Below are 55528 nucleotides of genomic sequence, written 5' to 3' on the forward strand. Positions count from 1 at the left end.
TCTGCTCCGCGGTCTGGCGCAACCGCTGGCCGGACCGGCTCGGCATGACGCTGGCCGTGTCCGGCATCTCCTTCCCGGCCTTCGCCCTGGGCATGCTGCTGATGGAGGTGTTCTCGGTCCAGCTCGGCTGGCTGCCCTCGATCGGCGCCGACAGCTGGAAGCACTACATCCTGCCCTCGCTGACGCTGGGCGCGGCAGTCGCCGCCGTGATGGCGCGCTTCACGCGGGCCTCCTTCGTCGAGGTGCTGCACGAGGACTTCGTGCGCACCGCGCGCGCCAAGGGCGTGCGCGAGAGCGTGGTGGTGGCCAAGCACGCCCTGCGCAACGCCATGATTCCCGTGGTCACCATGATGGGCCTGCAGTTCGGCTTCCTGCTGGGCGGCTCCATCGTGGTCGAGAAGGTGTTCAACTGGCCCGGCCTCGGCCGCTTGCTGGTGGACGCCGTCGAAATGCGCGACTACCCCGTGATCCAGGCCGAGGTGCTGCTGTTCTCGCTGGAATTCATCCTGATCAACCTGGTGGTGGACATCCTCTACACGGTGATCAATCCCGCCATCCGCTACAAGTAAGAGGAGGCCGGCATGACTGAGCTTTCCACGCCCGCCGCCGGCAACGGTGCCGGCACCGCCACGCCCGAGGGCGTGCGCACGCCCTGGTCGGAGTTCTGGCGCAAGTTCCGCAAGCAGCATCTGGCGCTGGGCGCCGGCGTGTTCGTGCTGCTGCTGGTGCTGGTGGCCATCCTGGCGCCGCACATCGTGCCCTACGATCCGGAGAATTTCTTCGACTACGACGCGCTCAATGCCGGCCCCTCGGCCGCGCACTGGATGGGCGTCGACTCGCTCGGCCGCGACATCTTCAGCCGCATCCTGGCCGGCACCCGCATCTCGCTCGCCGCCGGCTTCCTGTCGGTCATCATCGGCGCGGTGATCGGGACCGCCTTCGGCCTGCTGGCGGGTTACTACGAGGGTTGGTGGGACCGCATCGTGATGCGCATCTCCGACGTGCTGTTCGCCTTCCCGGGCATCCTGCTGGCGATCGGCGTGGTGGCCATCCTCGGCAACGGCATGGTCAACGTGATCTTCGCCGTGGCCATCTTCAGCATCCCCGCCTTCGCCCGCCTGGTGCGCGGCAATACGCTGATGCTCAAGCGGCTCACCTACGTGGAGGCGGCGCGCAGCATCGGCGCTTCCGACTGGACCATCCTGGTGCGCCACATCCTGCCGGGCACGGTGTCGTCCATCGTGGTCTACTTCTCGATGCGCATCGGCACCTCGATCATCACGGCGGCCAGCCTGTCCTTCCTCGGCCTCGGCGCGCAGCCGCCCACGCCGGAGTGGGGCGCGATGCTCAACGAGGCGCGCGCCGACATGGTCACGGCGCCGCACGTGGCGATCTTCCCCAGCCTGGCGATCTTCCTGACGGTGCTGGCCTTCAACCTGCTCGGCGACGGCCTGCGCGACGCGCTGGACCCGAAGATCGACCGCCGCTGAGGTGACCCGCATGGTTTTTCCCCGCAGTGCTGTGCCTCATATCGGCGACCTGCCGGCCGGGCCGCGCGACGCCATCACCGACGTGGCAGGCGTGGCGGTGGGCCACGCCACGCTGGCCGAAGGCGCCTGCCAGACCGGCGTGACGGTGGTGCTGCCGCACGGCGGCAATCTCTACACCGACAAGGTGCCGGCCGCCGCGAGCGTGCTCAACGGCTTCGGCAAGAGCGTCGGCCTGGTGCAGGTGGAGGAGCTCGGCGTGCTGGAAACGCCGATCGCGCTGACCAATACCTTCAGCGTCGGCGCGGTGTCGCAGGCGCAGATCCGCGCCGCCATCGCCGCCAGTCCCGAGATCGGGCGCGCCTGGCCCACGCTCAATCCGCTCGTGTTCGAGTGCAACGACGGCTACCTGAACGATATCCAGGCGATGGCGCTGCAGGCCTCGCACTACGATGCCGCGTTGGCCGCGGCAGGGACCGGCTTCGCCCAGGGCGCGGTCGGCGCCGGGCGCGGCATGTCGGCCTTCGGCGTCAAGGGCGGTATCGGCAGCGCCTCGCGGCTGGCGGCAGGCCACGTGGTCGGCGCGCTGGTGCTGGCGAACTTCGGCACGCCGGACGCGCTGACGGTGGCGGGCCGGCGCCTGGGCCGGCAACTGCTGGGCGCGCTGGCCTCGGCGCAGGCCTTGCCGGGCGCGGAAGCCGCGGCGGAGCCGGAGCCGGAGAAGGGCTCGATCATCATGCTCATCGCCACCGACGCGCCGCTGGATGCGCGCCAGCTGCGCCGCCTGTCGCTGCGCGCCGGCGCCGGGCTGGCGCGCACCGGTTCCGTGTTCGGCCACGGCTCCGGCGACATCGCGCTGGCCTTTTCCACCGCCTACACCGTGCCGCACCTGGCCGCGGCGCCGATGCCCGCGCTGCCGATGCTGCACGAGACGCGGCTCGATCCCCTGTTCCGCGCCGCCGCCGACTGTGTCGAGCAGGCCATCGTCCACGCACTGTGGCGGGCGCAAGGCGTGAGCGGCCGCGACGGGCATCGCCGCCAGGCGCTGTGCGAACTGCTGCCGGGCCTGGCGAGCGAAGCGTGGGAGTCCGCATGCGCATCCTGATCTCGACCGATATCGAGGGCGTGGCCGGCGTGTTCCACGCCGAGCAGACCCGCGCCGGCAATGGCGAGTACGAGCGCGCCCGCGCCTGGATGACGGGCGAGGCCAATGCCGCGGTGCAGGGCGCCTTCGCCGGCGGCGCCACGGAAGTCCTCGTCAACGACTCGCATGGCGGCTTCCGCAACCTGCTGCCCGACCAGCTCGACCCGCGCGCGCGGCTGGTGCTGGGCAAGCCGCGCTACCTCGGCATGATGGCCGGGGTGGAGCAGGGCTGCGATGGCGTCTTCCTGGTGGGTTGCCACGGGCGCGCGCAGGGCCGCGGGGTGCTGGCGCACACCATCAACAGCGGCGCCTTCGCGCGCGTCTGGCTCGATGGGCTGGAACTCGGCGAGGCGGGGCTCTACGGCGCGCTGGCCGGCGAGTTCGGCGTGCCGGTGCTGATGGCCAGCGGCGACGACGTGTTCATCGAGGAGACGCGCAGGCTGATGCCGTGGGTGCGCTATGTCGAGACCAAGCGTGCCGGCGGCTTCGCCAGCGGTACCTCGCTGGCGCCGGGCGCGGCGCGCGCGGCGATCGCCGGCGCCGCCGAGACGGCCGTGCGCGCCGCCATCGAGGCGGCCGGCGCGGGGCGCCTGATCCTGGCCACGCCGCTGCGTTGCCGCCTGCAGACGCAGACGCCGGGCCATGCCGACCTGTTCTGCCAGTGGCCGGCGCTGGAGCGCCTCGATGGCGACCTGCTGGAGTTCGCCGCCGGCTCGGTCCAGGATGCGGTGCGCATGCTCAACTGCCTGTCGGCGATGTCTTTCATGCTGCGCTAGCCCGTTGAATCGCTGAAATCGATCGGTGCCTGCCATGGCATGCGGGCTCGTCGCGTCGTTGCGAAGGCTCGCCATCGCCGTGCGATGGCTGCGCTTTGCGCCTGGCGCTGATTCCCGCATGCCATGTCTTTCCCCTCCCATTTCAATGATTCAGTGGACTAGTGGCGGGCTTCCGATTTTTATGACGAAATTGATCCATCAAGAATAGGATTCGTCCAATATCTTGCGACCGCTCGGTGCGCGAATATCTTCCGTTGAATGATGTCAATTCGACAAGGGAGATCGCCGCATGGGCAATCGGTTGGCATATTCCTCACCCGACGTCAATGTATCCAGCCCCGCTTTGCCGGAGTTGCAAGGCCAGCCCACGCTTGTGTTTTCCCGCCTGAGCGGCACGGATCATCTGAATGCGCTGTTCGAGTATCAGCTGCAGTTGCGTACAGCGGACGAGCGCAGCCCGATACTCGGCACCGCGGCGAACCTGGACAAGAAGCCCCTGCGCGGCACTGCCAGCGCCGCCTTTCACATGGTCGGCTGGCAGCCCTTGGCCTGCTGGCCGGCCGTCTCGAGCGAAACGGAGTCGAAGGAGTCGGCGGAGATCCTCGACCCTGATGCCATGCAGGCTGGAGGCGTCAGCGGCCTGAACTACACCCCCTACTACATCCACTCGTTCGGCATCACGGGCGATCACGGCATCACCGGCGGCGGCCCCAATATCTTTCCCGCCACCCCGGACAACATGCCATCCGGTGGGGGCGGAGAAATGTATTGCGCCTCGTTCCCAGCGAAATGGCGACCGGGGTTGAAGGTGAACGTCCGTTGGCTGGTGGAGAAGATTCCGGACGGCGTCACCTATGGCTCCTGGTACCGTGCTGCGGCCCGGCACCGCCCCTCCCAGGCTGGACGCCACGGCCTGCCCGCGCAGCTTTTGGCAGCCGTCCTGCTGGCAGGCCTTGGCCTGCTGGCCGGCTGCGACGACCGGGCCGGCGCGGAGTCGAGGGAGTCGGTGGAGAGCATCGACCCCGATGCCATGCAGGCTGGAGGCGTCCGAGGCCTGAACTACACCCCCTACTACATCCACTCGTTCGGCATCACGGGCGATCACGGCATCACCGGCGGCGGCCCCAATATCTTTCCCGCCACCCCGGAGCGCACGCCTTCCGGGGGGGGGAAGGAGTCCTGCTGCGCCTCGTTCCCAGCGAAATGGCGACCGGGGTTAAAGGTGAAGATCCGTTGGCTGGTGGACAAGACACTGGACGGCGTCACCTATGGCTCCTGGTACCAAGCGGAAACCGAACTGCCAGAGTACGGCAAGTCGACCTACGGGTTATGGGCAATATTTCTGCCCGGAGATCGCGTCAAGGTCATGATCATGGACGGCAACGCCAATGGCCATAACAGTGTGAGAACGCGACCGGCGGACAGCGACCCATATGTGGCAACCGGCACCTTGGATGAGGCCGCCAACCGCGAAGCGGAGGCCAGGCGTGAAGTGCAACGGCAAAGGAAGGAGGCCTACGCCGTCGAAGTCGCCAACCGGGAGAAGAAGCTACTGAGGCAACAGGAGAACGAACGATGAATCACGTCTTGCGCTGGCCAACCCAGATGCCGGACGGTGGGTTGCCGCCGATGGGAAAGAAAACCTATGACGACCACCCAGGCGAGGTGGCCGATCACGATGCGGCCGGTGCTGCGGCCCGGTACCGCCCCTCCCAGGCGGGACGCCACGGTCTGCCCGCGCGGCTCATGGCAGCCGTCCTGCTGGCAGGCCTTGGCCTGCTGGCCGGCTGCGACGACCGGACCGGAACGGAGTCGAGAGACTCGGTGGAGAGCATCGATCCCGATGCCATGCGCGGGGGGGGCGTCAGTGGTCTGAACTACACCCCCTACTACATCCACTCGTTCGGCATCACGGGCGATAACGGCATCACCGGCGGCGGCCCCAATATCTTTCCCGCCACCCCGGAGCGCACGCCTTCCGGGGGGGGGAAGGAGTCCTGCTGCGCGTCTTTCCCAGCGAAATGGCGCCCGGGGTTGAAGGTGAACGTCCGTTGGCTGGTAGACAAGAAACAAGATGGCGTGACCTATGGCTCCTGGTACCAGGCCGAAACCGAACTCCCCCCCTACGGAAGAGCCACCTATGGCTTGTGGGCGATCTTCCTGCCGGAGGATCGCGTCAAGGTCATGGTCTGGGGTTCGCCAGAGGCGGGCTATACCAATGTCTGGACCAGACCGAGCGAGGACGATCCCTACGTCGTGGTCGGCACCTTGGATGAAGCCGCCAACCGCGAAGCGGAGGTCAGGCGTGAAGTGCAACGGCAAAGGAAGGAGGCCTACGCCGTCGAAGTCGCCAACCGGGAGAAGACGCTGCAAAGGCAACAGGAGAACGAACGATGAATCACGTCTTGCGTTGGCCGACCCAGATGCCGGTCGGCGGGTTGCCGCCGATGGGAAAGAGAACCTATGACGACCACCCAGGCAAGGTGGCCGATCACGATGCGGCCGGTGCTGCGGCCCGGTACCGCCCCTCCCAGGCGGGACGCCACGGCCTGCCCGCGCGGCTCATGGCAACCGTCCTGCTGGCAGGCCTTGGCCTGCTGGCCGGCTGCGACGACCGGACCGGAACGGAGTCGAGAGACTCGGTGGAGAGCATCGACCCCGATGCCATGCGCGGGGGGGGCGTCAGCGGTCTGAACTACACCCCCTACTACATCGACTCGTTCGGCATCACGGGCGATAACGGCATCACCGGCGGCGGCCCCAATATCTTTCCCGCCACCCCGGAGCGCACGCCTTCCGGGGGGGGGAAGGAGTCCTGCTGCGCGTCTTTCCCAGCGAAATGGCGCCCGGGGTTGAAGGTGAACGTCCGTTGGCTGGTAGACAAGAAGTTGGATGGCGTGACCTATGGCTCCTGGTACCAGGCGGAGACCGAACTCCCCCCCTACGGAAAAGCCACCTACGGCTTGTGGGCGATCTTCCTGCCGGGGGATCGCGTCAAGGTCATGGTCCGGGGCTCCGTTGAGGCGGGCTATACCAATGTCTGGACCAGACCGAGCGATGACGATCCTTACGTCGTGGTCGGCACCTTGGATGAGGCCGCCAACCGCGAAGCGGAGGTCAGGCATGAAGCGGAACGGAAGAAGGCCGAGGCCTACGCCGTCGAAGTCGCCAACCGGGAGAAGAAGCTACTGAGGCAACAGGAGAACGAACGATGAATCACGTCCTGCGTTGGCCAACCCAGATGCCGGTCGGCGGGTTGCCGCCGATGGGAAAGAAAACCTATGACGACCACCCAGGCAAGGTGGCCGATCACGATGCGGCCGGTGCTGCGGCCCGGTACCGCCCCTCCCAGGCGGGACGCCACGGCCTGCCCGCGCGGCTTTTGGCAGCCGTCCTGCTGGCAGGCCTTGGCCTGCTGGCAGGCTGCGACGACCGGACCGGAACAGAGTCGAGGGATGCAGCGGAGAGCATCGACCCCGATGCCATGCAGGCTGGAGGCGTCAGCGGCCTGAACTACACCCCCTACTACATCGACTCGTTCGGCATCACGGGCGAGAACGGCATCACCGGCGGCGGCCCCAATATCTTTCCCGCCACCCCGGAGCGCACGCCTTCCGGGGGGGGAAGGAGTCCTGCTGCGCCTCGTTCCCAGCGAAATGGCGACCGGGGTTGAAGGTGAACGTCCGTTGGCTGGTAGACAAGAAGTTGGATGGCGTCACCTATGGTTCCTGGTACCAGGCGCAAGCGGAAATCGCGGAATACGGGCCCAGGGCCGGTGCACTCTTTGTGGTGTTCCTGCCGGAAGATCGTATCAAGGTCATGGTTCAGGATGGCAATGCGAACGGCCACAACGATCTGACCGTGCGTCCCGCCGACGATGATCCTTACGTGGTAGCCGGCGCCTTGGATGAGGCCGCCAACCGCGAAGCGGAGGTCAGGCATGAAGCGGAACGGAAGAAAGCCGAGGCCTACGCCGTCGAAGTCGCCAACCGGGAGAAGAAGCTACTGAGGCAACAGGAGAACGAACGATGAATCACGTCTTGCGTTGGCCGACCCAGATGCCGGACGGCGGGCTGCTGCCGATGGGGAAGAAGATCTACGACACCCACAAAGGCAAGGTGGCCGATCACGATGCCGGCTGCGAACAGACCCTGCACATCAGCCTCTTCTTCGACGGCACCAACAATAACGATGACAAGAACAACCCCTTCCGCGATTCGTTGAGCCAGGCGCACACGAACGTGGCTCGCCTGTACAAGGCCGCAAGAGAAGAGCCCGAGAATGGCATCTACCCACACTATATGCCGGGGGTCGGCACGCCGTTCCCCGAGATCGGCGAATCGGTGTACTCGTCCATCGGCAAGGCCTTCGCCAAAGGCTATGGGCGGCGCTGCGTGTGGGGTTATACCCGTGTCCTCAATTCGATCTACAAAGCGGTCGCCGGCCCGAACGAAACGCTGATTGACAACGACGAAGCCAACCGCCTGTGCAGAGCCACTGCCGACGGCTACCGCCCCTTCGCCACCCTCTTCGACATGAAGCACAGGCGGCTGGCCGGCATGCAGCGGGACCGCAAGCGCGACTGCCAGCGCAACAAGATGGTCAAGCAGGTCTGGATCAATGTGTTCGGCTTCTCGCGCGGCGCCGCCACCGCCCGTTCCTTCGTCGGCAAGCTGATGCGGGACTGGGCCCCCGGCGGCAGGATCGCCGGCGAGATCCCCTACCAGGTCAACTTCATGGGCCTGTTCGATACCGTGGCATCGGTGGGACCGCCCGATTCGGTGCGCGCGGCGCTCGATATCAGCACCTTCGACGGCCACTTCGCCTGGTCGAACAGCGGCCTGATGGATATCCCCAAGGAGGTGAAGCGCTGCGCGCACTTCTTCTCCATCCATGAGCAGCGCATGAGCTTTCCCCTCGATACCATCCGCGAGGGCAGCGTCTATCCCGGTGGCGCCGGCCAGCGGCTGGAGGTCGCGTATCCGGGCGTGCATTCCGATATCGGCGGTGGCTATCCCCCTGGCGACCAGGGCAAGGCGCGCGGCGGCGAGGGTTCCAAGCTCAGCCAGATCCCGCTGCACCATATGTACATCGAGGCCCTGAAGCAAGGCGTGCCCCTGCGCGTTGGTGACGAGATCAAGCAAAGCCCGTTCATGCAGGACGACTTCGCCCTCGCCAAGCCGGTGATCGATGCCTTCAACCGTTGGCTGGACCGCACCATCCCGATCGAGCGCGTCGAGGATGCCTTGCGCTTCGGCATGCGGCAGAACCTGGCCTGGCGCGCCTTGCGCGCGCGCTGGCACACCGGCGACTACGTCTGCAACCAGCCCTTCTTCAAGGCCGCGCAGGAAGACGAACTGACGCCGCGCCAGCTGGAGCTGCGTGTCCAGAAGCAGATGGAATCCGATGCGGAAGTCCGCAGGCTCCGGGGCCGCATCGCGGAGCTGGCCGCGGCCCGCACGAATCTCGGGCTGGCCGGCGCCGCAGGCGGATACGTCAGCGCCGCCGACCGTGCGGCGCAGATGAAGGAGGCGCAAGCGCTGGACAAGCAGAGCCAGCAGGCCGCGGACGCGCTGCGCCGCCGCCGCGAGCAGTTGTACCAGCAGGCGGCGAAGAAGAAGGGCCCGACGCGGCCGGGCGAAGGCGCCGATGAAACCGTGACCAATGACCAGCACGACCTGCGCGAGGCGGCGGAAGAATTCCGCTTGCTGCTCGGCTTCCTGCATCCCGACCGGCAAACGGCGCTGGGTGTCGAGCAATCGCCCTTCACCGTCCGTCCGCCCGCGGCGGGCAGCTATCTCGTCAGTCCGATCGGTGTTGTCCTGGCCGCATATGCGACGTACCAGAATTCGGGCCGCCGCTTGTCCGTGCGGAGAGAGCGCAATGCGGACAGCGAGCGCGTGCAGCTGGTGCAGCGCGATGCGTACGTGCAGACCGCCGCGCTGGCGGACTTCGATGCGGAGAAATTCGACGTGCTGGTGCTGCCCCCGCGCGAAATGCTCGATCCGTTGCAGGCCTGGACCACGGCCGAGGTAGTGGACCGGTTCGCCCGGCAAGAGCCGGCCGCCGTCGTCCTGTTCGATGACTACATCCACGACAGCCGCGCCTGGTTCCGCGTGCCCTCCTTTCATGAATACGCCCCGGGCGGCTACGGATGGGGACGCGCCTTCTTCATCGGCAAGGATCACTGCGTGCGCCACCTGGGCTTCGGCACCGATGCCATGGTCAAGAGCATCACCACCGCGCCCAGGCCCACCCCGGCCGAAATGGCGATGGGGGACTGACCCTGCCGCTGCCGGCTTCGTGCCGCGTCCGGCCCGGGGCCAGCGGTAGCAGGCAGTGTCCAGGACGCGTCGTCGGCTTCGCTTCAGAGCACCGCCGAAGTCGCCGACAAGGAGGGGGAGAAACACTAGTTGTGCGACTCAGTCCCCGGGCGGCGCGGCCGCGATGCTTCAGTTGGCCGGGGCCGCCGCCTGGGCCTTGCGGCCCGCCATGTGGTGCAGGTAGGCCAGCAGGTCCTGCAGGTCGGCATCGGGCAGGGTCTTCTCGTCGATCGCGGACATGCGCGAGTTCGGCCACCAGCGCAGCGCCTGCGGATTGCGGATCAGGCGGGCCAGCTTGTCGTCGCCCAGGTACTCGACCGGGTTGTAGGGCACGTTGAGGTCGGGGCCGAGGTTGGCGTCGCCGGCGCGGTTGAGCGAGTGGCAGGAGAAGCAGACGCGCTGGAAGGTGGCGAAGCCGCGCAGTACCGGGCCGTCGGCAGGCAGCCCGGGCGCCGGGCGGATGGCGGCGAAGCGTTCCGCCGGCGCGGCGGCGAGATCGATGCGCACGATGGCGTAGGTCCACAGGCTCTCGTTGACCTGCGCTGCCGCCTGCGGCGTCGGCGTGGTCCAGACCAGCCGGAACGGGCCGATGTCATGTCCCTTGAGCCTGGGCCAGGGCGCGGCGGGATCTTCCACCGCCAGCCAGGCGCGCGGTTCGCCGGCGCCGTCGGCCAGCAGCAGGCGCATCGGCAGGTGCGAGACGTAGCCGTCGCTGGCGGCAGTGGTCGCGCTGGCATCGGGCGTGACCGGCAGGCCCTCCAGCAGCGCGGCCAGCGGGATGGCGCGCAAGGTCATGCGGCGCTTCAGGTTGTCGTCGTCGACCGTGATGCTGGCCAGGCGGCGGTCGCGCAGCAGTTCCCGCCGCGTCCAGCTGCGCCGCTGCGTGTCGGCGACGATGGTCAAGGTTGCGGTGGCGGCACTCTGTGCCTTGTGTGCTTGGTGTGCTTTGTCCGCTTTGCCCGCGGCGCCGGCGGGGCTGCCCAGCAGGGCCAGGGCGCAGCCGAGCAGGCCGAGCGTTCTCGTGATCCAGGCGTTCATGCCTCGTCTTCCTCCGGATGTCATGATGCGCACCGCGGGCCGCCCCCCAGGTGGAGGCGGAGGTCCTGCGGCGCCGGCGCGTGCAGCATAGTGCCCGGCCGGCCTTCCTGCAAGCAGGGCTCAGGCGGCGAATCCGAGCGCCTGCAGGACTTCGCGCGCCACCCGTTCCGATGATTGCGGGTTCTGGCCGGTGATCAGGTTCCCGTCTCGCACGGCGAAGGGATGCCAGTTCGGCGCGCATTCGAAGCGCCCGCCCAGTTCGCGCAGGCGGGACTCCAGCAGGAAGGGCACCACCTCCTGCAGCCCGACCTCGGTCTCTTCCGCGTTGGTGAACGCGTTCACGGTCCGGTCCGCGACCAGGGGCCGTCCGTCGGCGCGGCGCGCGCTGACCAGGCCGGCGGCACCGTGGCAGACCGAGGAGATGATCTTGCCGGCCGCCTCGGCCTGCTCGACCAGGCGCTTGACCCCGGCATCGCCGGGCAGGTCCCACATGGTGCCGTGGCCGCCGGGGAAGAACACCGCGTCGAAGCCGGCCATGTCCAGGTCGGCGGTCTTGCTGGTGGCGGCGACGCGGGCCCGCAGGTCAGGGTCGGCCAGGAAGCGCGCGACCGCGGCTTCGTTGCGGCCTTCGGGCTGGATGCTGCCCGGGTCGATCGGCGCCGGGCCGCCGGCAGGGGAGGCCAGCTCGATGGCGACGCCGGCATCGGCGAGCGCGTACCAGGGCGTGGCCAGTTCTTCGGCCCACAGGCCGGTCGGCTTGTCGTATGCGCCCATGCGGTGGTTCGAGGTGACGATCATCAAGATGCGCTGGCTCATGGCTGGCTCCTGGCGGCAATGTCGGCAATGTCGGCAATGTCGGCAATGTCGGCAATGTCGGAATTGCAGGGAATGGCGGAGGCGGCGCGCGGGCAGGGTGCCGCGGCGCGTGGCTTGCACCCACTATAGTGCGGCACCAGCGGGCCAGGGCCGCGCCGGCGCGGCGGCGTCAGCGGTAGAAGGCGGACGGGGCGACGCCGAAGTGCCGCTTGAACATGGCGGCGAAAGCGCTCTGGCTGGCGTAGCCGTGGTCGAGCGCTACATTGACGATCTTCTCGCCGTGCGCGAGCTGCTCCAGCGCCAGGAACAGCCGCGCCTGCTGGCGCCAGCGGCCGAAGGTCATGCCGGTCTCGCGCTGGAACAGGCGGTGCAGCGTCTTCTCGGCCACGCCCAGGGTGCGCGCGCATTGCGCCACGGTGTGGGGTGCGTCGGGGCTGCGCAGCACCGCCTCGCACACGGCACGCAGGCCGGCATGCCGCGGCCAGGCGAGGTAAAGCGGCAGGCGCGGGATCGCCGCCAGCTCGGCCAGCAGCAGCTTCATCAGCAGTTCGTGCCGGCTGCCCGGCGCATAGTCGAGCGGGATCTCGACGGCGGCGAGGATCAGTTCGCGCAGCAGGGAATGCACTTCCACCACGCAGCTGCGCTCCGGCAGGTGCTCGACCGTGCCGGGCTCGACGAAGACCGTGCGCATCTTGACGTTGCCGCTCATGCGCACCGTATGGTCGACATCCGCATCCAGCCATACCGCGCGCGTGGGCGGCACCACCCAGCGCCCCGCCTGCGCCTCGATCAGCATCACGCCCTCCACGGCATAGAGCAGTTGCGCGCGGCGATGGCGGTGCAACGCCACCAGCGCGCCATGCGGGTAGTCGGCAGCCAGCGCGGCCACCGGCATCGGCGTGTCCTCGTGGCGGGCGTGGACGTCTTGCGGGGGCAGCGGAATCATCGAGGAGGGGGCGCGGGACAAGGGTGACCGTTTTGCGATAGCTTGAGTCATTCTAGCGGGAGACGGTCTCTTCCGGGCGTCGGCATCATCGCATCTCACTGCTGCCAGGAGCCCGATTCCATGCCCGACCTTTCCCTTCTCTTTCCTTTGTTCGCCATCCTGCTGTGGGCAGGCAACGTCATGGTGTCGAAGCTGTCCGCCCATGCCATCGACCCGCAGGCCATCACCTTCTGGCGCCTGGTGCTGGCCGTGGCGCTGATGTCGCTGTTCGTGCTGAAGCCGGCCTGGCGCAACCGCGCCGCCATCGCGCCGCAGTTGCCCAGGCTGGCCTTCCTCGGCTTCCTGGCCATGGTGCTGTTCCAGTGCCTGTCGTACGAGGCGGCCAAGACCACCACCGCGACCAATATGGCGATCATGACCTCGCTGGTGCCGCTGCTGACCATGCTGCTGTCGGTGTGGCTGCTGGGCGAAGCGCCGACCCTTGGCATGGCGGGCGGCGGCGTGCTGTCGTTCGGCGGGCTGGTCTACCTGATCAGCGCCGGCGAGCCCGCCACGCTGCTGGCCGGCGGCGCCCACGCCGGCGACCTGCTGATGCTGGCGGCCGCGCTGGCCTACGCCCTCTACGGCGTGCTGCTGCGGCGCTGGCAGAGCGGGCTGCCGGCCTGGCAGTCGACCTACCTGCAGGCGCTTGCCGCGCTGCTGCTGATGGCGCTGCTGGTGCTGCGCCTGCCTGCCCAGGCCGTGCTGCCGACGCGCGCCAGCCTGCCGCTGATCGCCTATGCCGGCACCCTCGCTTCGGTGGTGCTGCCGTTCCTGTGGATGCAGGGCGTGCGCTACCTGGGCCCGAACCGTTGCAGCATGTTCATGAACCTGCTGCCGGTGGCCACCGCGGCGATCGCCGTCGGCTGGTTCGGCGAGCGCCTGCACGGCTACCACCTGCTGGGGGGCGGCGCCGCGCTGGCCGGCGTGGTGCTGGCGCAGACGGTGCGGCGCGGCTGGCCGGCCGCACGTGCCGACCTGCGCGAGACGGCCGGCGGCTGAGGGCGGGGCGCGGCGGTTGCGCCGCTGAGGTTCCTGCGCCGCTTATGCCTGGTTACGCCGGTTACGCCGGTTACGCCGCGCGCGGCTGCGCCGTCCCCTGCCTTGCGCTAGGCTGTGCGCCATTGCCTGGAACGCGCCGGGTGCTGATGGAGAACAAGCGATGAAGAGATGGACTGCGGCCACGCTGGCCGCCTGCCTGGTGGCGGTGGGTACGGCGGCCGGCACGGCGGCGCAGGCGGAGCCCGCTCCCGGCGCGGTGCCTGCCACCGTGCGCCAGGTGGTGGACGATGCGGTGCTGCCGGTCATGCGCGAGTACGGTATCCCGGGCATGGCCGTCGGCGTGGCGCAGGCGGGCCAATCCCATCTTTTCTACTACGGCGTCGCCTCGCGCGAGAGCGGAGTGCCGGTCTCCTCGCGCACCTTGTTCGAACTGGGTTCGGTCAGCAAGACGCTGACGGCGACGCTGGCCGAGTACGCACAGCAGCAAGGCCGGCTGTCGCTGTCCGACCCGGTCGAGCGCTACCTGCCGGCGCTGCGGGGCAGCGCCTTCGGCAGCCTGCGGCTGGTGCATCTCGGCACGCACACGCCGGGCGGGCTGCCGCTGCAGGTGCCGGACGGCATCGGCAGCGACGCGCAGTGGCTGGACTACCTGAAGCGCTGGCAGCCGGAGCACGCGCCCGGTACCTGGCGCACCTACGGCAACCCGGGCATCGGCACGCTGGGCATGGCCGTGGCCAAGGCGCTGGGCGAGGACTTCTCCAGCGCGATGCAGGCGCGGCTGCTGCCGGCGCTGGGCCTGTCCGATACCTTCCTGGAGGTGCCGCCGGCCAGGATGGCGGACTATGCCCAGGGCTATACCCTGGACGGCCGGCCGATCCGCATGGCCCCGGGCCTGCTCGCCGCGCCAGCCTATGGCGCGCGCGCCACGGCCGGCGACATGCTGCGCTTCGTGCAGGCCAACCTGGGCACGGTGCCGCTGGACGGCCCGCTGCAGCAGGCCGTCACGCTCACGCGCACCGCTTACTACCAGGTGGGCGCGATGACGCAGGACCTGGTCTGGGAGCAGTACCCCTGCCCGGTGGCGGAAGCGACGCTGCAGCAGGGCAACGATCCCGCCAACGCCCTGCGCGGCACGCCGGTGCGCGAGCTGGTGCCGCCGCGCGCGCCGGCGCAGGACGTGCTGGTGAACAAGACCGGCTCCACCAATGGCTTCGGCAACTATGTGGCGTTCGTGCCGGGGCAGCGCCTCGGGGTGGTGGTGCTGGCCAACCGCAATACGCCGAGCGCCGCGCGGGTCGGGCTGGCCTATCGCATCCTGTCGCGGCTGGGCGGCGCGGCGGGATGCCTGCGGCCGTCGCCCTGAGCGCAAGGGCGCGCGCAGGGGCGCGGCGCCGCCAAGGCATGCGATCATAGCGCGGTGCGGCGCCCGCGTGCCGCGTCACCGCGGGGTCGCCATCCGACCTGCCACCTGACCTGCTACCCGACCTGCCCCGCATGACCCATCGCCGCGCGCTCGCCTGTGTCCACCTGGTTGCCTTGTTATTCGGCCTGGTCGGCGTGCTGGGCGAGCTGATCCACGCCAGCGCGGTGGCGATCACCATGGGGCGGGCCGCCTTTGCCGCCGCGGTGCTGGCACTGGCCGCGCGCCTGCGCGGGAAAGCGGTGTCCGGCGCGCTCACGCTGCCGCGCGCCGGCGCGCTGGCGTTCTCCGGCTGCCTGATGGCCGCCCACTGGGTGACCTTCTTCGTCGCGGTGAAGGTCGGCGGCATCGCCATTGCCACGCTCGGCTTCGCCAGCTTCCCGGCCTTCATCACCTTGCTGGAGAGCCTGTTGTTCCGCGAGCGCGTCGGCGCGGCGGAGTGGCTGCTGCTGGGCCTGGTCACGGCCGGGCTGGTGCTGGTGACTCCCTCGCTCGACCTGGCCGACAGCGGCACCGCCGGGCTGGCCTGGGGCGTGGCATCCGGCCTGGCGTTCGCCCTGCTGGCGCTGGCCAACCGGCGCGCGGCCGCCGGTATGGATCCGCTGCAGGTGGCATGCGGGCAGAACCTGGTGGTGGCACTGGTCACGCTGCCCTTCGCCGCGCGGGAGCTGCCCGCGCTGCCGGCTGCCTCATGGTTCTGGCTGGCCGTGCTGGGCGTGTTCTGCACCGGGCTGGCGCACTCTCTGTTCGTGACCGCCCTGGGCTGGCTGAAGGCGCGCACGGTCGGCATGGTGGTCGCGCTCGAGCCGGTCTATGCCATCGCCTTCGCCTGGGCCTGTTTCGGGCAGCAGCCCGGTGCGCGCACGCTGCTCGGCGCGGCGGTGATCGTCGCCGCCATCGTGGCGGCGGGCCTGCGCGCGCCGGCGCCGGCACGGCCCCGGCACGCTGCTGCGGAAGGGGTGTCCGGCCACGAGTCAGGGCATTCTCAATGATTCAGTGGACTAGCGGTCCGCCTCGTACCAGGGCATCGATTCGATCGCGCGGACCACTTCGCCTTGGTATTCGTCGAAGAAGTTCGCATGGCTGGCATGCGGGAGCCAAAGGACGCGGCTGCCCGGCAGCGCTGCGGCCAGGCGCCCGGCGTCGATGCGGCGTGCCTGGCGGAAGATGCCCAGCATGGTCTGTGCGTCGGCCAGCGTGGCGGCGTCGGTGGTAGCGGACAGCCAGGGGAACATATCGCGGATCGCGCCCGGCTCGGCAGCGACGATGAGGGCTGGCGAAGCGACCGCGCGGTAGTCGGGAGAGAAGGCGTGGCCTTGGTCGGCCATGGCTGCGGCGACCGGGGCGGGAGTGTTCGGGCGCACGCTGCCGTCGGGCAACAGCGTGAGCGAGTCGCGCAGCTGCGCTTCGGCGGCGGCGGACCACAGCTTCGACACGCGCCTGGCGAAGGCGGTGGCCGCCGCCAGCGAGGCCTGGTCCGCCGGACCAGGCTCGGGCTCCTCCAGCGCCGGATTGTCCGGCGGCGGTTCGCCGTGCCAGGGGACCGGCCGCGTGTAGTCGTAGCTCGTGTCGAGATAGACCAGGCCGCGCACGCGGTGCGGATAGCGGCCGGCGAACAGTGTCAACTCATTGCCTGCGATGGAGTGGCCGCACAGCACGATCTCGTCGACGCGCAGCGTGCGCAGGACCGCGTCGAGATCCGCCACCAAGGTCGCGGGATCATAGCCGCCGCCGGCAGCGGGCAGCGGCTTGTCGGAGCGGCCGTAGCCGCGCCGGCTGATCGCCAGTACCCGTGCCCGCCGCGCCAGCGCGGCGGCCAGGCCGTTGAAGCCCTGCGCATTGCCGCCCAGACCGGCCAGCAGTACGACGGTACGTCCGGGCCGGCTGGGGTTCCAGTCGCGCACATGCAGCGCCACGCCGGGGGCCACGGTGACCTGGCGGTCGCTTACCGCTGCCGCCGCAGGCTGGTCTTCGCCGCCGCCGCCGCCGCCGCAGGCGGAGAGCGATGCGAGGAGCCAGGCGGCGGGCAGGGTGGCCAGGGTCTGCAGCGAGCGCCGGCGCAGCGGGGCCGGCGGCGGGTAAGGCATCATGGTCCGATCTCCAGAGGGGGAAGCCGACGGCAGTCTAGGAGACGGGCGGGACGCGGTCTGTGAGCAGATGAAGGAATTCTGTGCGCAACTGTGCGGCGGAGAGGTGAGGCGAGGTGAGGCGAACGGCGGCGCGGACAGATTCGCACAATTGCACACAACTTCGTCCTACCGCGCCGGCGGCGGCCTGCCTATCATGCCGCCATCGCAAGACAATGCACCGTATTGGTATTCATATCCAGGAGGACAGAGACCATGCATCCCAGCAACCGGGTTGCCACCATGAGCGCCATGTTGATGATGAAACTGCTGGCGGTCGCGCTGACGTTCGCGCTGGCCACGGCATCGGGCGCAGCGTTCGCGCTGCAGCCGCCGCTGGGCGCCGCCAGCGACCACGATGCCGCGCTGGTGTGCGCGGCGGGCGACGAGGCCATGGCGGCGGAGGCGGCCGCTGGCACCGGCGGCCGCACTCTGCGGGTCGGTGTCTCGGACAGCGAAACCCGGCTGGTGCTGCCGTGGTTCATCGAAGATCTGCTGGGCGCGATCCGGCGCGGCGATGCGCCGCAGGACTATCTGCGCGGCGCCTGGCGCGGCCTGTGAGGCAGGCGGCCAGTCCCTTTGCGGGATAGGGCGGAATCGGGGAGATGGAGACGGCGGGGCCGCGCGGCCCCGCCGGTGCCGGTGCGCATGCCCTGGGCATGGCACCGTGCCGTGGCCTCAGGCCTTGGCGAGCACCTCGCCGATGGCCTTGGCGACCACCGACACATTGCGCTGGTTCAGGCCCGCCACGCACATGCGGCCCGAGCGCAGCACATAGACGCCGTACTCTTCGCGCAGGCGGTCGACCTGCTCGGCGCTCAGGCCGGTGTAGGTGAACATGCCGCGCTGCTTGACGTAGCGCGTCAGCGCTTCGCCGCTCACGTGGCCGACCAGGCTGTCATGGATGGCCTGGCGCATGCGCGCGATGCGCTCGCACATGGCGGCCAGTTCGGCCTGCCACTGGGCGCGCAGCGCCGGCGTGGTCAGCACCTTGTTGACGATGCGCGCGCCGTGCGTGGGCGGGTTGCTGTAGTTGGCGCGCACCGCGCCGGTCAGCTGGCCGAGCACGCGGCCAGCCTCGTCGGCGTTCTGGCACACCACGCTCAGGCCGCCGCAGCGCTCGCCGTACAGCGAGAAGTTCTTCGAGAAGGAGTTGGCCACCAGGAAGGACAGGCCCTCGCGTTCCATCTCGCGGATGGCGAAGGCATCGTCGTCCAGGCCGGCGCCGAAGCCCTGGTAGGCCATGTCGACGAAGGCCAGCAGGCCGCGTTCCTTCAGTACCGCGATGACCTGGCGCCATTGTTCCTGGTCGAGGTCCACGCCGGTCGGGTTGTGGCAGCAGGCGTGCAGCAGCACGACGTCGCCCTTGGGCACCTGGCGCAGCGCGGCCAGCATGGCGTCGAACTTCAGGCCGCCGGTGGCGTCGTCGTAGTAGGGATAGCTCTGCACCGTGAAGCCGGCGCGCTCGAACACCACGCGGTGGTTTTCCCAGCTCGGGTCGCTGATCCAGACCTGGGCCCTGGGGAAGTAGCGCTTGAGGAAGTCGGCGCCCACGCGCAGCGCACCCGAGCCGCCCAGCGTCTGCAGCGTGGCGATGCGGCCCTTGGCGCGCGCCTCGGACTGTTCGCCGAACACCAGGGCCTGCACGGCGTCGCGGTAGCCGGCCAGGCCGGCCATCGGCAGGTAGGGGCGCGGGCCGATCTCGGCCAGCAGCGCGGATTCGGCTTCGCGCACGGCCTGCATCACCGGCAGCTTGCCTTCGTCGTCGAAGTAGATGCCGATGCTCAGGTTGACCTTCTCGGTGCGCGGGTCGTGCTGGAAGCTCTCGTTCAGCGAGAGGATGGGGTCGCCCGGAAAGGCCTCGATGTGTTCGAACATGGGAGTTCCTGCGTGCTTGGGTTTGGGTTGAAGCTTTGAGGTGGTGCGGCTGGCGGTCCGGCGGTTGCGGACGGGCCAAAAGAGAGAGCATGCCACAGATGGCCGGCCGGGTCAGCCCGCGGCCGTGACCGTGGCCGCAGCGGTGGCCGGCCGCAGCCGGGCCGACAGGGGCCCGGCTGCGTCACGGCTTATTGCGCGGTGATGCCGCGGCCCAGCGCGGCGCCGTCGGGCTGGCGCTTCTGGCGGAAGCGGTAGCTGATCGCCAGCACGCCCAGCCAGACCGGGATCAGGTAGACCGAGATGCGCAGGTCGGGAGTCAGGTACATCACCACCAGGATGCCGCCCAGGAAGGCCAGGCACAGGTAGTTGGTGAACGGATAGCCCAGGCTGCGGAACAGGGTCTGCTGGCCGGCGCGGCGCTTATCGTGGCGGAACTTGAGGTGGATGATGCTGATCATCGCCCAGTTGATCAGCAGCGCCGACACCACCAGGCCCATCAGCAGCTCGAAAGCCTTGCCCGGCATGAAGTAGTTGATCACCACGCACAGCGCCGTGGCCAGGGCCGAGACGCCCAGCGCCGCCAGCGGGATGCCGCGCCGATTGACCTTCAGCAGCGCCTGCGGTGCGTTGCCCTGCTTGGCCAGGCCGTACAGCATGCGGCTGTTGCAGTAGACGCCGCTGTTGTAGACCGACAGCGCTGCCGTCAGCACCACCAGGTTCAGCACGTGCGCGACGATGTCGGCGTTGAGCGCGTGGAAGATCAGCACGAAGGGGCTGCCGCCGGTGACCACCTTTTCCCACGGGTAGAGCGAGAGCAGCACGCCCAGCGCGCCCACGTAGAAGATCAGGATGCGGTAGATGACCTGGTTGGTGGCCTTGGGGATGGTGGTCTGCGGCGAGTCGGCCTCGGCCGCGGTGATGCCGACCAGTTCCAGGCCGCCGAACGAGAACATGATCACGGCCATGGCCATCACCAGGCCGGACAGGCCGTTGGGGAAGAAGCCGCCGTGCTGCCACAGGTTGGTGACGCTGGCCTGCGGGCCGGCCGCGCCGGACACCAGCAGGTAGCCGCCGAAGCCGATCATGCCGATGATGGCCGCCACCTTGATGATCGAGAACCAGAACTCCATCTCGCCGAAGGACTTCACGCTCGACAGGTTGATGGCATTGATGACCAGGAAGAAGGCCAGCGCCGAGATCCAGGTCGGCACGTGCGGGAACCAGTACTGCACGTAGATGCCCACGGCCGACAGCTCGGCCATGCTGACCAGGATGTACAGCACCCAGTAGTTCCAGCCGGAGATGAAGCCGGCGAAGTGGCCGCAGTACTTGTCGGCGAAGTAGCTGAAGGAGCCGGCCACCGGTTCGTCCACCACCATCTCGCCGAGCTGGCGCATGATGAAGAAGGCCACGATGCCTGCCAGGGCATAGCCGAGCAGCACGGACGGTCCGGCCATCTTGATGGTCTGGGCGATGCCCAGGAACAGGCCGGTGCCGATGGCGCCGCCCAGCGCGATCAGCTGGATATGGCGGTTTTTCAGGCCGCGCTTGAGCGTGCCGCTCTCATTGTCGGGAATCATGTCTTTCCTCTACCCATTCTTATGGAATGCGGATGGGCGCCTCTTGTTGGTCATCGATCTCTTTGATCGCGGGCGCTTGCTTGGGGGGGGGCGCCGGCGGCGTGCAGCAGGCTGCGCTGCCGCCGGCAAGGGACAGCGGCCCGGCCGGCCTTGTGGGCCGGCGGGCTGCCGGGCCGCCGCGTGCTGCGCCGGCCTGGTCGGTTGCTCAGACCTTCAGGGTGCCGCGCTCGATCTGGTCGCGCTCCAGCGATTCGAACAGGGCCTTGAAGTTGCCTTCGCCGAAGCCGTCGCGGTAGTCGCCCCGGCGCTCGATGAACTCGAAGAACACCGGGCCGAGCAGGGTCTTGGAGAAGATCTGCAGCAGCAGGCGCGGCTTGCCGCCTTCGGTGGTGCCGTCCAGCAGGATGCCGCGCGCCTGCAGCTGGTCGACCGGCTGGCCGTGGCCCGGCAGGCGCTTCTCCAGGCCCTGGTAGTAGAAATCGTTGGGAGCCGTCATCAGCGGCACGCCGGCCAGTTGCAGCTTGTCGATGACGTCGACCAGGTTTTCCGTCAGCAGGGCGATGTGCTGGATGCCCTCGCCGTTGAAGGCCATCAGGAATTCCTCGATCTGGCCGCTGCCCTTGGCCGATTCCTCGTTCAGCGGGATGCGGATCTTGCCGTCGGGCGCGGTCATGGCCTTGGAGGTCAGGCCGGTGTACTCGCCCGAGATGTCGAAGTAGCGGATCTCGCGGAAGTTGAACAGCTTCTCGTAGAAGCCGGCCCAATAGGCCATGCGGCCGCGGTAGACGTTATGCGTCAGGTGGTCGATCAGCTTCAGGCCGTGACCTGCCGGGTGGCGGTCCACGCCTTCGACGAACTCGAAGTCGATGTCATAGATCGACTTGCCTTCCTCGAAGCGGTCGATCAGGTACAGCGGCGCGCCGCCGATGCCCTTGATGGCGGGCAGGCGCAGTTCCATCGGGCCGGTGGCGATCTCGACCGGCTGGGCGCCGAGTTCCAGCGCGCGGGCGTAGGCCTTGTGCGAGTCCTTCACGCGGAAGGCCATGCCGCAGGCGCTGGGACCATGCTCGGCGGCAAAATAGGCGGCCTGGCTCTTGGGCTCGCGGTTGATGATGAAGTTGATGTCGCCCTGGCGGTACAGCAGCACGTCCTTGGAGCGGTGGCGTGCCACCAGGCTGAAGCCCATCTGCTCGAACAGCGGTTCCAGCACATTGGGGGTGGGCGAGGCGAATTCGACGAATTCGAAGCCCATCAATTGCATCGGGTTCTCAAACAGATCGGCCATGGCGGTTGCTCAGCGAAGTGGGAGGGGGAATCCGCGTCCGTCGGCGCGCGCGGGCGCGCCCAGGTGGCGGCAAAACGGGGTCGGAGTCCCGAGGCGCAGGCCGCGCAAGCGGGCAAGACGGGCTGCTGTACTGTCAGGTAGGGACATGCACGATCTCGGGGGCAGAGAAATAATATTGCAGGCGTGCCGCATGCCGTATCGCTTGCGCCACGCCGCGCCCGTCGGTGCCAGCGCAGGGAAATCGAGGCCGATTCCCGTGCCGCGCACTGCAGGCATGACGGGCAGTGTATATTCCGACGTGGAAAATAGGATTTCGTAAGCCACACAGGGAAACCCTAGATTGCGACACGAAATTGCATCGAGACAGACTTCAAGGAGATGAAATTGCAGATTACCGAGCTGGACCGCATCGACCGCCGCTTGCTGGGCGTCCTGCAGGAGCACGGCCGGGCCTCCAACCTCGAGCTGGCCGAGGCCATCCGCCTGTCGCCGGCGCAGACCTTGCGGCGCCACCGGCGCCTCGAGGAGTCCGGCATCATCAAGCGCTATGAAACCCGGCTGGACTCGGCCGCGCTGGGCTTCGGCGTGGTCGCCTTCATCCATGTGACGATGGAGCGGGGCCATATCCGCGACCTCTCCAAGTTCAAGGGGCTGGTGGCCGAGCTGGCGCAGATCCAGGAGTGCTTCTCGGTCACCGGGGACATCGACTACGTGCTGAAAGTGGTGGCGCGCGACCTCAAGTCGCTGTCGGACTTCCTGCTCGATACGCTGATGCGCATTCCCGGCGTCAGCGGCGTCAAGTCAAGCGTATGCCTGGATGAGATCAAGTGCACGAGCGCGATGCCGCTCGAAAGCTGAAGCGGGACCGGTGCTCCGGCGGCCGCTGCCGCTGCGCCGGGGCACCTGGATGATGTGGCGGCAGCAGCTTGCGGGCCGTGGGGTGCGGCAGATGCCTCGGAAGAATGCTGGCGAGCCATAAGAAATTTCTTGACTATCTATCTACCAGTAGATACTATTCGTGCATGGATCGCGACGTATCCCTGGCAACGGAAAGAGCGGGGCGACGCGGCGGGATCCAGCGCGACATCGGGCATGTCCCGTTTTTTTTGGATCGGTCGTCTATCTAGTCATAGATACCTGATCGACCCGGGCCCGCACCCAGGTGCCGCGCCGCAGACAAGCGATCCCGCCGGGATCCCGAATTCGAAGGAGAAGATCATGCGCACCAAGACCCTGAACCTGAATGCCGCCGCCAAGTTCCTGCTGGCCGCCGCCGTGCTGAGCGCGGCCGCCGCCGCCGGCCAGGCACACGCCGCCGGTCCCCGGGACAGCGGTGTGAGCGGTGACCGCTATGGTTATGTGTTCCGCGCCGACGGCAGCCGCAGCGTCTACACCGATGGTGCCAAGCGCGGCCGTTTCGATCCCTACACCGACGGCGCCAAGGTCGGCAAGGCCGATCCCTATACGGATGGTTCGCGCGTCGGCAAGAAGGGGCCCTATGTGGATGGTTTCGGCACCCTGGCCGGCCTCGACCGCAGCGGGGTGTCGTCCCAACCCGCGCACGGCCGCTTCGATCCGTACACGGATGGCGCCAAGGCCGGCAAGTTCGACCCCTACACCGACGGCGCGCTCGCCTGACCCCGTTTTTCGCGCCGGCGGCCTTGCATCGCCGCCGGCACTGGTTTCCTGCTCCTGATGCACGGGGATGTCCTCCTCTCCCATCCCCGCTGACTGGCCGGCATTCATGCCGGCCTTTTTTCGTTCCCCGCTTTCCCTCTCTTCGCTGCCCCCTCATCACGCCAGGTGCCGTCACAGCCGCACCAGCACGTGGGACGATATTCACGGTGCAGGGCAATAATCATCCTGGCGATTGCCTCGCCAACCCTTCTAATACCTGGCCCGGCGCTTATCTCGCGCCGCAATAAAAATCATGGGGATTCGCTGCGCCGCGGTGGGAGCCTGCCTGCGGTCGCACCGCCGTCGCCCGGCATTCCCGGCAAGGGCTTGATCGAAAAGGAGAATCGGCAAGACGCGGTGCCATGTGACGGGCACCGCGCGATGGAGTTCGCGTGCGCCGGATGTGCATTAGGGAAAACTCCCTGTGACATATTGTCGCGCGAGCGCCTAAATTGAATCATCACTATAAGAAAACCACAGAGGAGGCAGGTATGCAAAGCTACGACGGTCTCGTATTCGTCACCGCCATCCTGCTGGTGTGTCTCTATGTTTTCCTGGGCGCCCAGACACAAAGCCGCATGTTGACGTTCGCGTCGCCAGCCATCGTCGGCATCCTGGTCCTGGTGTACGCGATCCTGCCAGGCCGGGTGGTCGGCTGAGCGCGGCGGAGCGGCCGGGCGGCCGGGCCATCGGTCCGCTTGGACGATCAGCCGCGGGAGCGTTCCCGAGGCGGCACGGCGCGCGCCGTGCTGGTGCTTCGTCCTGCCTGCAGCCCGCTGCATCGTGCGCTGCGTTCCTTCCGTTACGCCTGTCTCCGTACCGGCGCGGCTGGCCGCGCCGGCCGGCGGCGCTTTCCCGTTCTCCCTGTCTCAGAGGATATGGTCCAGCAGGTCGGGGCCGAACACCTCGCGGTGGATGCGCGACGGTGTCACGCCGCGTGCCAGCAGGGCGGCGCGCTGGGCCTGCATGAAGGGCAGCGGGCCGCACAGGTAGAAGTCGGCCTCGGCGTCGTGGCGCGCATCGAGGAAGGTGTCCACCGCCATGCGGCCGGCGGCGGCAGGGCGCTCGGCCAGCGTGGCGTCTTCGCCCGACTCGAGGAAGAAGCGCAGTTCGAGCTTGCCGAGCCGTGCGCCGGCCCGCTCGATATCGCCGAGGTGGGCCACCTGCGCGGCGTTGCGCGCGGCGTGGGCGAACACGATGTCGCGCTGCGGCGCGCATGCGGCCAGGTGGTTCAGCGCGGAGATCATCGGCGTGATGCCCACGCCGGCCGACAGCAGCACCACCGGCGCGCTGCCCTGGGCCGGCACGGTGAAGTCGCCGTAGGGCTGGCTGGCCAGCAGCACGTCGCCGACGGCCGCATGGTCATGCAGCCAGTTGGAGACGGTGCCCTGCGGGCGGCCGGCGTCGCCGGTCTCGCGCTTGACCGAGATACGCCAGCGGCCGCCGTTGGGCGCGTCCGACAGGCTGTACTGGCGCTGCTGGCAGACGCCGGGCGACAGTTCCACCTGCACCGAGATGTACTGGCCCGGCTCGAAGGCGGCGAGCGCGCTGCCGTCGGCGGCGGCCAGGGTGAACGAGACGATGCCTTCGGCCTGCGCTTCGCGGGCGACGATGCGCACCGGCTGGCGGTGGTCGGGGCTGGACTGCGCGCGCTCGTACAGGCGCGCTTCGGCGGCGATCAGTTCGCCCGCCAGCAGCCAGTAGGCCTCGTCCCAGGCCGCCACCAGCTCCGGCGTCGCGGCCGCGCCGAGCACCTCGCCGATCGCGCCCAGCAGGTGGCGGCCGACGATGGGGTAGTGGGCGGGCTTGATGCCGACGGCCGCATGCTTGTGCGCGATGCGGGTAAGGACCGGCGCCAGGGCCGCATGGTTGTCGTAGTTGGCGGCATAGGCGAACACCGCCGATGCCAGGGATTGCTGCTGCGCGCCGCTGGCCTGGTTGCCCAGGTTGAACAGGTTGGTCAGCTCGGGGCGGTCCGCGAACATATTGCGGTAGAAGGTCTGGGTGATGGCGAGGCCATGTTCCTTCAGCACGGGGACGCTGGCATCGATCAGGGGACGGGCTTGGGCGGAGAGCATGATTGAATTGATGTATTCGAAATGCAACAAAAATGGCGAACGACCGGCATGGAGGCCGTGGCGTGTCGCGCGGATGAGGTGATGGCGGTCACGCTGGATCCGATTCTATGAAAGATGCATTTGTGATGCAATAAATAACCCGCCGCAGCGCGGGATCCGCGGTGCGACGGATTGCCGCGCCCGTGGCCCGGGGCGGGTGAGGCGCCGGGCAGGCCACCGCGGCGGACATGCCGGCCGCGCCCCGGCGGCCGCACTGGCCGGCGCGGAGCAGGCTCAGGCGCCCAGCGCGATGCCGTCCTTGCGCTTGTCGGAGGCGCCCAGCAGGCTGCCGTCGGCGGCGCGCAGCACCGCCTGGGCGCCGCCGAAGTCGCTGCGGCCGCCCAGTTCGCCGGCGCCGACCGGATCGGTATAGCCGGCTGCGCGCAGCGCGCGGGTGACGGCCTCGGGCATGCCGTGCTCGATGGCCAGCGCCGTGGCGGACTCCAGGCGCCAGCGCGGCGCGTCGAGGGCGGCCTGCAGCGGCTGCTGCCAGGCCGCCAGCCGCACCAGCAGCTGCAACTGGCCTTGCGGCTGCATCAGCCCGCCGACCACGCCGAAACCGGCATGGAAGCGGCCGTCGCGCTTGGCCGCGCCGGGCACCACCGTGTGGTAAGGGCGCTTGCGCGGGGCGGCACTGTTGATGTGGCCGGGGCCGGCGAAGCCGAAACCGCGGTTCTGCAGCACGAAGCCGCAGTCCGGCACCGCGATGCCGGAGCCGAAGCGCTTGAAGATGCTGCTCATCAGCGTGATGGCGAGGCCGTCGGCGTCGACCACGACGGTGCAGACGGTATTGCCGGCCGGGTCGGCCACGGTCTGGCTGGCATGGCGCATGGCCTCGCCCATGGCGCGCACGGTCTGCAGCACGGCGCCGGGATCGTCGGCGGCGAGCGCCTGCGGTTCCAGCGCATCGAGCGCGTGCAGGATGGCGACGCCATGCGTGTTGGGCGGGCATTCGAAGACTTCCAGGCCACGGAAGCGGGTCGACACCGGCGCGCGGAAATCGCCGCGATGCTCGGCGAAGTCGCCGGCCGCGAGCACGCCGCCGTGTGCCTGGCAGGCCTGCGCCGCCGCGCGTGCCGGCTCGCCGAGGTAGAAGGCGTCGGGCCCGTCGCTGGCGATGGCCTGCAGCGTGCGCGCCAGCCCGGGATTGGCGAAGCGCTCTCCGGCGGCGGGCGGACGGCCCGCGCGGTAGAGCGCGGCGCAAACCGGGTCGGCATGGAGCACGCGGTCGAACAGCGCCCATTCGCGCGCCGCCACCGGGGCCACGGCGAAACCGTCGCGCGCCAGCGCGATGGCCGGGGCCAGCAGCCGCGGCCAGGGCAGCCGCCCATGGCGTTGGTGCAGGTCGTGCCAGCCGCGCACCACGCCGGGCGTGGTGCAGGAATAAGGGTGGCGCTCCGGGATGCGCTGCCCGGGCAGCGCATCCAGCAGGGCCGGATCGAGGGCCGCCGGCGCGCGTCCGGTGCCGTTGTAGCTGCTGACCTCGCCATCCGGCGCGACCACCATGGCCAGCACGTCGCCGCCGATGCTGGTGGCCATCGGTTCGACCACGCCGAGGATGGCGTCGGCGGCCAGCGCGGCGTCGACCGCGCTGCCCCCCTCGCGCAGGCACTGCAGTGCGGCCTGCGCCGCCAGCGGGTGGCCGCTCGCCACCATGCAGCGTTGGGCGCGCACGCCTTCGGCTTGCGGATTGCTCATGCGATGCTCCCTGGTCTCGGATGGGGCGGATGGGGCGGCCGCGTCAGCGCGACACCGTCTCGACGACCTTCCACGACACGCCGATGTCGCCGTTGACGAAGGTCTGGCAGGCCATGCGATAGCCGGCGGCCAGTTCTTCGGCGCTGAGGTGCTTGTGTTCCTTCGGCTTGACCGTGTCGGTGTGCTCGAGGCCCTGTTCGATCCTGCACTTGCAGGTGCCGCACAGGCCGCCGCCGCACTTGAAGGGAATGCCGCCTTTCTCGCGCAGCGAGACGCGCAGCAGATTGCTGTTGGGCGGAGCGGTGACGACCTTGTTGTCGTTGCTCAGGAAGGTGATCTGGATCATCGTTCAGTCCGTATCGGATGGGGGCGGCGGCGGGGCTCAGGCCTGCGCCAGTTGCAGGTCCATGCTGCCGAAGCTGGCCAGGCGGCGCAGCGCGTCGCGCGCGGCCTCGAGCGTGTCGAATCGCTCGAGAAACTTGGTCGGCACGTGGTTGACGAGCGCGGGCGGCGTTTCCTCGACCACGCGGATCTTCGTTTCGCGCTGCAGCTCGGCGATGACGAAATGCGTGGTGCGGCGGCCATAGAAGAGGTAGTCGTAGCTTTCCACCGGCACCACGCCGTCGACGGGCTCGGTGCGGAATTGGCCGGGTTTGCTGGTCAGGATCACATACATGGTCGGGTGTGCAGGCTAGGCGGGGAGGGGCGGCGGGGCGCCCCGGCCGGGCTGGTGAAGAATGGTTGGCGCGGCGGCTCGCGCCGCCTCAGGCGGCGGCCGCGGCGGCAGGCGCGGCGGCATTGGCCTCGTCGTCCTGGGCCAGTTCGATGTCGTGCGAGATCCAGAGCTGGCAGGCCAGGCGGTAGCCCTGTTCGAGCCGCTCGCCGAGCTGCTTCTTCTCCTTCCAGTTGGGGGCGGGCAGGTGTTCGCCGCCGGCGATCACGCGGCACGCGCACTTGGAGCACTTGCCCATGCCGCACTCGTAGCGCAGGTTGGGGTAGGGAAACTGCTTGATGCCGGCGCGCACCACCAGGTTGGTGTTGTCCTTGACCTCGTCGGCGAAGACCTGGCCGTGCTTGTGAAAGAGAACCTTGGGCATGACGTCTGCTCTGTTTGCTGCGGGATGGCTGGGGATGTCCGGGGAGGCGGGCGATGCGCCGGATCGGGGCGGTTCAGGACCAGATCAGCATGGCCGCCGCGGTGGAGCAGGCCAGGCCGATCAGCACCGGGATCAGCAGGGCGCGCACGGCCTCCAGCACCGGCACGCGGGCGAAGCCGGCCACGGCGATCAGCGAGGACCAGGCGACCAGCGTGCCGCCGCCGGTCCAGACCGCGCCCATCTGGCCGACCGCCGCCAGCGTGGCGGGATCGAAGCCGACCACCGGGCCCAGCGCGCCGGCCAGGGTGCCGGTCAGCGGCAGGCCGGCGAAGCCGGAGCCGTCGATGCCGGTGATCATGCCGACCAGCAGCACGCCGAAGGCGACCAGCACGTGGTTGTCGGGAATCATGTGCTGGTAGGCCTGGATCAGTTCGAACAGCAGGCTGGGCGCCTTGCCCGGCGGCAGGCCGAGGATCTGCGCGGCGGTCTCGCCGGCGCCGACGAAGAAGAAGCCCGCGATCGGCAGCACCGAACCCATGGCCTTGAAGGCGAACACGAAGCCGTCGGTGATGTGCTCGGGGCAGACGTCCAGCATCCTGCGCGGGCCTTCGGCGGCGAGCGTGGCCAGCATCATCAGCACCGCCGCCACGCCGCCCACCAGCGCGGCTGCCTCGCCGCCCTTGAGATCGGCAATGTCGGAGCCGAGCTTGGGCATCACCATGATGGCGACCACGCAGAGGAAGGCCAGCGGCGTCACCAGCGCGAAGCACTTCGACCACTTGATGCGGCGGCGCTCCACCATCGACAGGCTGGCCGCGATGTTCTGCTCGGTCACCAGCGGTTCCTCGTGGCTGGTGCCGCGCGCCAGCTCGGCCTTGTCGAAAGTGCCGCCGCCGTCCACCGGCTGGGCCCCGCCCGCGCGTGCCTGCCAGCGGTCGAGCAGCAAGCCGCTGGCCGGCACGATGTGCTTGCGCATCGACAGGTAGGCCAGGCTCAGGGCGATGGCGCCGGTGATGATCGACAGCGTCAGCGCGCGGTCGGCCACCACGGCGGCGCTGACCGCCGCGCCGGCGGCCTTGGCGCTGATGCCGGGCGCCACGCCGATCACATAGTCGGACGACAGCGCCATGCCCTGGCCGGCGATGGCGATGGCCATGGCACCCGCCAGCGGCGGCAGCCCGGCGGCGATCGCGGCCGGCAGCAGGATGGCCGACACCAGCGGCACCGCCGGGGTCGGCCAGAAGAACAGCGAGATCACGTAGGTGATGGCGGCCAGGATGAAGAAGGCCGAGTGTCCGTTCTTCATCACCACGCGGAAGGGCTCGACCATGCGGATGTCCGAGCGCAGCGTCTTCAGCGCGTTGAGCAGCGCCGTCATGAAGGCGATCACCAGGAAGATGTTGAACAGCTCCTTGGCGGCCACCAGGCTGGCCGAGAAGATTCCGCCCAGCGCCTGGATCGGGCTGCCGGTCAGGGCGAAGATGACCAGAAAGGTGCCGGTGATGGCGGGTACCACCACGTTGGCGCGCAGGATCATGGTCAGGACGATGACCGCGACTCCTAGTAGGTAGATCCAGTGCGCGGCACCGATCACGACATCTTGTTGCATGGCGATTCCCCTGGGGCTGAGGTATGTGATGTGAGGGCGGCTCGTTTGCCGTTTTCGTATACTATATTCCGATTCGCACTCAAACAAGCGAAATCTGATCCGGATTTCTACGTACCCATTTTTGGTGCGGTTTGACGGGAAGCCGCGCATTTATTGGGAATGCGGGCGCCAATCTGGGGCCGGCCGGGCATCGCCGGCTTCCCTTGGCTTGTGATCTTTCGCTTCTTTTGTGTAGACTGTATACCAAATTAAGCGAGCCGAGCCGGCCACACGCAGCAATGCACAGCACCTTCCCTTACCTGCCTGCGGGCCTGTCCGCCCTGGACTACGCGCTGATGGGCGCCCTGATCTTCGCCGGCGCCTGCCTGCAGGGCATCGGCGGCATCGGCTTCGCCATGCTGTCGGCGCCGCTCGGGGCCTTGTTCTTCCCGCAACTGGTGCCGGGGCCGCTGCTGGCGCTGGGCGGCTGCGTGTCGCTGCTGTCGGCGCTGCGCGAATTCCGTGCCATCGCCTGGCCGCTGGCGGGCGCGGCCCTGTGCGGGCGCGCCGGTGGCGGCCTGCTGGCGGTGGCGGTGATCAGCAGCCTGCGCCCGGAGCCGCTCGCCGTGCTGTTCTCGGTGTCCATCCTGCTGGCCGTGGCGATGAGCCTGCTGGGCTGGCGCGTGGCCGCCTCGACCGCCTCGCTGGCGGTGGCCGGCGCCGCTTCCGGCTTCATGGGCACCATCACTTCGGCCGGGGCGCCGCCTTTTGCCATCGTGATGCAGCACGTGGCGCCCGAGCGCATGCGCGCCACCATCGGCTGCATCCTGTGCGGCGGGGCCGCGCTGTCGCTGGCCATGCTGTCGGTGGCGGGGCGCTTCGGCGCGGCCGAGGTGCGACTCGGCGTGGCGCTGTCGCCCTTCCTGCTGGCCGGTTTCGCCCTGTCCAACCGCCTCAGGGGGCGGTGGTCGGCGCTGGCGGTGCGGCGCCTGCTGCTCGCGCTGTGCGCGGCGGGCGCCCTGGGCGTGCTGGCCAAGCTGGCCTGGCCGGGCTGAGCCCCGCCCGGCGCGGCGCGGCGCCGGCCTGTGCCGCAGCCCCTTCCCCGGCGCAATCTTCCCGTTTCCTTTTCGTGTTCGAACCCCAGCGCCAGGCGCCCCCCGCCGGCCAAGTACCGGAGTTGCCATGCAGCATATTTCAGATGAGATGATCGACCGCCACGTCAGCGGAGCCGAAGCGCAGCAGGTGATGCTGGAGGCCTTCCGCAGTTTCGCCGACGGTCGCGCGGCCATGCAGGAACGGATCCGTACGGAAGCCGGCGGCGTCAAGCTGTCGACGCTCGGCGCGGTCATTCCCGAGCGCGGCGTGGCCGGCGCCAAGGTCTATACGACCATCGCCGGCCAGTTTTCCTTCGTCATCCTGATCTTCTCGAGCGAGGACGGCCGCCCGCTGGCCTCCTTCGATGCCGGCGCCATCACGCGCCTGCGCACCGCTGCCTGCTCGGTGGTCGCCGCGCGCCACCTGGCGCGGGCGGATGCCGCCACGCTGGCCTTGTTCGGCGCCGGCACGCAGGGCGTTGCCCATGCCCGGCAGCTCAGCGCGGCCCTGCCGCTCGAACGCATCCTGGTCAACGATCCCCACGCCGACGCCGGCCTGCCGGCGCGGCTGTCCGACTGGTGCGGCATTCCGGTCGAACTGGCCGAGGCGGAGGAGGCCGCGGCCCGGGCCGACATCGTGGTGACCGCCTCGCGCTCCACCACGCCGCTGTTCCCGGGCGCTTCGCTCAAGCCGGGCGCCTTCGTGGCCGCGATCGGTTCCAGCCTGCCGCATACGCGCGAGCTGGACGACGAGGCCCTGCGCCGCGCGGCGGCGGTGGTGGTGGAGTGGCGCCCGCAGTCCACGCGCGAGGCCGGCGACATCGTGCTGGCCGGCCCCGGCGTGCTGCCGGCCGACAAGGTGGTCGAACTGGGCGACGTGCTGCTGGGCAAGGTGCGCCCGCGGCGCGGCGACGCCGACATCGTGGTCTACAAGTCCGTCGGCGTGGGCCTGGAAGACATCGCCCTGGCGGGTTTTGCCTGGGAAAAGATCCGCGCGGCGGGCCACGCCTGACCGTGCCTGCCCGTCGCCGCGCCGCGGCGGCGTTCTCCGTGGGCGACAGAAGCCATGCAAGCGATGGAAACGCAGAAAACGCTTGCAGCGCCCTGATGAATGTATATAGTATACCAAAAACAGCGACGCGATCCCGAGCGGAGCTGACCCGTCCCAAAGCCACCTGAAGCCAAGCCAAGACAAGGAGCCCCGACATGGCTGAACTGATGAACCGCGAAGCATTCCGTACCGCCCTGGAAGAAGCGATCAAGGGCAAGAGCGCCAACAAGGCCCCGTTCAGCGTGGCCTGGGCGAGCGGCAAGCTGAGCCGCGCGCACCTGGCGCGCTGGGCCGAGAACCACTATCACTACGTCGGCCCCTTCGCGGACTACCTGGGCTACATCTACGCCCGCACGCCCGACCGCTACACCGAGGCCAAGGACTTCCTGCTGGCCAATATGTATGAAGAGGAGATCGGCGGCGACCGCCACACCGACCTGCTGATCCGCTTCGCCGAGGCCTGCGGCACCACGCGCGAGCGCGTGGTCGATCCTGACAATATGTCGCCCACCACGCGCGGCCTGCAGTCGTGGTGCTACGCCGTGGCCATGCGCGAAGACCCGATCGTGGCGGTGGCCGGCCTGGTGGTCGGGCTGGAGTCGCAGGTGCCGTCGATCTATCGCAAGCAGACGCCGACGCTGCGCGACAAGTACCAGTTCACCGACGAAGAGGTCGAGTTCTTCGACCTGCATATCGTCTCCGACGAGATCCACGGAGAGCGCGGCTACCAGATCGTGCTGGAGCATGCCAACACGCCGGAACTGCAGCAGCGCTGCCTGAAGATCTGCGAGATCGGCGCACAGATGCGCCTGCTGTACACCACGGCGCTCTATCACGACTACGTCGCCAAGGACCTGTCGATGGCCGAGCTGGCGATGGCCGCCTGAGTGTCGCGCGGCGCGGCTCTGCCCGCCATGCACGGCGCCCCGCCCGGTGCGGGGCGCCGATCCCATCGATTTCCAGGGTTTGCATCATGACTGTCGGACAGCAAGACGAGTTCTTCAACCACATCGACGGCGAATGGACCAGGAGCCGTTCCGGCCGGACCTTCGACAACGTCAATCCGGCTGACGTCGCGGACATCGTCGGCCGCTTCCAGGCCTCCTGCGCCGAGGACGCCCAGGCCGCCGTGGCCGCCGCCGCGGCCGCCTTCGATGCCTGGCGCCGCACGCCGGTGAGCAAGCGGGCCGCGATCCTGAACCGCGCCGCCGATCACCTCGAGGCCAATGCCGCCGGCATCGCCGAGGAACTGACGCGCGAGGAAGGCAAGGCGCTCTCGCTGAGCAAGGACGAGGTCCTGCGCTCGGCGCAGACCCTGCGCTTCTATGCGGTGGAAGGGCAGACCTTCACCGGCGAGACCTATCCGAACGACGATCCCGAGATGGTGGTCTACAGCCAGCGCGAGCCGCTCGGCGTGGTCACCGTGATCGCGCCGTGGAACTTCCCGGTGTCGATTCCCGCGCGCAAGATCGCGCCGGCGCTGATCGCCGGCAACACCGTGGTGTTCAAGCCGTCCTCGGATGCGCCGCTGTCCGGCTACCGCCTGGCCGAAGCGCTGGTCCAGGCCGGGCTGCCCAAGGGCGTGCTCAACTTCGTCACCGGCAGCGCCGCCGAGATCGGACCCGGCATCACCGAGCACCCGGCGGTGCGTGCGATCTCCTTCACCGGTTCGACCCGCGCGGGCGAACAGATCCACCGCGCCGTGCCGCTGACCACGCGCACGCAGATGGAACTGGGCGGCAAGAACCCGCTGATCGTGATGGAGGATGCCGACCTCGACAAGGCGGTCGACCTGACCATCAAGGGCGGCTTCTCGCTCAGCGGCCAGGCCTGTACCGGCACCAGCCGCGTGCTGGTGGCGGCGGCCGTCAAGGCGCAGTACACGCAGAAGCTGCTGGCGCGCGTGCAGGCCCTCAAGATCGGCAGCGGCATGACGCCGGGCATGGACCTCGGCCCGCTGGCCACGCGCAGGCAACTCGAGACCGTGCTGTCCTACATCGAGATCGGCAAGGCCGAGGCCACGCTGCTGTGCGGCGGCGAGCGGCTCACCGGCCCCGGCTTCGACCAGGGTTACTACGTGTCGCCAGCGGTCTTCACCGACGTGACGCAGTCGATGCGCATCGCCCGCGAAGAGATCTTCGGGCCGGTGATCGCCATCATCGAGTTCAACGGCTACGCCGATGCCATCGCCAAGGCCAACGACACCGAATACGGGCTGTCCGCGGCGATCGTGACGGCCGATCCGCGCTACATCCACCACTTCGCCACCGACATCGAGGCCGGCACCGTGAAGATCAACCGCACCACCACCGGCAACCTGGTGAACGCGCCCTTCGGCGGCCTCAAGCGCTCCAGTACCTCGACCTTCCGCGAGTCGGGGCGCACCGGGCTCGAGTTCTACACCCAGGTCAAGACGGTCTACCGCGGCTGCTGACCGGCACGCCGCCGGCAGCACGCATCCCAAGCATCAGGAGAATCGCAGTGAAGAAAGCCATCAAGCTGGAACTGAAGGAAGCGCGCCACATGGTGGCCGCGGCCATCGCCAGGTCGGAACAGATCGGCGTGCTCGAATCGATCTGCGTGGTCGACGAGGGCGGCTATCCGCTGGCGCTGGAGCGCATGGACGGCGCCCGCATCACCGGCCCGCAGATCGCCTGGAACAAGGCGTTCACCGCCGCCGGCCACAAGCGCTCCACGCACCTGTTCAACCAGGCGCCCAACGGGCCGGCCCTGCCGGGCAACGAGGCCTTCGGCATCCAGTGGAGCTTCGAAGGCAAGTTCGCCGTCTTCGTCGGCGGCTTCCCCATCGTGGTCAACGATGAAGTGGTCGGCGGCATCGGCCTGAGCGGCGGCAATGGCGAGCAGGACACGCAGGCCGGCCTGGCCGCCCTGCAGGCGCTGCAGGAACTGCTGGCGCCGCAGGATCTCAAGGTGCTGGTGCAGGCCGACATCAAGCGCTAGTCCGCTGGTCCGCTGGTCCGCCAGTCCATCACCCACCTGCCGCGCCGGGCATCGCCGGCGCGGTGCATCGCCCGCATCTGCCTGAACTGAACCGGCAGGAAACCGCCCGAGTCCATCATGTCCTACCGCATCCAGATCCTGGAGACGCACGAGTCGTTTGTCGTCGAACCCGGCGAAACCCTGCTGCAGGGCGCCACGCGCGCCGGCGTCTGCCTGCCCCATGACTGCCAGCTCGGCGGTTGCGGCACCTGCCGCATCAAGCTGGTCGAAGGCACCGTGGCCTACGAGGAGTTGCCGATGGGGCTGGCGCCGGACGAGGAGGCGGCCGGCTACGCGCTGGCCTGCCAGGCCCTGCCGCAGGGCGATGCCGTCATCAGCACCGCGCGCGACGACGAGGCCTGCGCCGCCCCGGTGGCGCATCACGCGCTGGTGCGCGAAGCCCGCCCGCTTTCGCGCGATGTGCACTACCTGAAGCTGGAGGTGCCCGAGGCGGGCCTGCTCGACTACCGGCCCGGCCAGTACCTGAAGATCCTCACCGGCGACGGCCGCACGCGCAGCTTCTCGATGGCCTCGGTGCCCAGCGCCGGCGTGGTCGACCTGCACGTGCGCCGCATTCCCGGCGGGACCTTCACCGACGGCGCCCTCCAGCAGCTGCGCCCGGGCGATGCGCTGCAGGTGGAGCTGCCGCACGGCGCCTTCTTCTACCGGGCCAAGGACTACCGGCCGCTGCTGATGGTGGCGACGGGCACCGGGCTGGCACCGATCAAGAGCATCCTCGAGGCGCTGATGGACGACGGCGACTGTCCGCCGGTCTCGCTCTACTGGGGCGCGCGCGAGCCGTCCGACCTGTACCTGCACGATGAGATCCGCGGCTGGGGCGAGCGCCTCTACGATTTCCGCTACGTACCCGTGCTGTCGCGCGCGCGGGACGACTGGCAGGGCCGGCGCGGCTACGTGCAGTCGGCCGTGCTGGAAGACCTCGGCGAACTGTCGGGCGAGCTCTCCGAGTACGCCATCTACCTGTGCGGCTCGCCCGAGATGATCCGCGATGCGCGCGCGGCCTTCGTCGCCCGCGGCGCCAGTCCGGACCATATCTACGCGGACAGCTTCACCTTCCAGCGCGGCTGAGCCTGCGCCGGCGCCCCGCGCGGGGCGCCGCTTCGCTTCCAGCTACCGGCCGGCGGATTCCTGACCTTCGAATCACCACGACACGAGGCAGCCATGCCATCTCGCGGCGAGGCAAGCATCGCAACCGGCCTGGACGCGCAGCCGGACGACGATGCCGGATTGCGCACCATTCCCCTCTTCGCGCAGGTGGCGGAACTGCTGCGCCGGCGCATCGTCGCCGGCATCTACACCCAGGGCACGCGGCTGGTGGAAGGGCGGCTGTCGGCGGAGCTGGGCGTGTCGCGCGTGCCGGTGCGCGAGGCGCTGCACGCACTGGCCACCGAGGGGCTGGTCGAGCTGTCGCCGCGCCGCAGTGCTTCGGTGACGCGCGTGCCCGATGCCATCGGCCGCGAACTGGTCGAGGTGCGCGCCACGCTGGAGGGCCTCAATGCGCGCCTGGCGGCCCAGCGCCGCGACCCGGCGCTGGGCGCCCGGCTCGAGGCGGTGCAGCGTGAAGGACGCCTGGCCGCCGCCGACGGCCGTACCGAAGCGCTGCTGCGGCTCAATGCCAGCTTCCACGAACTGCTGGCCTCCACCGCCGCCAACAGCGTGCTGCGCGAGATGGTGCGCTCGCTGCGCGAGCGCACCTTCCTGATGTTCGCGCCGGTCGACGCGGCGCGCGCGCGCCAGAACTGGGAAGAGCATGCGCGCATCCTGCAGGCGGTGATCGATGGCGACGCCGACCTGGCGGCGCTGCTGGCCAGCCGCCATGTCTACAGTGCCCATGCCGCCATGTCGCGGCGCGGCGCCGGCGCGGGCGGGGCGGCGCCGGGGTGATGTCTTGACATCTCTGGTATACAATACCGGCAAATGTCTCCCAACCTGCCGAGCCGCGCCGCCGCGTGGCGGTTGGCGGGTGGCGGCGGAGCATCCTGCCAACCCCGGTCATTCCTTCATGTCAGAAAAGCGCGCCAATGCCCAGTCCGGGCCTGTTTCCGAGCCTGCGGTCGTGAGTCTCGGGGCGAGCCATTCGCCGCTGTTCGCGCTCGTCACCGACAAGCTGCGCGAGCGGATCCTCAACGGGCAGTACGAGCCGGGCGAGCGCTTGGTGGAGAACAAGCTGTCTTCCGAACTCGGCGTGTCGCGCATTCCGGTGCGCGAGGCGCTGCGTTCGCTGGCGACCGAGGGGCTGGTGGTGATCGAGCCGCGCCGCGGCGCTTCGGTGGCCAAGCTGTCGCCGGACGTGGCGCGCGAGATGGTGGAAGTGCGCGCCACGCTGGAAGGCCTCAATGCCAAGCTGGCGGCGCAGCGGCGCGATCCTGCGCTGCTGGCCGAACTGGAGCAGGTGCTGCGCGACGGCGCCGAAGCCGCCGCCCAGGGCCGCGGCGACCAGTTGCTGGCGCTCAACTCGCGCTTCCACGAAGTGCTGGGCACCATCGCCGCCAACAGCGTGCTGCAGGAAATGATGCGCTCGCTGCGCGAGCGCACCGCCGCGCTGTTCGCGCCGGCCAACCTGGTGCGCGCCCGCCAGAACTGGGATGAGCACGCGCAGATCCTGCAGGCCGTGATCGCCGGCGACGCCGACCTGGCGGCCCTGCTGGCCGCGCGGCATGTCTACAGCGCCGCCAAGGCGGCCGAACTGTCCGTCGGCGATACCACTACGCGCGCTGCCTGAGCGGCGCGTGCGCCGCGCAGGTCTTGCGCAAAACGTGCCTGGACGCCATCAGCGCGCGCCGATGGCATTGATCGCGCTCAGCGCGCCGGCTGTTCGCGCAGGGCGAAGGCCCGGCGCGCGGCCGGGCGCGCCAGGCAGCGCCGGTGCCAGTCCCAGGCTGCCGCATACCGCTCGCCGCCAAGCTCCGCGAAGCGGTGCAGCACCGCCGCCAGGTTCAGGTCGGCCACACTGAATTCCTTGCCCAGCAGGTAGTCCCGTTGCGCCAGCTGCGCCTCCAGCACCGCGAAGCGCCGGGCGAGCGCCTGCAGGGCCTCGTCCGCCAGCTCGGGCCGGCGCCGCTCGGGCGGCAGCATGCGGCTGTGCTGGGTCCATTGCGTGGTCAGCGGCTCGACCGAGGTCGCCGCCCACAAGGTCCACTGCAGCGCCAGCGATTGCGCATCGGCATCCGCCGGCCACAGGCCGGCCGCGGCGTGCTTGCGCGCCAGGTGCAGCGTGATGGCCAGCGATTCGAACAGCACCAGGCCGTCATCCTCGATGGTCGGCACCAGTCCGTTGGGATTCAGCTTCAGGTAGGGCGCCGCCTTGACCTCCGGCGAGGCGTAGTGCAGCGGGATGTTCTCGTAGGCCAGGCCGAGTTCCTCTGCCGCCCACAGCGGGCGGATCGCGCGGGAGGCCGGGATGCCGTAGATTTTCAGGGTCATGTCGCGTCGGGTAGCGGTTGCGGATAGGCGGCGGCGCCAGTCCAGGGGCCGTTCGCTGCAGAACTGTATACCTTATGCGATCTGATGGGAATCCACGGGGCAGGAGACAGGAGGGCGGAGATCGAAGGCGGGCCATGCGGCGCAGCACGGCGGCCAGGCACCAAGGCCGGCTCCTGGCCGCAGGGTACGCGCCTAGCGCGCCTTTCTGGCCTTTCCTGACCTTTATAAGCCGTTAAGGCGCCGTGGTGGGCCTCCTGGCTTCAACTCAATCGATGCGTGCCGCCCCCCAGGCCGGTGCTGTCTTGCGCACCCTGGCGGGGCACGGGCATGCCCGGATTTGGCGCAATGCACAAAAATATGTATACTGTGAACAATAAAGAAACGCCATAGGGAAAAACCATGCACCAAGTCGATGCCAAGTACCTGCGTACGCCCGTCGGCCAGCAACTCCTCGAACACTATGCCGGCCGCGATGCGGTGCGCCATGCCACGCCGCTGCTGCCGCTGCGCCTGGCCGACGTGACCGGTTTCGCGCGCGCCCTGTTCGGCCGCCGCAACGCAGGCCACCGTCCCTGCTGATTCCGTTCCTGCGGTTTCCGGCGCCGCCGGACGGATTGGCTCGGAAAAATCCTGGCCATCAGCGGGCGCCGGCGGGCAGGCGGCGGCGCCCGCGGGGACTACAATGCACGCTTGTGCCGCGCCATGCGCAGCGGGCCTGACGGCCCCGGGCGCGATGGCGGGCTTAACCTGCAAGCGTAGCCCGTGCCCATGAATCCCGCGCTCTACCGGCTGATGCCGGGCCTGGAAGAGCTGGCGAAGTACCCGCGGCAGCATCTGCGTGCCGACCTCTCCGCGGGCCTGTCGGTGGCCGCCGTCTCGCTGCCGGTCAGCGTGGCCTATGCCCAGCTGGCCGGCCTCAGTCCGGCCGCCGGCCTGTACAGCTCGGTGCTGCCGATGGTGGCCTATGCGCTGTTCGGCTCGTCGCGCCAGCTGATCGTCGGTCCCGACGCCGCCACCTCGGCGATGATCGCCGCCACCCTGATGCCGCTGGCCGTGGCCGGCAGCGAGGACTACCAGGCGCTGGCGGTCTCGCTGACCCTGCTCACCGGCATCTTCTGCATGGTGGCCAGCCGCTTCCGCTTCGGCTTCCTCGCCGATTTCCTCTCCGTTCCCATCCTGACCGGCCTGCTCAACGGCGTGGCCGTCAGCATCGTCATCAGCCAGTTCGGCAAGGTGACCGGCCTGGCACTGGCCGGCCGCGATGCCATCAGCCAGATCCTCTCGCTGGCCGCCCAGGCCGGCCAGGTGCACCTGCCGACCTTCTTCGTGGCGGTCGGCACCGCCGCGCTTTACCTGACCGTCAAGGCCTTCTGGCCGCGCGGCCCGGCGGCGCTGAGCGCGCTGGTGGCCGCCGTCGCCGGCAGCCTGATGTTCCGCGCCAAGGCGCTCGGTGTCGCCATGGTCGGGGCCCTGCCGTCAGGGCTGCCCGGCTGGGTCGCGCCGTCGCTGCCGCACGAGATGCTCGGCACATTGGTGCCGGCTGCCGCCGGCCTCGCGCTGATCTCCTTCAGCAGCGGCATGCTGACCAGCCGCAGTTTCGCCGTGCGCAACGGCTACCGCGTCGATGCCAACCGCGAGTTCCTCGCCATCGGCGTGGCCGACGTGGTCAGCGCGCTGAGCCAGGGTTTCGCCATCAGCGGCTCCAGCTCGCGCACGGTCGTCAACGAAGGGGCGGGCGGGCGCACGCGCCTGGTCTCGGTGGTGGCGGCCGCGGCCATGCTGCTGGTGCTGCTGGTGCTCGGCGATGTGCTGGCGCTGGTGCCGGTGGCCGCGCTGGGCGCGATCCTGGTGGCCTCCGCGCTCGGCCTGATCGACCTGGGCGGGCTGATGGCGCTGCGCCGCTTCAGCCGGGCCGAGCACGCCATCGCGCTGGTCACCCTGGCCGGCGTGGTGCTGTTCGGCGTGATGTCCGGCATCCTGGTGGCGGTGACCCTTGCCCTGCTGCGCTTCCTGGTGCAGATGGCGCGGCCGTCGGACCAGCTGTTCGGCATCATTCCCGGGCACGAAGGACTCTATGAACTGGCGCACTACCCGGAAGCGCAGGCCGTGCCCGGCCTGCTGATCTACCGCTTCGAGTCGCCGCTGACCTTCTTCAACGCCGACTATTTCAGCGTGCGCGTGGCGGCGCTGGTGGAGGCCCAGGCGCCGCGCTGGGTGGTGATCGACGCGGTCTCGATCGCTTCGCTGGACCTGACCGGCGCGCTCGCGATCCGCGACCTGCAGGAAGCGCTGGCCAAGCGCGGCATCCAGCTCGTCATCGCCGGCCGCACCGCCCAGCTGCTGGCGTGGCTGGACCGGCGCGGCATCGCGCCGGAAAGCACCGGCATCCTCTACTACCCGAACCGGCTGGCGGCACTGGCCGCCTTCGAGGCGAGCGCGGCGGCCGCGCAGGCCGCCGCTGGTGATGGCGGCGGCCCCAGCGCTGTTGTCGCAGCGCCGGGCGACGGCGTCGACGATGCGCATGGCGCTGCGCCGGCGCGGGACCGGGAAGGCCCGACGCCGGGTACGGCCGCCTGAGCAGGGCGCGGCCCGCCCAGGCTCAGTCCGCCGACGCGCCCGAGCGCCGCACCACCGGCCCCCACTTGCGGATCTCGCTGGCGACGAAGCGGCCGGTCTCGTCGGGGCTCATGGGCATCGGCTCGGAGCCGCGCTCGACGATGAATCGCTTCAGTTCGGGACTCTGCAGGGCCTTGACGGTCTCGGCATTGAGCTGGCCGAGGATGGCCGCCGGCACGCCCTTGGGGGCCATCAGCACGGCCCAGCCCACCGCGTCGAATTCCGGCCAGCCCTGCTCGCGCACCGTCGGCACGTTCGGCAACTGCGGCACGCGCCGCGACGAGGTCACGGCCAGCGGCACGGCCTTCTGCGACTGGATCAGCGGCAGCGCGGCCGTGACCGAATCCACCATCAGCGGGATCTGGTTGCCGAGGAAGTCAGATTGCGCCGGGCCGCTGCCCTTGTAGGGAATGTGGACCATGAAGATGCCGGCCTGCGCCTTCAGCAGCTCGGCCGAGAGGTGCTGGGTGCCGCCGATGCCGGCGCTGGCATAGCTGTACTTGCCCGGCGCCGCCTTGGCCTTGGCCACCATGTCGCGCAGCGAGGTGATGCCCGAGGCCGGCGTGGCCAGGAATACCAGCGGCACCGAGAACACGCCCGAGACCGGGGCGAAATCGTGCTGGGGATCGTAGGCGAGCTTCTTGTACAGCGTCTGGTTGATGGCCATGGCGCTGCCCGCCATCACCAGCGTATAGCCGTCCGGCGCGGCGCGCGCCGCCAGTTCCATGCCGAGGTTGCTGCCCGCGCCGGCGCGGTTGTCGACCACCACCGACTGGCCGAGCTGCTTGCCCAGCCGCTCGGCCAGCGCGCGCGCGAAGATGTCGGTGGCCTGTCCCGGCGGGAACGGCACGATCAGCTTGATGGGGTGGTCGGGATAGGCGGCGTGCGCTTGCGCGGCTGCACTCAGCAGCAGCGCCGCGCACAGGCGGGCGGCAGGTTTCAATGCGGTCTCCTCGGGGGTGGCGTCGCCGCCGGACCGGACTGCCGGCGGCGCGGTCGCTCGATCGATGCGGCGTGCCTTCGCACTCGCGGTGGCGCGTTGGTCGGGGCGGGCGACTCCGTTATTGTACTGAAACCAAGACATGACTGTGCCGGCACCGCAGGGAGCCGTTCAGGGCTCGCCGCTGCCGCCGCTGCCGAATGCAGGGGCATCGCGCAGGGCCGGATCGGCGTCGCTGTCGATCTCCACCAGCAGTCCGCCGGGGAGGCGCACGAACACCTGCGTATCGCCGCGCTCGGGCACGCGGCGTACTTCCGGCGCGTAGCCCAGCGCGCGCAGCCGCGCGATCAGCGCCGCCGGCGCTTCGTCGGTGCGGAAGGCGATATGGCCGAGCGTGGCAATGCCGGCGCGCGGGTCCTCGCTCTCCACCACGTGCACGAAGGCGTCGTCGCCACGGTAGAGCCACTCGCCGGGGAAGGGGAAGGGCGGGCGCCAGCCGGGCGCGAAACCCAGCGCCTCGGAGAAGAAGCGCCGCGTCTGCGCGCTGTCGTGGCTGATCAGGTTGAGATGGTCGAACACGACCTTGGGGCTGGCTTCGGATGGCATGGCGGCTCCGGGGATGAGTGGTACACGGGCATCGTGCGCGCGCCGTGCGCGCGCATCAAGCCGCCGCGGTTTGCAGGAGTTTCAAGCGCCGTTTGACATGGCGCGCGCTGACGGCCCCGCCGGGCGCGCCTCAGAGCTCGTGGTGCAGGTAGGCGGCCTGGCGCGGCAGGCGCAGCGCCACCAGGAAGGCGACCACCATCATCACGGTGACGTACCAGAAGAACGCGGTCTCGTGGCCGATTGTCTTGAGCCCCAGCGCGACATACTCGGCCGAGCCGCCGAAGATGGCGTTGGCGATCGCATAGGCCAGTCCCACGCCCAGCGCGCGCACCTCGGGCGGGAACATCTCCGCCTTCACGATGCCGCTGATCGAGGTATAGAAACTGACGATGGCCAGCGCCACGCTGATCACGATGAAGGCCAGGAAGGGATTGTGCACCTGCTGCAGCCAGGTCAGGATCGGCACGGTGAAGATGGCGCCCAGCGCGCCGAACAGCAGCATGTTGGCGCGCCGGCCGATATGGTCCGACAGCGAGCCGAACAGCGGCTGCATGCACATGTAGAAGAACAGGCAGGCGGTCATCACATAGCTGGCGGACTTGATGGTCATGCCGGCCGAGTTGACCAGGTACTTCTGCATATAGGTGGTGAAGGTGTAGAAGATCAGCGAGCCGCCGGCGGTGAAGCCGAGCACGGTGAGGAAGGCCGCCGTGTGGTTGCGCAGCAGGCTCGCCAGCGATCCCGCCTCGCGGCTCTCGCGCGTGGCCGCGGTGGTGGTCTCGTGCAGCGAGCGGCGCAGGAACAAGGCCACCACCGCCGTGGCCGCGCCGACCGCGAAGGGAATGCGCCAGCCCCAGTCCTTCAGCTCGGCCTCGTCGAGGAACTGCTGCAGGATCACCACCACCAGCACCGCCAGCAGCTGGCCGCCGATCAGCGTGACGTACTGGAAGGAGGAGAAGAAGCCGCGCCGGCCGCGCAGGGCCACCTCGCTCATATAGGTGGCGGTGGTGCCGTACTCGCCGCCGACCGAGAGGCCCTGGATCAGGCGCGCGACCAGCAGCAGCGCGGGCGCCATCACGCCGATGCTGGCGTAGGTGGGCAGGCAGGCGATCAGCAGCGAGCCGCCGCACATCATCGTCACCGAGATCACCATCGCGATCTTGCGGCCGTGGCGGTCGGCGATGCGGCCGAACATCCAGCCGCCGATCGGCCGCATCAGGAAGCCGGCGGCAAACACCCCGGCCGAGTTGAGCAACTGGACGGTGGGATCGTCCTTGGGGAAGAAGGCGTGCGCGAAGTAGATCGCGCAGAAGGCGTAGACGTAGAAGTCGAACCACTCGACGAGATTGCCCGACGAGGCCGCCACGATGGCGAAGACACGTTTGCGCACTTCCTCGGCGCTGTAGTGGCCGGGGGCGCTGGTCTGGCTGTCCGCGATGGTCATGTCGGTCGCGCTGCAATGTCTTGCCGTCGCACGCCACGGCGAGAGGCCGGTTGGCGCTGGTTCCAGTCGATTATAGGAGGCGTTCGGCGCGATGGCGCAGGCATAGCGTGCGCCGCACGGCATAATCTGCGGGCGGTGCGCGCAACGGGTGGAACGGATGTTGCGCCGCGCCATCCGATCGACAGGGACAGGAGGAGCAAGACATGGCAATCCGCATCGTACGGCTGGGCACGCCGCGCGCGCCCGGCGAGGGCCTGCGCATCGGCACGGTCCGGCGCCCGCCGCGCGGCGTGCCCAAGACCGAGTTCGCGGCGCAGGACTGGTACGACGTATGGTTCCCGAACCTGGCGCCCAGCGCGGAGCTGATGAAGCAGGCGCTGGAAGCCCAGCGCAACCACGACGAGAAGGGCTGGGCCGGCTTCGTCAGGCAGTTCCGCGCCGAGATGGCGCAGCCGGGACCCACGCACGACCTCGATCTGCTGGCCGCGCTGTCGCATCGCAGCGATGTCGCCATCGGCTGCTATTGCGAGGACGAGGCCCATTGCCACCGCTCGGTGCTGCGTGTGCTGCTGGCCGGGCGCGGGGCGGCGCTGGTGGACTGAGCCGGCGCGGGCGGTGCCGTCCCTCGCCGCGCGCAGCGGGGCCGGCGTCGCTTGGCTTCGGCGGCTTCAGCCGCGCTCGGGCAGGCCGCCGAAGTACAGGTCGGTGCGGCGGTGATCCCAGGCCGGCAGCGCGCCGCGCAGGCGCGCCACGCGGGCAGGGTCCAGTTCGGCCGTGATGTGGCCGGTGGTGTCGGGCATGCAGGCCAGCACCGTGCCCCAGGGGTCGATGATCATGCTGCGGCCCAGGCAGGGCAGGCCCGGCCCCGGTCCGCCGATCTGCGCGGCGGCGATCACATAGCACTGGTTCTCGATGGCACGGGCGCGCAGCAGCGTCTCCCAGTGGTCGCGGCCGGTGTGCACGTTGAAGGCGGCCGGCACCAGCAGCACATCGGCGCCGCGCGCGCGCAGCGTGCGGTAGAGCTCGCCGAAGCGCAGGTCGTAGCAGATGCTGAGGCCCAGCGTCAGGCCTTCCGCGGCCACCGTCTGCAGGCTGTCGCCCGGCGCGAAGTCGGCCGATTCGCGGTAGGGCAGGCCGTCGACCACGGCATCGTAGAGATGGACCTTGCGGTAGCGCGCGGCCAGGCTGCCGTCCGGCGCGAAGGTCAGGCTGCTGTTGCCGAGACGTGCTTCGCCCGGCAGGCGTTCATGCATCGAGCCGAGGTGGATCCAGCAGCCGGTGCGCCGCGCCAGTGCCGCGATGTGCTCGGAGACCGGGCCCGGCACCGTGCTGGCCGCGGCCTGCAGGGCGGCGGAATCGCCACGCACGTCGCTGTATTCGGGGGTCACGATCAACCTGGCGCCATCGGCGGCGGCGGCCAGGATCCCCTGTTCCAGCGCGGCCAGGTTGGCTTGGCGATCCTGCCGGCTGTCGAGCTGGAGCGCGGCTACCTTGATACCCATCATCTTCCCCCCTGGCCTGCGTTGTCTGCGTTGCCCGTGTCGCAGGGATCGCAGGGATCGCCCTCCGGCTCTGCCTCCAGCGCCAGCGCGACCGCGCGCGCCACGCCGGCGAGCAGGGCGGCGCCGTCGCCGCCCTGCAGTTCGCGGGCGGTGCGCGGGTCGGTGAAGCCGTCGGCCAGCACCGCCAGCACGACGCTCTGGTCGCCCACCGTCAGGATGCCGGCATCGTGGCGCAGGCCGGGCAGTTGCCCGGTCTTGTTGGCCAGCCGCGCCGCCGCCGGCAGCGCGGCGCCGAAGTGGGCGCGCTCGCGCTGGTCGGCCAGCAGCGCGAGCCCGAAGGCACGCAGCGGCGCCGGCAGCGTGTCGCCGCGCAGCAGCCAGCCCAGCGCCGCGGCCGTGTCGCCGGCGCTGGTGAAGTTGTCGCGGCCGGCCGCGCGCGCGGCGGCATCCATCATGCGGCGCTGCAGCCGCGTCTGCGCCAGTCCGGCCCGTTCGCACCAGCCGTTCACGGCGTCGAAGCCGAGCAGGGCGATCAACGCATTGGTGGCGACGTTGTCGCTCAGCACGATCATCAGCCGTGCCAGCTCGGCCAGCGTCAGCTGCCGCACGCTCGGCAGCTGCGCCAGGATGCCGGTGCCGCCGACCCGCTCGATGCCCGCCAGGGACATCTCCTGCGCCAGGCGCAGGCGGTCCTGGCCGACCTGTTCGAGCATGGCCAGCAGGATGGGCACCTTGACCAGGCTGGCCGAGGGCATGGCGCAGGACGCCGCGCGCTCCAGCACGATCGAACCGTCGCGCAGGCGCAGGCTCAGCGCCACGCGCGCCGGCGTGGCGGCCAGCAGCGGGGCCAGGCCGGCCTCCACGCGCGCGCGCAGCATGGCGCGCCCGGGCAGGCGCGCGCCGAGCGGGAAAGCGTCGCCGTCCACGTTGTCCACGTCGTTCACGTCGTTCACGTCATTCACACCCTTCACCTCGTTCGCATCGATGGCATCGATCATCGCCGCTCCTCCGTTCAGACCAGCAGGAAGAACAGCCCGGAGAACATGGCCAGGTTGACCACGATCACCGCCCAGCCGTTGTAGAGCATGTACTTGAGCTGGGTCGAGCGCGCCAGGCCCATCTGGCCGAACATGTCCGAGGTGGGGAAGGGGCCGAACCAGTCGATCTGCGAGCTGCCCAGGATCACCGCCGTGGTGGCCGCGGGGCCGACGCCGGCCGCCGCCAGCAGCGGGCCGAAGATCTTGGCGGTGAAAGTCATCTGCGCCACCGCCGCGCCGGGGATGTGGCCGATCACGTTGAACCACAGGATGATCACGCACAGCATGGCGCCGCCGATGCCGGCCAGGTGCGGGCTGGCGAGGTCGAGCAGCGCATGGTAGGCGTTGAGCTTGTCGACCAGCACCAGCACCGGGTTGAACAGCCAGAACAGGAAGAAGATCCAGATCAGCTTGCCGGCGCCGGCATACATGGCCTGCAGGATGGCGCGCGGGCCCATGCCGCCGGCCAGGCCGGTGGTGGCGGCCAGGGAGACCATGACGATGATGGCGAAGGCGAAGCCGGCCTTGGCGACCACGCCGGCGGCGGCCAGGCCGACGATGGTCAGGCAGAAGGCCCAGGCGGCGCGCACGGCCTGGCGCGGCGGCTCGGCGGACAGGTCGAAGGCGGCGCGGCTGCCGTCGGCGGCTTCCTCGTACTGGTGCTGCGCCTCGGTCATCTTCTGGATGCGGCCGGACATGAACCAGCCGCTGGCCAGCGTGGCGGCGGCCATCGGCAGGCCGGCCACCATCAGGTACTCGGGGTAGCTCAGGCCGGTCAGGCCCAGTACCGTGACCACGTTGGGCGTGAACGGTCCCAGCACCAGGCCGGCCGAGCCCGCGGTCTGGAACAGCGCGGCGACCGCCGGCGGCGACAGGCGCACCGCGGCCGCGATCGGGATCACCACCGCGGCGATGATGGCGTTGCCGCCCGCCAGCGTGCCCAGCGCGCCGCAGATCAGCGTCGACGTCACCATGATGCCCAGGCGCACGCGCACCTGGTTGGACAGGCCGATGCGGCGCACGATGGCGCGCACCAGCTGCTCGGCGGCGCCGGTGCGCGCGGCCACCTCGCCCACGCCGGCCCCCAGCACGATGATCAGGCCCACCACCGCGATGAAGGAGCCCAGCGAATCCGCCAGCAGCTTGCCCATCGCCACCGGCGTGGTGCCGGTCATGATCGCGCCCAGCACGATGGCGGCAATGGTGGACAGCACGATGTCCACCCCCAGCAGCGCGATGATGGCGAAGACGAGCACGGGGGCCAGTCCCCACAGGCTGGTCTCGCCGGGCATGGCGAAGTGGGCGTAGAGGGCGATGGCCAGCCCGGCGAGGAACACGGCGATGGCCGCGTTGCGCTTGCCTGGCTGGAGTCCGGGGGAAGCCGCGCTGGCGGGCGCGGCCGGGCTTGCTGCGGATGTCATTGGGGGCTCCTGCTTGCTGTGGTGTTGCCTGGGGGGGGGGCGGATAGGACTGCGGCGGCCCGCGTCTTATTGCGGCGCGATGCCGGCCTTGCGGATCACGCTGCCCCAGCGCTCGTATTCCTGGCGGATCTGGCGCGCGAAGGCGTCCGGCCCGGAGGCGACCGGGAAGGCGCCGGCATCGACCAGGCGCTGGCGCGTGGCAGGATCGTCGAGCGCGGCCTGGAAGGCGTCCGCCAGCCGCGCGCGCACCTCGGCCGGCAGCCTGGCCGGGGCCACCACGCCGTACCAGGCGCTGACGTCGTAGTCCTTGAAGCCCTGCTCGGCGAAGGTCGGCACCTCGGGCAGCTTGTCGTTGCGCTGGGTGCCGGTGATGGCCAGCGCGCGCAGCTTGCCGGCCTTGATGAAGGGCAGCGAGGAGGGGAAGTTGTCGAAGATCACCTTGACGTTGCCGCCGATGGCGTCGTTCAGCGCCGGCGCCGAGCCCTTGTAGGGGACGCTGATCATGCTGGCTTCGCTGAGCTGCAGGAACCAGGCCATGCCCAGGTCGTTGATGCCGCCCGCGCCGGCGTTGGCGTAGCTTTCCTTGCCGGGGTGCGCTTTCACGTAGGCGACGAACTCATTCAGGTTGTGCGCCGGAAAGCCCGGATGCACGCTGAGGATGTTGGGGCTGCTGACCAGGTTGCGCACCGGCGTGAAGTCCTTGACCGAGTCATAGGGCGGCCGCGCCAGCAGGTGCGGCGCGGTGCCATGGGTGCTGACCGTGGCCAGTCCCAGCATGTAGCCGTCGGGCCTGGCCCGTGCCACTGCGGTCATGCCGATGGTGCCGGCCGCGCCGACGCGGTTGTCGACCACGATCTGCTGGCCGAGGATCTCCGACGCCTTGCTGGCGACGATGCGGCCGATCACGTCGGTGGGGCCGCCGGCGGAGAAGGGGATCACCAGCGTGATGGGCCGCTCGGGATAGGCGGCGTGGGCCAGGGCGGCGGCGCCCAGCGCCAGGGCGCCCAGCGCGGGTGTCAGCAGGAAGTGTCGGCGTTTCAAGGCAGTCTCCTCTCGTATCTCGAATCTCTAATTTCGTGTTTCGTATCGCGCGGGGGGCGTGCAGGGGGCGTGCAGGGTGTCCCGGCGGCCCGCCGTGCGCACTGTTCAGTGGTGCAGGAATTGCCCAGCGGCGGCGCCGCTCGCGCCCTCGGGCCCCCACACCTGCAGGCCGTTGACGTAGACGGCGTCGATGCCGGCCGAGGGCTCGCAGGGCTGGTCGTAGTCGGCCCGGTCGATCACGCGCCCGGGATCGAACAGCACCAGGTCGGCGGCATAGCCGGCCTGCAGCACGCCGCGTCCGGGCAGGCCGAACACCGCCGCCGGCAGCGAGGTCATGCGGCGCACCGCGTCCTCCAGCGTCAGCAGGCCCAGCTCGCGCGCGTAGTGGCCGAGCACGCGCGGGAAGCTGCCCCACAGGCGCGGATGCGGGTAGGGGCCGGGAATGCCGTCCGAACCGATCATGGTGCGCGGGTGCGACAGCACGCGGCGCAGGTCGGCCTCGTCCATCTGGAAGTAGATCGCGGTGGCCGGGCCGAGCCGGGCGGCGGCGTCCTCCAGCGACACCCCCCAGTCGGCGGCGATCGCCGACAGGTCGCGCCGCGCCTGTTCCGGATGGGGCTGCGAACTGGTCACGATGATGCGCTCGGCCTCGCCGACGAACTCGGGCAGCAGCACCGTCGAGCTGGCGGTGTACGGGTAGACGTCGAGCGCCACGTCCTGCGTGGCCAGCGCCTTGTCGATCAGCCCCAGCGTGACCGTGGTCTTGCCGAAGTTGCGGCGGCCGATGCATTTGTGGTGCGAGATCACCACCGGGATGGCCGCCTCGCGGCCGATCTCCAGCGTCTCGCCCACGGCCTCGACGACCTGGTCGCGCTCGCTGCGCATATGGGTGGTGTAGAGCGCGCCCGGGTGGCGCGCCGTCACGCGCGCCAGCGCCACCACCTCGGCGGTGGGCGCGGCGCGGCTGGCCGGGTAGCTGAGCCCGGTGCTGAGCCCCAGGCCGCCATCGCGCAGGGCCTGGTCCAGCGCCGCCGCCATGGCCTCGATCTCGGCGCCGGTGGCCGCGCGCGCGGTGTCGTCCATGGCGCCGGCGCGCAGGGTGCTGTGGCCGACCAGCAGTCCCACGTTGACGCTGGGTGGCGCCGCTTCCAGCGCGCGCCGGTAGTCGGCCACGGTGGGGAAGCGGTAGTCGGCGGCTTCGCCCAGCAGCATCAGCGGCGGCGGCAGGCCGTGGCGCGGCACCAGCGGCGCGATGCTGATGCCGCAGTTGCCGGCGATCACGCTGGTGACGCCCTGGCTGGTCTTGGCCGCCATGGCCGGATCGGCCAGCAGCGCGCTGTCGTCGTGCGTGTGCACGTCGATGAAGCCCGGCGCCAGCGCGCGGCCGCCGGCGTCGATGGTGCGCGCGGCCTGCCAGCCGGCGCAGTCGCCGACGGCGGCGATGCGCCCCGCGCTGACGGCGAGCGCGCCGTCGCGGCGCGCGGCGCCGGTGCCGTCGATCAGGGTGGCATGGGTGAACAGCAGGTCGCAGGTTGGCATGGGGGAGGCTCTCCGGGAGGGGGCGGCGTGGGGGCCGGCGGTGGTGCGTGGGCGCTGGTCCTTCAGCCTGGCGCGGCGTAGGCCAGGATCTCGACCAGCATCTCCGGGCGGCCGAAGCCCGCGGTGACGATGGCGGCCCGGTTGGGGTAGGGGGCCGGGATCATTTCCGCATAGACGCGGTTGAAGACGGCGAGGTCGGCCCGGTCGGTGACGTAGACGACGACCTGGGTGAGGTCGGCAAGGGTACCACCGGCCGCTTCCAGGGTCTGCTGCAGGTTGCGCAGCGTCTGGCGCGCCTGCGCCTCGATGCCGCCGGCCACCACGGCGCCGTCGGCGCCGAGCGGGATCTGCGTGGTGAACAGGATGCCGTTGCCCAGCACGGCCCATTCCACGGGGGCGGGCGAGCGGGGCAAGGCGGTGTCGATGATCTGTTTCATGATGGGTTTGCTGGCGGGTTTCTGGTGTGCTTGCCCGGGGCTGGTATGGGACCGCGATGAGGGGCGGAGCGCGTCAGCGCCCGAGCGCGAAGGCGGACAGGTCCAGCGCGGCCGGCCGCCCGGCCATGGCATCGGCCAGCAGGGTGGCGCTGCCGCAGGCCAGCGTGAAACCCAGCGCGCCGTGGCCGGTGTTCAGCCACAGGTTGCTGTAGGGCGTGGCGCCGACCAGGGGTTTGCTGTCCGGCGTGGCCGGACGGCCGCCGCACCAGGTGGCGGCGGCGTCGAAGTCCGCGCCGCCGGGGAAGGTCTCGCGCGCCTGCTGCGTCAGCAGGGCGATGCGGCGCTGGTCGGCACGCGCATGGCGGCCCACCAGGTCGACCATGCCGGCCACGCGCAGCTGCCCGCCCAGGCGGGCATAGACCACCTTGTAATGCAGGTCCGTCACGCTGAGGGCGGGCGGCAGGTGGCGCGCCGGGTCGACCGGCGCGGTGAGGCTGTAGCCGGTGAGCGGATACATCGGCAGGCGCAGGCCCAGCGGCGCCAGCAGCGACACGCTGCGCATGCCGGCGCAGACCACGAAGGCGTCGGCCTCGATGTCGCCCGCGCTGGTCTGCGCGGCCACCACGCGGCGGCCTTCGCGGCGCAGCCCGTCCACGCGCACGCCGCAGCGTATGCGCGCGCCGAAGCGGCGTGCGGCCGCGTCGGCCAGGCCGACGGTGAAGGCATGGCAGTCGCCGGCTTCCTCGCTCGGTGTGTGGATGCCGCCCGCGAGCTTGTCGCGCAGGGCGGCCAGCGCGGGCTCCAGCGCCACGCAGGCGGCGCTGTCGAGCGCTTGCTGATGGCTGCCCAGGGTGGCCTGGTAGGCCAGTTGCCGGCGCGCGGCGGCGAAGGCCTCGGGATCGCGGTAGACCACCAGCTTGCCATTGCGCTGGTAGTCGAAGGCGAGCGCCTCGCGCTCGACCAGCTCGTGCACGCGGGCGCGGCTCAGCTGGCCCAGGCCGAGCAGTTCGGCTGTGACGCGCCTGGCTACGCTGCCGCGGCAGGCGCGCAGGAAGGCCAGGCACCAGCGCCATTGCTGCCAGTCCAGGCGGGGCACGAAGCGCAGCGCGGAATCCCGGTCGAGCAGCCAGCCGGGCAGCTTGGGCAGCACGGACGGATCGGCCAGCGGCGCCACGTAGCTGTAGCTGAGCTGGGCGCCGTTGGCGAGGCTGGTCTCCAGCCCCAGACCGTCGCGCGCCTCGAGCAAGGTGACGGTATGCCCCTCGCGCGCCAGGAAATAGGCGCTGGCGACGCCGACCACGCCGCCGCCCAGAACGCATACCCGCATGTCTTGCCTCCCGCCTCTAGATACCAGTGCCAATCCCATTCCGATGCAGCGGCCGCCGGGGCGGCCACGCAGGACGACAGTGTTGACGAGGCGGCGCCGCGATTCAAATGACGATTAGCGCATACCCTATAACCTGAGGTTATGCAGTCGGCGCGGACGCCGCGCCGGCACCGTCGCCCGGCGCCTCGCCGAAACGGGTCCGCAGCACGTCCAGCAGGGTTTCCAGCGCGTGCGACGAGGCGGCCCCGTCCGGATAGATGGCCGCCACTCCTACCGACAGCGGCGGCGCCAGCGGCCGGATCAGCAGTTCCTCCTTGCTGGCGCGCAGCGCGAACTGGGCCGTGAACTGGTCGACCAGGGCGTAGCCCACGCCGCACTCGGCCAGGGCCGCGGCCACGTAGTAGGTGCGTGCCTCCACCATCGGCGTGCGCTCCTCCAGCCCCAGGTCGTGGCAGGCCTGCGCGATCAGGCCGCCGAGCGGGTCGCTGTTGCCGATGCCGATCCAGTGCTGGTCGTCGAGCCCGGCCAGCGCCACCGGCCCCTGTGCCGGCGCGCTGGCCGGCGGCCCCAGGTAGACCACCGCCGCCCGGCCCAGCTCGGCGGCGTGCACGCCCGCGCGGGCCGGCGGATCGAATACCACGGCGATGTCCAGTTCGCGCGACAGCACCAGTGCCAGCAGTTCGTCACCGTGGCGGGTCTGCACTTCCAGCGACACGCCGGGGCAGCGCTGGCGGAACTCGCGCACCGCCTGCGGGATCAGGCTCAGCCCCAGGCTGGGCAGGCAGCCGATGCGCAGGTGTCCCTCCGGATGCCGCTTCAGGTTGCGCGCCAGCCGCCGCACGTTCTCCAGGTTGGCGAACAGGTGCGCCGTCTCGGCGTGCAGCAGTTCCGCCTCGCGCGTGGGCAGCAGGCGGCCGTGGGCGCGCGTGAACAGCTTGAAGCCGAGGTCGCGCTCGGCGTGGGCCAGCACCTTGCTGGCGGCGGGCTGGGAGATGAAGAGGAGCTCGGCGGCACGGCTCAGCGAGCCGGTGCGCATCACGGCATGGAAGATCTCGAGGTGGCGGAGGCGCATGGCGCGGCGGGGAGGGCGGTCGGTCTGGCCGCAGTGTAGCGGATGGCGGCCGCGGCGCCGGAGGTTCCCCTCCGGTCGGAGCGGAGGGGGCGCCGTGCTGTCAGGCCGCCGGTGGCGCCGCCACGGTGCCGTGGCAGGTGCCGAAGCCGATGCGCGCGAAGCCGGGGCGTTCGCACCAGCCGCGCAAGACGACGGTGTCGCCATCCTCCAGGAAGCCGCGCCGCTCGCCGTCGCCGATCTCGACCGGCTGCGTGCCCGACACGGTCAGCTCGATCAGCGCGCCGGCCTCGCCGGCGGTGGGACCGGAGATGGTGCCGCTGCCGAGCAGGTCGCCGGGCTGCAGGTTGCAGCCGCCCATGGTGTGGTGCGCGATCATCTGCCCGAGCGTCCAGTACTGGTGGCGGAAGCTGGTGCGGGTCAGCGCATGCGGCTGGCCGCCGCGTGCGCGCTGGCGCGCGCTCTGGATCGACACTTCGAGCAGGATGTCGAAGGCGCCGGCGCGGGCGTTGTCTTCGGAGCGCAGGTAGTCGAGCGGCTGCGGTCGCTGCGGCGCGCGCGACCAGCCGGTACGGTAGGGCAGCAGGGCTTCCAGCGTGACCAGCCAGGGCGAGACCGTGGTGGCGAAGTTCTTGGCCAGGAAGGGGCCGAGCGGCAGCATCTCCCAGGCCTGGATGTCGCGTGCCGACCAGTCGTTGAGCAGGCACAGGCCGAACAGGTGCTGCTGGGCGTTCGCCAGCGGGATCGGCGTGCCGCGCGCGTTGCCGGTGCCGATCACCGCGCCCAGTTCCAGCTCGTAGTCGAGCCGGCGGCACGGCTCGTGGACGGGGGCGGCGCCCGGCCTGGCGCGGGTCTGCCCGAGCGGCCGGAACACCTGCTGGCCGCTGACGCCGATCGACGAGACCCGGCCGTGGTAAGCGATCGGCAGCCAGTCGAAGTTGGCGCTGACCTCCAGGCCCAGCTGGCGGCTGCAGTTCACCGCGTGGTCGAGCGAAGTATAGAAATCCGTGTAGTCGCCGATGCGCACCGGCACCGCATACTCGGCCTGCGCCTGCGGCACCAGCGCCGCACGCACGGCCTGCACGGCCTGTTCGCGGGCGCTGCCGGCCAGCAGCAGGGCGAACAGTTCGTGGCGCAGTGCCTGCCAGGCGGCGGGGCCCAGCTCCAGCAGGGCATTGAGCGTGGCCCCGGCCGCGGCGGCGGCGGCCTCGGCGGCGCGGTCGCGCAGGCAGCCTGCCTGCAGCAGGGCGGCGAGGTCGACGATGCGGTCGCCGATGCCGACGCCGCCGCGCCAGGCTTCAGCGCTGTTGCCGCGCCGGAACACGCAGAACGGCAGGTTCTGCAGCGGGAAGTCGGTATCGCTCGCATTGGCCTCGTCCAGCCAGCTGCGGCGGGAGGCGTCGTGGGTATGGTTCAGTTCCATGTTCATGCCTGTCGTCATGCCTGTCGTGGCGCGCTCAACCCGCCCGCCGCGTTCAGCGCGTCGTCGAAGATGGCGACGGCGCGCGTCCAGCCCGCCGAGGCGCCGCGGATCTTGTGCGGGAAGCAGGAGATGTAGAAGCCGTGCGGCGGCAGCGCCTCGAGGTTGTGCAGCTTCTCCAGGTGGCAGTAGCCGATATTGCGCCCCGCCTTGTGGCCTTCCCAGATCAGCGCGGCATCGTGGGACTGCGCGTACTTCTTCGCCGTGTGCACGAAGGGCGCGTCCCAGCTCCAGGCATCGGTGCCGGTCAGGCGCACGCCGCGCTCCAGCAGGTACATGGTGGCTTCCAGTCCCATGCCGCAACCGGCCGCGACGTAGTCGGGATGCCCGTAGCGCTGCCCCGCGCGGGTGTTGACGACGACGATCTCCAGCGGCGCCAGCACGTGGCCGATGCGGGCCAGCTCGGCCTCGACGTCGGCGGCGGTGACCACGTAGCCGTCGTC

At 69.8% G+C, this 55528-nt stretch carries 55 protein-coding genes (2 of these 55 cut by a window edge); 28 read left to right on the forward strand and 27 right to left on the reverse strand.

The window, feature by feature from the left end; all coding sequences use genetic code 11:
• From gsiC to BKK80_RS24215, 10 genes are all read left to right on the forward strand, one after another.
• Positions 1-569: the 3' portion of a glutathione ABC transporter permease GsiC gene (gene gsiC, locus BKK80_RS24170; RefSeq protein ID WP_071021486.1), read on the forward strand. The gene continues 352 nt to the left of window position 1, outside the view; only the last 569 of its 921 coding nucleotides appear in the window; its start codon lies beyond the left edge, outside the window; the stop codon is at positions 567-569.
• 12 nt (positions 570-581) lie between these two features.
• Entirely contained in the window at positions 582-1490 is a 909-nt protein-coding gene (gene gsiD, locus BKK80_RS24175) for a glutathione ABC transporter permease GsiD (protein WP_071021483.1), read from the forward strand.
• 10 nt (positions 1491-1500) lie between these two features.
• Positions 1501-2592 (forward strand): DmpA family aminopeptidase, encoded by a 1092-nt coding sequence (locus BKK80_RS24180; RefSeq protein ID WP_071071619.1) that lies wholly within the window; start codon positions 1501-1503, stop codon positions 2590-2592.
• Positions 2580-3407 (forward strand): M55 family metallopeptidase, encoded by an 828-nt coding sequence (locus BKK80_RS24185; protein WP_071071621.1) that lies wholly within the window; start codon positions 2580-2582, stop codon positions 3405-3407. The genes BKK80_RS24180 and BKK80_RS24185 overlap by 13 nt, the downstream gene beginning before the upstream one ends.
• A 289-nt stretch (positions 3408-3696) precedes the next feature.
• Positions 3697-4986, forward strand: a complete 1290-nt coding sequence (locus BKK80_RS37905; protein WP_335582977.1) for a DUF3304 domain-containing protein — start codon at positions 3697-3699, stop codon at positions 4984-4986.
• Positions 4983-5804, forward strand: coding sequence for a DUF3304 domain-containing protein (locus BKK80_RS24200; protein ID WP_335582978.1), 822 nt, complete (start codon positions 4983-4985; stop codon positions 5802-5804). Before BKK80_RS37905 ends, BKK80_RS24200 begins: the two co-directional genes overlap by 4 nt.
• Positions 5801-6622: a DUF3304 domain-containing protein gene (locus tag BKK80_RS24205; protein WP_236903950.1), complete on the forward strand. Its 822-nt coding sequence runs from the start codon at positions 5801-5803 to the stop codon at positions 6620-6622. Before BKK80_RS24200 ends, BKK80_RS24205 begins: the two co-directional genes overlap by 4 nt.
• Positions 6619-7080 (forward strand): hypothetical protein, encoded by a 462-nt coding sequence (locus BKK80_RS37910; protein WP_335582979.1) that lies wholly within the window; start codon positions 6619-6621, stop codon positions 7078-7080. The genes BKK80_RS24205 and BKK80_RS37910 overlap by 4 nt, the downstream gene beginning before the upstream one ends.
• Positions 7077-7439: a DUF3304 domain-containing protein gene (locus tag BKK80_RS37915; RefSeq protein ID WP_335582980.1), complete on the forward strand. Its 363-nt coding sequence runs from the start codon at positions 7077-7079 to the stop codon at positions 7437-7439. The genes BKK80_RS37910 and BKK80_RS37915 overlap by 4 nt, the downstream gene beginning before the upstream one ends.
• The gene (locus BKK80_RS24215; protein WP_071071623.1) at positions 7436-9691 is read left to right on the forward strand and encodes a phospholipase effector Tle1 domain-containing protein; all 2256 of its coding nucleotides are present in this window, start codon (positions 7436-7438) and stop codon (positions 9689-9691) included. Before BKK80_RS37915 ends, BKK80_RS24215 begins: the two co-directional genes overlap by 4 nt.
• A gap of 168 nt (positions 9692-9859) precedes the next feature.
• On the opposite strand, the gene BKK80_RS24220 is transcribed toward BKK80_RS24215, so the two are convergent.
• From BKK80_RS24220 to BKK80_RS24230, 3 genes are all read right to left on the reverse strand, one after another.
• On the reverse strand, positions 9860-10768 hold the full coding sequence (locus BKK80_RS24220; RefSeq protein ID WP_071071625.1) for a cytochrome c: 909 nt from the start codon (positions 10766-10768) through the stop codon (positions 9860-9862).
• A gap of 120 nt (positions 10769-10888) precedes the next feature.
• Positions 10889-11584: a type 1 glutamine amidotransferase domain-containing protein gene (locus tag BKK80_RS24225; protein ID WP_071071626.1), complete on the reverse strand. Its 696-nt coding sequence runs from the start codon at positions 11582-11584 to the stop codon at positions 10889-10891.
• Between the two features lie 169 nt (positions 11585-11753).
• Positions 11754-12581, reverse strand: coding sequence for an AraC family transcriptional regulator (locus tag BKK80_RS24230; RefSeq protein WP_071021472.1), 828 nt, complete (start codon positions 12579-12581; stop codon positions 11754-11756).
• A 69-nt stretch (positions 12582-12650) separates the two neighbouring features.
• Here BKK80_RS24230 and BKK80_RS24235 point away from each other — a divergent pair, with 69 nt between their 5' ends.
• The 3 genes from BKK80_RS24235 to BKK80_RS24245 all read left to right on the forward strand — a co-directional run bounded on the left by BKK80_RS24235 (position 12651) and on the right by BKK80_RS24245 (position 15983).
• Positions 12651-13571, forward strand: coding sequence for a DMT family transporter (locus BKK80_RS24235; protein WP_071039587.1), 921 nt, complete (start codon positions 12651-12653; stop codon positions 13569-13571).
• A gap of 160 nt (positions 13572-13731) precedes the next feature.
• A complete protein-coding gene (gene ampC / locus BKK80_RS24240) occupies positions 13732-14934 on the forward strand; it encodes a class C beta-lactamase (RefSeq protein WP_071021465.1) in 1203 nt (400 codons plus the stop codon).
• Between the two features lie 131 nt (positions 14935-15065).
• Positions 15066-15983 (forward strand): DMT family transporter, encoded by a 918-nt coding sequence (locus BKK80_RS24245; protein WP_071071628.1) that lies wholly within the window; start codon positions 15066-15068, stop codon positions 15981-15983.
• Positions 15984-15992: 9 nt separating this feature from the next.
• Here the strand turns inward: BKK80_RS24245 and BKK80_RS24250 are convergent, their stop codons facing one another.
• Positions 15993-17081 (reverse strand): alpha/beta fold hydrolase, encoded by a 1089-nt coding sequence (locus tag BKK80_RS24250; RefSeq protein WP_071071630.1) that lies wholly within the window; start codon positions 17079-17081, stop codon positions 15993-15995.
• Between the two features lie 252 nt (positions 17082-17333).
• Between BKK80_RS24250 and BKK80_RS24255 the strand changes: the two genes are divergently transcribed.
• Positions 17334-17678, forward strand: a complete 345-nt coding sequence (locus BKK80_RS24255; RefSeq protein WP_071021457.1) for a hypothetical protein — start codon at positions 17334-17336, stop codon at positions 17676-17678.
• A gap of 117 nt (positions 17679-17795) precedes the next feature.
• On the opposite strand, the gene BKK80_RS24260 is transcribed toward BKK80_RS24255, so the two are convergent.
• The 3 genes from BKK80_RS24260 to hppD all read right to left on the reverse strand — a co-directional run bounded on the left by BKK80_RS24260 (position 17796) and on the right by hppD (position 21860).
• Positions 17796-18995 (reverse strand): amino acid aminotransferase, encoded by a 1200-nt coding sequence (locus BKK80_RS24260; RefSeq protein ID WP_071071632.1) that lies wholly within the window; start codon positions 18993-18995, stop codon positions 17796-17798.
• Positions 18996-19183: 188 nt separating this feature from the next.
• Positions 19184-20575 carry an amino acid permease gene (locus tag BKK80_RS24265; RefSeq protein WP_071071633.1) on the reverse strand — a complete coding sequence of 464 codons (1392 nt, stop codon included), beginning with the start codon at positions 20573-20575 and terminating at the stop codon, positions 19184-19186.
• 205 nt (positions 20576-20780) lie between these two features.
• Complete coding sequence (gene hppD / locus BKK80_RS24270) at positions 20781-21860, reverse strand: 4-hydroxyphenylpyruvate dioxygenase (protein ID WP_071071635.1); 1080 nt, start codon at positions 21858-21860, stop codon at positions 20781-20783.
• Positions 21861-22244: 384 nt separating this feature from the next.
• Here hppD and BKK80_RS24275 point away from each other — a divergent pair, with 384 nt between their 5' ends.
• From BKK80_RS24275 to BKK80_RS37115, 3 genes are all read left to right on the forward strand, one after another.
• Positions 22245-22718: an Lrp/AsnC family transcriptional regulator gene (locus tag BKK80_RS24275; RefSeq protein ID WP_071021446.1), complete on the forward strand. Its 474-nt coding sequence runs from the start codon at positions 22245-22247 to the stop codon at positions 22716-22718.
• Between the two features lie 360 nt (positions 22719-23078).
• Positions 23079-23498 (forward strand): hypothetical protein, encoded by a 420-nt coding sequence (locus tag BKK80_RS24280; protein WP_071021441.1) that lies wholly within the window; start codon positions 23079-23081, stop codon positions 23496-23498.
• A 530-nt stretch (positions 23499-24028) separates the two neighbouring features.
• Entirely contained in the window at positions 24029-24196 is a 168-nt protein-coding gene (locus BKK80_RS37115) for a hypothetical protein (RefSeq protein ID WP_167366694.1), read from the forward strand.
• Between the two features lie 210 nt (positions 24197-24406).
• Here BKK80_RS37115 and BKK80_RS24285 read toward each other — a convergent pair whose 3' ends face one another.
• The 6 genes from BKK80_RS24285 to BKK80_RS24310 all read right to left on the reverse strand — a co-directional run bounded on the left by BKK80_RS24285 (position 24407) and on the right by BKK80_RS24310 (position 30058).
• On the reverse strand, positions 24407-25615 hold the full coding sequence (locus BKK80_RS24285) for a globin domain-containing protein (protein WP_071073272.1): 1209 nt from the start codon (positions 25613-25615) through the stop codon (positions 24407-24409).
• A gap of 273 nt (positions 25616-25888) precedes the next feature.
• Positions 25889-27352 carry a gamma-glutamyltransferase family protein gene (locus tag BKK80_RS24290; RefSeq protein WP_071071637.1) on the reverse strand — a complete coding sequence of 488 codons (1464 nt, stop codon included), beginning with the start codon at positions 27350-27352 and terminating at the stop codon, positions 25889-25891.
• A gap of 43 nt (positions 27353-27395) precedes the next feature.
• Positions 27396-27698, reverse strand: coding sequence for a 2Fe-2S iron-sulfur cluster-binding protein (locus BKK80_RS24295; protein ID WP_071021435.1), 303 nt, complete (start codon positions 27696-27698; stop codon positions 27396-27398).
• A gap of 36 nt (positions 27699-27734) precedes the next feature.
• Positions 27735-28028, reverse strand: coding sequence for a ferredoxin (locus tag BKK80_RS24300; RefSeq protein ID WP_071039591.1), 294 nt, complete (start codon positions 28026-28028; stop codon positions 27735-27737).
• Positions 28029-28116: 88 nt separating this feature from the next.
• A complete protein-coding gene (locus BKK80_RS24305; RefSeq protein ID WP_071021426.1) occupies positions 28117-28449 on the reverse strand; it encodes a 2Fe-2S iron-sulfur cluster-binding protein in 333 nt (110 codons plus the stop codon).
• A 73-nt stretch (positions 28450-28522) separates the two neighbouring features.
• Complete coding sequence (locus BKK80_RS24310) at positions 28523-30058, reverse strand: hypothetical protein (RefSeq protein WP_071021420.1); 1536 nt, start codon at positions 30056-30058, stop codon at positions 28523-28525.
• A gap of 278 nt (positions 30059-30336) precedes the next feature.
• On the opposite strand from BKK80_RS24310, the gene BKK80_RS24315 reads away from it, so the two are divergent.
• The 8 genes from BKK80_RS24315 (at position 30337) to BKK80_RS24350 (ending at position 37925) form a co-directional block, all read left to right on the forward strand.
• On the forward strand, positions 30337-31092 hold the full coding sequence (locus tag BKK80_RS24315; RefSeq protein ID WP_071071639.1) for a TSUP family transporter: 756 nt from the start codon (positions 30337-30339) through the stop codon (positions 31090-31092).
• 127 nt (positions 31093-31219) lie between these two features.
• Positions 31220-32143, forward strand: coding sequence for an ornithine cyclodeaminase family protein (locus tag BKK80_RS24320; RefSeq protein ID WP_071071642.1), 924 nt, complete (start codon positions 31220-31222; stop codon positions 32141-32143).
• A gap of 194 nt (positions 32144-32337) precedes the next feature.
• Entirely contained in the window at positions 32338-33069 is a 732-nt protein-coding gene (locus BKK80_RS24325) for a TenA family transcriptional regulator (RefSeq protein WP_071021413.1), read from the forward strand.
• Positions 33070-33155: 86 nt separating this feature from the next.
• Positions 33156-34616: an aldehyde dehydrogenase family protein gene (locus BKK80_RS24330; protein WP_071021411.1), complete on the forward strand. Its 1461-nt coding sequence runs from the start codon at positions 33156-33158 to the stop codon at positions 34614-34616.
• Positions 34617-34663: 47 nt separating this feature from the next.
• Positions 34664-35143 carry a GlcG/HbpS family heme-binding protein gene (locus tag BKK80_RS24335; RefSeq protein WP_071021408.1) on the forward strand — a complete coding sequence of 160 codons (480 nt, stop codon included), beginning with the start codon at positions 34664-34666 and terminating at the stop codon, positions 35141-35143.
• Between the two features lie 117 nt (positions 35144-35260).
• Complete coding sequence (locus tag BKK80_RS24340; RefSeq protein WP_071021405.1) at positions 35261-36271, forward strand: 2Fe-2S iron-sulfur cluster-binding protein; 1011 nt, start codon at positions 35261-35263, stop codon at positions 36269-36271.
• 93 nt (positions 36272-36364) lie between these two features.
• Positions 36365-37087, forward strand: a complete 723-nt coding sequence (locus BKK80_RS24345; RefSeq protein WP_084545736.1) for a GntR family transcriptional regulator — start codon at positions 36365-36367, stop codon at positions 37085-37087.
• 118 nt (positions 37088-37205) lie between these two features.
• Positions 37206-37925 carry a GntR family transcriptional regulator gene (locus tag BKK80_RS24350; protein WP_071021403.1) on the forward strand — a complete coding sequence of 240 codons (720 nt, stop codon included), beginning with the start codon at positions 37206-37208 and terminating at the stop codon, positions 37923-37925.
• Between the two features lie 77 nt (positions 37926-38002).
• Here the strand turns inward: BKK80_RS24350 and BKK80_RS24355 are convergent, their stop codons facing one another.
• Positions 38003-38626 carry a glutathione S-transferase family protein gene (locus BKK80_RS24355; RefSeq protein ID WP_071021400.1) on the reverse strand — a complete coding sequence of 208 codons (624 nt, stop codon included), beginning with the start codon at positions 38624-38626 and terminating at the stop codon, positions 38003-38005.
• A gap of 399 nt (positions 38627-39025) precedes the next feature.
• Between BKK80_RS24355 and BKK80_RS24360 the strand changes: the two genes are divergently transcribed.
• Complete coding sequence (locus tag BKK80_RS24360; protein ID WP_071021398.1) at positions 39026-39205, forward strand: hypothetical protein; 180 nt, start codon at positions 39026-39028, stop codon at positions 39203-39205.
• A 189-nt stretch (positions 39206-39394) separates the two neighbouring features.
• Complete coding sequence (locus BKK80_RS24365; protein ID WP_071071644.1) at positions 39395-41203, forward strand: SulP family inorganic anion transporter; 1809 nt, start codon at positions 39395-39397, stop codon at positions 41201-41203.
• Positions 41204-41225: 22 nt separating this feature from the next.
• Here BKK80_RS24365 and BKK80_RS24370 read toward each other — a convergent pair whose 3' ends face one another.
• The 3 genes from BKK80_RS24370 to BKK80_RS24380 all read right to left on the reverse strand — a co-directional run bounded on the left by BKK80_RS24370 (position 41226) and on the right by BKK80_RS24380 (position 44232).
• Complete coding sequence (locus BKK80_RS24370; protein WP_071021392.1) at positions 41226-42185, reverse strand: tripartite tricarboxylate transporter substrate binding protein; 960 nt, start codon at positions 42183-42185, stop codon at positions 41226-41228.
• Between the two features lie 168 nt (positions 42186-42353).
• A complete protein-coding gene (locus BKK80_RS24375; protein WP_197524010.1) occupies positions 42354-42788 on the reverse strand; it encodes a VOC family protein in 435 nt (144 codons plus the stop codon).
• Positions 42789-42918: 130 nt separating this feature from the next.
• Complete coding sequence (locus tag BKK80_RS24380; RefSeq protein ID WP_071021389.1) at positions 42919-44232, reverse strand: MFS family transporter; 1314 nt, start codon at positions 44230-44232, stop codon at positions 42919-42921.
• A 203-nt stretch (positions 44233-44435) separates the two neighbouring features.
• On the opposite strand from BKK80_RS24380, the gene BKK80_RS24385 reads away from it, so the two are divergent.
• Positions 44436-44834 (forward strand): DUF488 domain-containing protein, encoded by a 399-nt coding sequence (locus BKK80_RS24385; protein WP_071021387.1) that lies wholly within the window; start codon positions 44436-44438, stop codon positions 44832-44834.
• Between the two features lie 66 nt (positions 44835-44900).
• Here BKK80_RS24385 and BKK80_RS24390 read toward each other — a convergent pair whose 3' ends face one another.
• From BKK80_RS24390 to BKK80_RS24435, 10 genes are all read right to left on the reverse strand, one after another.
• Positions 44901-45737, reverse strand: a complete 837-nt coding sequence (locus BKK80_RS24390; RefSeq protein WP_084545738.1) for a carbon-nitrogen hydrolase family protein — start codon at positions 45735-45737, stop codon at positions 44901-44903.
• Positions 45734-46732, reverse strand: coding sequence for a serine hydrolase (locus BKK80_RS24395; RefSeq protein WP_167366695.1), 999 nt, complete (start codon positions 46730-46732; stop codon positions 45734-45736). Before BKK80_RS24395 ends, BKK80_RS24390 begins: the two co-directional genes overlap by 4 nt.
• Before the next feature lie 14 nt (positions 46733-46746).
• On the reverse strand, positions 46747-48192 hold the full coding sequence (locus tag BKK80_RS24400) for a gluconate:proton symporter (protein WP_071021384.1): 1446 nt from the start codon (positions 48190-48192) through the stop codon (positions 46747-46749).
• Positions 48193-48258: 66 nt separating this feature from the next.
• Positions 48259-49233 carry a Bug family tripartite tricarboxylate transporter substrate binding protein gene (locus BKK80_RS24405; protein ID WP_071071646.1) on the reverse strand — a complete coding sequence of 325 codons (975 nt, stop codon included), beginning with the start codon at positions 49231-49233 and terminating at the stop codon, positions 48259-48261.
• Positions 49234-49338: 105 nt separating this feature from the next.
• Positions 49339-50772 carry an N-acyl-D-amino-acid deacylase family protein gene (locus BKK80_RS24410; protein WP_071071648.1) on the reverse strand — a complete coding sequence of 478 codons (1434 nt, stop codon included), beginning with the start codon at positions 50770-50772 and terminating at the stop codon, positions 49339-49341.
• Between the two features lie 62 nt (positions 50773-50834).
• Positions 50835-51209, reverse strand: a complete 375-nt coding sequence (locus BKK80_RS24415) for a RidA family protein (RefSeq protein ID WP_071021375.1) — start codon at positions 51207-51209, stop codon at positions 50835-50837.
• 73 nt (positions 51210-51282) lie between these two features.
• Positions 51283-52536 (reverse strand): D-amino acid dehydrogenase, encoded by a 1254-nt coding sequence (locus BKK80_RS24420; protein ID WP_071071650.1) that lies wholly within the window; start codon positions 52534-52536, stop codon positions 51283-51285.
• 139 nt (positions 52537-52675) lie between these two features.
• Positions 52676-53608, reverse strand: a complete 933-nt coding sequence (locus tag BKK80_RS24425; RefSeq protein WP_071021370.1) for a LysR family transcriptional regulator — start codon at positions 53606-53608, stop codon at positions 52676-52678.
• A gap of 100 nt (positions 53609-53708) precedes the next feature.
• A complete protein-coding gene (gene fahA / locus BKK80_RS24430) occupies positions 53709-55028 on the reverse strand; it encodes a fumarylacetoacetase (protein WP_084545909.1) in 1320 nt (439 codons plus the stop codon).
• Positions 55029-55042: 14 nt separating this feature from the next.
• Positions 55043-55528: the 3' portion of a cyclase family protein gene (locus tag BKK80_RS24435; RefSeq protein ID WP_071021364.1), read on the reverse strand. The gene runs 345 nt beyond the window's last position; the window shows 486 of its 831 coding nt (coding positions 346-831); its start codon lies beyond the right edge, outside the window; its stop codon occupies positions 55043-55045.

Source organism: Cupriavidus malaysiensis (assembly GCF_001854325.1).
In the GTDB taxonomy this organism is placed as follows: Bacteria; Pseudomonadota; Gammaproteobacteria; order Burkholderiales; family Burkholderiaceae; genus Cupriavidus; species Cupriavidus malaysiensis.

Coding starts and splice junctions, on each gene's coding strand:
- BKK80_RS24355 (WP_071021400.1), bottom strand. CDS start 38,626: ATGACCCTGAAAATCTACGGCATCCCGGCCTCCCGCGCGATCCGCCCG.
- BKK80_RS37910 (WP_335582979.1), top strand. CDS start 6,619: ATGAATCACGTCCTGCGTTGGCCAACCCAGATGCCGGTCGGCGGGTTG.
- BKK80_RS24330 (WP_071021411.1), top strand. CDS start 33,156: ATGACTGTCGGACAGCAAGACGAGTTCTTCAACCACATCGACGGCGAA.
- BKK80_RS24295 (WP_071021435.1), bottom strand. CDS start 27,698: ATGATCCAGATCACCTTCCTGAGCAACGACAACAAGGTCGTCACCGCT.
- BKK80_RS24425 (WP_071021370.1), bottom strand. CDS start 53,608: ATGCGCCTCCGCCACCTCGAGATCTTCCATGCCGTGATGCGCACCGGC.
- BKK80_RS24235 (WP_071039587.1), top strand. CDS start 12,651: ATGCCCGACCTTTCCCTTCTCTTTCCTTTGTTCGCCATCCTGCTGTGG.
- BKK80_RS37905 (WP_335582977.1), top strand. CDS start 3,697: ATGGGCAATCGGTTGGCATATTCCTCACCCGACGTCAATGTATCCAGC.
- BKK80_RS24345 (WP_084545736.1), top strand. CDS start 36,365: ATGCCATCTCGCGGCGAGGCAAGCATCGCAACCGGCCTGGACGCGCAG.
- BKK80_RS24300 (WP_071039591.1), bottom strand. CDS start 28,028: ATGTATGTGATCCTGACCAGCAAACCCGGCCAATTCCGCACCGAGCCC.
- gsiD (WP_071021483.1), top strand. CDS start 582: ATGACTGAGCTTTCCACGCCCGCCGCCGGCAACGGTGCCGGCACCGCC.
- BKK80_RS24205 (WP_236903950.1), top strand. CDS start 5,801: ATGAATCACGTCTTGCGTTGGCCGACCCAGATGCCGGTCGGCGGGTTG.
- BKK80_RS24180 (WP_071071619.1), top strand. CDS start 1,501: ATGGTTTTTCCCCGCAGTGCTGTGCCTCATATCGGCGACCTGCCGGCC.
- BKK80_RS24260 (WP_071071632.1), bottom strand. CDS start 18,995: ATGTTCGAACACATCGAGGCCTTTCCGGGCGACCCCATCCTCTCGCTG.
- BKK80_RS24320 (WP_071071642.1), top strand. CDS start 31,220: ATGCAGCATATTTCAGATGAGATGATCGACCGCCACGTCAGCGGAGCC.
- hppD (WP_071071635.1), bottom strand. CDS start 21,860: ATGGCCGATCTGTTTGAGAACCCGATGCAATTGATGGGCTTCGAATTC.
- BKK80_RS24290 (WP_071071637.1), bottom strand. CDS start 27,352: ATGAGCAATCCGCAAGCCGAAGGCGTGCGCGCCCAACGCTGCATGGTG.
- fahA (WP_084545909.1), bottom strand. CDS start 55,028: ATGGAACTGAACCATACCCACGACGCCTCCCGCCGCAGCTGGCTGGAC.
- BKK80_RS24375 (WP_197524010.1), bottom strand. CDS start 42,788: ATGCCATCCGAAGCCAGCCCCAAGGTCGTGTTCGACCATCTCAACCTG.
- BKK80_RS37115 (WP_167366694.1), top strand. CDS start 24,029: ATGCAAAGCTACGACGGTCTCGTATTCGTCACCGCCATCCTGCTGGTG.
- BKK80_RS24315 (WP_071071639.1), top strand. CDS start 30,337: ATGCACAGCACCTTCCCTTACCTGCCTGCGGGCCTGTCCGCCCTGGAC.
- BKK80_RS24225 (WP_071071626.1), bottom strand. CDS start 11,584: ATGAGCCAGCGCATCTTGATGATCGTCACCTCGAACCACCGCATGGGC.
- BKK80_RS24250 (WP_071071630.1), bottom strand. CDS start 17,081: ATGATGCCTTACCCGCCGCCGGCCCCGCTGCGCCGGCGCTCGCTGCAG.
- BKK80_RS24265 (WP_071071633.1), bottom strand. CDS start 20,575: ATGATTCCCGACAATGAGAGCGGCACGCTCAAGCGCGGCCTGAAAAAC.
- BKK80_RS24350 (WP_071021403.1), top strand. CDS start 37,206: ATGTCAGAAAAGCGCGCCAATGCCCAGTCCGGGCCTGTTTCCGAGCCT.
- BKK80_RS24305 (WP_071021426.1), bottom strand. CDS start 28,449: ATGCCCAAGGTTCTCTTTCACAAGCACGGCCAGGTCTTCGCCGACGAG.
- BKK80_RS24215 (WP_071071623.1), top strand. CDS start 7,436: ATGAATCACGTCTTGCGTTGGCCGACCCAGATGCCGGACGGCGGGCTG.
- BKK80_RS24280 (WP_071021441.1), top strand. CDS start 23,079: ATGCGCACCAAGACCCTGAACCTGAATGCCGCCGCCAAGTTCCTGCTG.
- BKK80_RS24365 (WP_071071644.1), top strand. CDS start 39,395: ATGAATCCCGCGCTCTACCGGCTGATGCCGGGCCTGGAAGAGCTGGCG.
- BKK80_RS24310 (WP_071021420.1), bottom strand. CDS start 30,058: ATGCAACAAGATGTCGTGATCGGTGCCGCGCACTGGATCTACCTACTA.
- BKK80_RS24200 (WP_335582978.1), top strand. CDS start 4,983: ATGAATCACGTCTTGCGCTGGCCAACCCAGATGCCGGACGGTGGGTTG.
- BKK80_RS24245 (WP_071071628.1), top strand. CDS start 15,066: ATGACCCATCGCCGCGCGCTCGCCTGTGTCCACCTGGTTGCCTTGTTA.
- BKK80_RS24285 (WP_071073272.1), bottom strand. CDS start 25,615: ATGCTCTCCGCCCAAGCCCGTCCCCTGATCGATGCCAGCGTCCCCGTG.
- BKK80_RS24230 (WP_071021472.1), bottom strand. CDS start 12,581: ATGACTCAAGCTATCGCAAAACGGTCACCCTTGTCCCGCGCCCCCTCC.
- ampC (WP_071021465.1), top strand. CDS start 13,732: ATGAAGAGATGGACTGCGGCCACGCTGGCCGCCTGCCTGGTGGCGGTG.
- BKK80_RS24395 (WP_167366695.1), bottom strand. CDS start 46,732: ATGATCGATGCCATCGATGCGAACGAGGTGAAGGGTGTGAATGACGTG.
- BKK80_RS24220 (WP_071071625.1), bottom strand. CDS start 10,768: ATGAACGCCTGGATCACGAGAACGCTCGGCCTGCTCGGCTGCGCCCTG.
- BKK80_RS24385 (WP_071021387.1), top strand. CDS start 44,436: ATGGCAATCCGCATCGTACGGCTGGGCACGCCGCGCGCGCCCGGCGAG.
- BKK80_RS24390 (WP_084545738.1), bottom strand. CDS start 45,737: ATGATGGGTATCAAGGTAGCCGCGCTCCAGCTCGACAGCCGGCAGGAT.
- BKK80_RS24420 (WP_071071650.1), bottom strand. CDS start 52,536: ATGCGGGTATGCGTTCTGGGCGGCGGCGTGGTCGGCGTCGCCAGCGCC.
- BKK80_RS24325 (WP_071021413.1), top strand. CDS start 32,338: ATGGCTGAACTGATGAACCGCGAAGCATTCCGTACCGCCCTGGAAGAA.
- BKK80_RS24410 (WP_071071648.1), bottom strand. CDS start 50,772: ATGCCAACCTGCGACCTGCTGTTCACCCATGCCACCCTGATCGACGGC.
- BKK80_RS24340 (WP_071021405.1), top strand. CDS start 35,261: ATGTCCTACCGCATCCAGATCCTGGAGACGCACGAGTCGTTTGTCGTC.
- BKK80_RS24400 (WP_071021384.1), bottom strand. CDS start 48,192: ATGACATCCGCAGCAAGCCCGGCCGCGCCCGCCAGCGCGGCTTCCCCC.
- BKK80_RS24415 (WP_071021375.1), bottom strand. CDS start 51,209: ATGAAACAGATCATCGACACCGCCTTGCCCCGCTCGCCCGCCCCCGTG.
- BKK80_RS24380 (WP_071021389.1), bottom strand. CDS start 44,232: ATGACCATCGCGGACAGCCAGACCAGCGCCCCCGGCCACTACAGCGCC.
- BKK80_RS24360 (WP_071021398.1), top strand. CDS start 39,026: ATGCACCAAGTCGATGCCAAGTACCTGCGTACGCCCGTCGGCCAGCAA.
- BKK80_RS24255 (WP_071021457.1), top strand. CDS start 17,334: ATGCATCCCAGCAACCGGGTTGCCACCATGAGCGCCATGTTGATGATG.
- BKK80_RS24185 (WP_071071621.1), top strand. CDS start 2,580: ATGCGCATCCTGATCTCGACCGATATCGAGGGCGTGGCCGGCGTGTTC.